Here is a 57,671-nt window from a genome sequence, read left to right as displayed (position 1 = left end):
CTCTTTCTTAGTATAACCCATAAGTGCTTCTTCGTTTTCTAAGGTTTTGTCTAACTTATTTAGCTTTTCTATTGAACCCGCAATAGTTTTCCAGTTAGTTAGCATACCACCAAGCCATCTATGATTTACGTAATACTGCCCGCATTTTTCGGCATATTCCGCTATAATATCGCTTGCCTGTATTTTAGTACTTACAAATAATATTTTACCGTCTTTTTTTACAGTTTCATATATTGCATTCAAAGCAACGTTCATTAAAGCGACACTTTGTCTTAAATCGATTATATGAACATCATCACGTTTACCATATATATAAGATGCCATTTTAGGATTCCAGCGTGAGGTCTTGTGACCGAAATGCACGCCCGCATCTAATAATGCTTTAATGTTAACAGATGGTATTTTTGACATTTTTAAATTCTCCTAATTGTTAGTTTATACCTCCGTAAGATGTCCATTCTAATGAACTAACATATATCTTACGTGTGAATTTTTTGCTTAAGTTTTGGATAATCGTCATTGCGAGCAGCCGTAGACTGCGTGACAAGCTCATCAAATATCCTGTGAGATTGCTTCGATTACATAATTTCCTCGCAATGATGACTTACAAGCCCATAAATTATATACGCATATTGCGTAATTTACAAGCTTTTATTCTTTTCGCCAAATAGTAGTACCATCAGGTTGATCTTCTAGAATTATTTTTTCCTCTAATAACTGGTTACGAATTTGATCGGCTAATAACCAATTTTTGTGTTTTTTTGCTTCCAAACGCTTATTTACAAGCTCATTTATATAGAGTTCATCCACACCGCTATTAAACCACTCGTGTGGACTCTTATTCATTAAACCAATAAAATTAGCACAAGTAATAATAGCAGAAGCGTTAAGCTGCCTTTCTTCTTCAGTTTTAGAAATAAAAACACCTTTAGCGTAGTCATTAATGATTTTAACGGCAAGCGGCGTATTCATATCATCAAGTAAGCTTTGCATGAAATCATGAGGTAAATCTATTTTCTGCACATTAATATTTTCTATAGCTCTATACCAATAATCTAAAGTTTTCTTAGCATCTTCTATAGCTTTATCATTATAATCAAGAGGACGCCTATAGTGACTACTTAATAAAAATAACCTTACTACTTCTCCTTGAATTTGTTTATCCATTAAATCCCTTACAGTAATAAAATTACCAAGAGATTTACTCATTTTCTCACCGTTAACCGTTAGAAACCCATTATGTACCCAATATTTAGCATAGGTAGAACTTGGAAAAGCACATCTACTTTGAGCAATCTCATTGGTATGATGCGGAAAGATTAAATCTGCTCCGCCGCCGTGAATATCAAAATTCTCACCTAAATATTTGTAGCTCATGGCTGAACATTCAATATGCCATCCAGGGCGACCAAGTCCCCAGGGGCTTTCAAAATTCATATTTGCCGATTCATTTTGCTTTGCCGGTTTCCATAATACAAAATCTTGTGGATTTTTTTTGGTTTTACTATTTTCTACATGCACTCCCTCAAACATTTCTTCTAAATTTCGGTTAGATAATTCCGTATAATTTGGCGCTGATAAAACATCAAAATAAACATGATTATCAGCAATATATGCGTGATCTTTTGCTATTAAGCGTTCTATTATTGCGATCATTACATCAATATGCTTTGTAGCTTTCGGCTCAATACTAGGTAGCATACAACCTAAATATGCCATATTTTTATGAAACTCTTTCGTAACTTTATCAGTCAATTCATCAATAGTAACACCAAGTAGTGCAGCTCTATCGATAATTTTATCGTCAACATCCGTAATGTTACGTACATATTTTACTGCCTTCTCACCGAATATTTTTATAACTATACGATAAAGTAAATCATATACTACTCCCGACCTACTATTGCCTATATGAGGATTATAATAAACAGTCGGTCCACATACATACATTTTTACGTTATCTTGATCTTGAGGATTAAAAACCTCTTTAGTACGACTAAGAGTGTTATATAAGCGAAATTGAATTTGCATATTTTATATTTACCAAAAACTGAAGTACATTTCTTTCAAAATTAGTATTACATACTCCTTTTGAAAAAAGTTTAAAATTCGGAGTATACATTCACTTGTGATATATTAAACACATTTTGGCTAAAAAATTCATTGGTTAACAAAAATTAGTAATTAATAGTTCACATAAGTTAACAAAAATTATATTATTCGCCTCGTTTGTATTGAAAAAATAATAACTAATCGAGGTTTGAATGAATTTACAAAATTCCCACTCAAAAAAATATGTTTTAACATTTTTCATGTCAACATGTTTGTTGACTAGTAGCTTTTTAAGTACAAGTGCTAGAGCAGCAAGCTTTAAAGATTTAGTTAGTAAAACCCCGGCATGGGCAAAGCACAATTCAACACAGCAACAAAATATTTGGAAAGATTTGACTCCAACTGAAAAAATCAAAAAATGGCAAGAAGCAGCTTTAGTTCCTAGTTTTACTCAAGCACAAAATGATCTAGGCATAAAGTATAAGGAAACAGATTTATCAAGTTTTTTAGATAATACTAGACATAAAGCAAGACAAGCAAGAGCTGAAATTTTATTATACATCGAAAGAATAAAACAACAGGATTTTGATACAAAAAAACAAGCATATATTAATCAAGGTGTAGTTCCTACAGATATAGAAGCAGCAACAAATCTTGGAATAAGTTATGACCCTAGCAAAATAGACCATAATGTAGAACACGATCAAAAGGTACGTCGTGCAGAAAAAGACAAAAAGGCAGTAATCGAACTATATATCAGCTCAATAAACAGAGATATTAAATACAAACATTATGTTGATAATGATATTATCCCTGAAATGCAAGAAGTAAGGACTGCTCTTAACATGAATAAAGATGATGCACAATCTTTTGTTGCTTCAATAAGAACTGAAATTATGGAAAACGCAAAGGGACAATATATAGCCGATAGCCATATTCCTACAGAAAAAGAGTTAAAAAAGAAGTTTGGTATATCTCGTGATGATAATAGAGACGGCTATATTAAGTCAATAAGACTTAAAGTTATGGAAAACGCAAAGGGACAATATATAGCCGATAGCCATATTCCTACAGAAAAAGAGCTAGAACAGAAATTTGGTGCTGATAAAGGTGAGGCAACAAATTATATCGCATCAATAGCAACTCAGATGATGCTTGGTAAAAAATCGTACTATATAGATAATAATATTATCCCTAACACTGACGAATTAATGAATGAATTTAATATAGGACCAGTAAAAGCAACTTCTTATATAAACCAAATAAGAGCCGGAATAGAAGCAAAGCAGTTTCTAAACAACAATGATACTACTAAACCATCTACCGGACACTCTCAAAAAAAGAGCGGAAGCAAAAACGACCATTGGTATATGTCAAATCAAAGTATAAATGATACAGGAACATCTTCACGGATTTTCACAGGTAGAGAAAAGAAACAACGATATTTTTTTGATCCTATAAGTACTTTTAAAACTCACTTTAATACTAAAGCAAGTAAGGGTAATTTAACGCAGTCTCAACACACTATAAAGAGAATAATACAACAAGAAGAAAATATTGCAGAATTTAAAAATCTTATTAAAACAGATCCTATAGCAGCATTAACTCTTCAAGTAGGTAGTAGTTATAAACAAGAAGCAGTAACGACTATCTTAAGTGATTTTAATGATAATACTATTCAAAGGGTATTATTTAGCAATGATAAGGGACAATTAGATTTCAAGACCAATATTGACGTTAAAAATAGACCTATTTTACAAGAATTATTAGAAAATAGTTCTTCTGAAGAAAAAACTAAATTTGCTGAAAGAATTCAAGACTATGCAACACGAAATATATCTCATAGTCAATTTGAAGAAAAGGCACGATTAGATCTTATCAAACTAGCAGCAAGTAAAGATAAGCGTTCAGTAGAAAACTTTTTAACTCTGCAATTAGAGTTAAAAAACAGAATGCAACCCTATATTGTAAACAGCGCCTATATTTTAACACCAGAAATAGTAAAAGAAATAAATATAGAACTAAAAAATAAAGGGCTAATAAGAGATAGTTTAACTAAAGACTATATGATTAAACTAGCCAAAGAAGTAAATAACCACACATTAAATTCAGTAATTAAAGTAATATTATCTGATAGTAACATACTCAGCAATGAAACCAATAAAATTTTAGGGTTAGCAGTAGGTAATAATGCAAATAATTTAGAACAAACACAAAGCGGCATTCCGAATCCACCTCCTCTACCGCTAAATGGGGATATTCCAAATCCACCTCCTCTACCGCTAAACGGGGATATTCCAAATCCACCTCCTCTACCGCTAAACGGGGATATTCCAAATCCACCTCCTCTACCGCTAAACGGAAGCATGCCACCACCACCGCCCTTACATTCTCAAGGCTTTAGTAGCAACTCTAAACATTTTGATTTAAATCAGTTACAAACAGAATATCCTCACATACATTCGTTATATATTCAGTTTACTCACAATACTACTGTTCAATCAAAAGCACCACTTCAACCTACAGCTTCTAGTGCAACCAGCACAGGCAGAAGCACGCCAGAGACAGCTTATGCCAAACTATATGCAGAATATAGAACTGAGACAGGAGGTACAAAAGCTAATGATTTACAAGATCAGCTTATAAAAAGACAAGCTGATCTTACAAATGTTATACGTCAAATATTAACAGAATCATACGCCAACCAAGGAGCTGACGAGAAAACTCTTGTAAATTTATTTAGCATTTCAACCCCTGAAATCGCAGAAAAAGCTAAAGAAGCTTTTAACACCCTTGCTCAAGACCAGTATATAAAAGATATAACCGTAAATGGTAAGAAAACAATAACAAGCGAAGAGATAATTAAAAATCTTTTCAATGAAGACACTGATGATGCAGTAAAACGTATTTTATTATCGTCATGTAAAATATCTGAAGAATTAAAGAGACCTATTAAACTTGAATTCAATAAATCAGCATTGATTAGAGAGTTACAGGGCAAACAAAATCCGTTTGAACAATTAGAATTTGCCTATATTAATGCAAAAAACTTCGATCAAGATATATTTAGCAATAGAGTCGACGAGTTAATTAACAACCCTAATATATTAACTATAGTACAACAAGCTAATTTTTTAATAACAGAAGATACAAACTTAAGAAAAACAATTAATTCTGATCAAGCACAGGCTAAACTTGATGATTTAAGAACAGCTATTTTAAACACAATAAAATTTGAAGAATTAATTACAACAAATTTACCTCAACATGATTTTATTGCTATAGTAAAGGAAAAAGACCCCGCATTATTACAAGAGTTTTTAAAAGCTACTACTCTCAAACTAACAGGTAATAATAATTTAGATCAATTAAGATTAGCTTTGCCTTCATTTGCAGACATGAGCAATGAACAAATAAGAATTCTTGCTAATAAATTAAAGATGCCTATAATATTAAAAGCTATTCAAGAGTTAAAAGCTATTCAAGAGTGCTCGCAAGAAAAAGCTAAACAACACATCCATACCGAAAACATGCCACCACCACCACCACCACCGCCACTGCCTAATGCACACGATTTGAAATTAGCTTATCTAACAAGTTTAGGGATTACTAAATTCAATGCAAATACATCTACTTTTAAAACAACTCCAAAAACTTATCACTTTAGCTCCGATATAGCTTTAAGATATAAAGAATTTACTTTATCAGGACAAAAATCAGCAGGATATAAAGCAAAATACTCCGATGCCGATTTATTGCAAAAAGCTATAGTGGAATCAGTAGCATTTGAGCATTCAAAAAATTTATCTAAAGCTTATCAAAATAATAAGTATTTTGAACAAATCCAAGAAGCAGTCGACACTATGCACCCTCGCTTTATAGGTCCTAGAACTGAAATAGGACAAAACATACATAATATTTATACTTCTAAACTTTTGGAATTAACAAAAGATAAAGAATTTATTAAATATGTTAAAGATAATATTATACTTAGCAAAAAATTAACGGAGGTGTTTACTTCCGCTGACTCTGATTTTATAGGTCCTAGAACTGAAATAGGACAAAAAATACATGATATTTATATACAGCAATTGACAAAATATCCAGAGGAAGCGGTAAAAGAGGCATTTAATACTGCTCACCCTGATTTTATAGGTCCTAGAACTGAAATAGGGCAAGAAGTACATAATATTTATAAATCTCAACTTTTAGAGTTAGCAAAAGATAAAGAATTGTTTCTATTTGTTCAACAAGTACTAGTAGATTCTGCTGAACTAGAACAAAAATATGGTAGTGATATTCAATCAGAAAATAGTAACGATGAAAAGAAAGTAGGGCGTTTAGATAAGACAAAATTACGATTATTCCAACAAGAAAACGAAGCTACAAATGACGAATCCTCAACAAAGGATGATACACAACCTGAAGATAGCAATAAAAAGTCAGAGCAATCTGATTCAAAAACCGCTTTATCACCGAGATTATTGAGTTCTAACGATAGCAAAAATGATAAATCATCAGATTACAAAAAATCACTTCTAGCATTAAGATCTAGTGATGAAGACGATCAAGGGTATGCAACTGGGTATACAACTGATGAAGAAGAATTAGAAGAAAGCAATAGCACCACTGGCGAAGAATTAAAAAAAGATATATCAGATTACAAAAAATCACTTCTAGCATTAAGATCTAGTGATGAAGACGATCAAGGGTATGCAACTGATGAAGAAGAATTAGAAGAAGGCAATAGCACCACTGGCGAAGAATTAAAAAAAGATATAGTTTTAGAAAGCGAAGATGAAGCTATCGATGTATCATTCAAAACTGAAGCAATTACAGAACAAGATAAGGTGACACAGAGACAACAGGTCTCTGATGATACTAGTGGGAAAGTAGCAATATTAGTTCAGGCGACTTCAACTCTTCACAAACCTGTTCACTATAATATAAATGATAGATTAACGGTTGCTGCAATAGGGGCCGGTGATGAAGAAACTAGTATAAACAGAGGGGTATGGATTAGCGGCTTATACGGCATCAACAAACAAAGCATTTGGAAGAATATTCCAAAATATCAAAATCGTACAACCGGCATAACCATCGGGGCTGATGCTGAATTCATCAATAGTCATGATGTTATAGGAATAGCTTATAGCCGTTTGGCATCCCAAATTAAATATAATAAAAAACTAGGGAAAACAGCAGTTAACGGTCATCTTTTAAGCATTTACAGTCTAAAAGAACTAATTAAAGGTTTCTCATTGCAGACTATAACATCTTACGGTCATAATTATATTAAGAATAGATCTAAAAATATTAATAATATAATTGGAAAATATCAAAACAATAATTTAAGTGTTCAAACTTTATTAAATTATAAATATCGTACAAAATACGATTTACATTTTATTCCTAATATCGGTTTTCAATATGATTATTCAAGAGCTAGCAACTATAAAGAGTATAATGTAGATATAGAAAATCTCATGATTCAAAAGAAATCAAATCAATTATTTGAAAGTAGCCTTGGCGGTAAAATAGTGTTTAAGCCTATAGTGACCACAAACAATATAGTATTAACACCAAGTTTGTATGGTAATATTGAGCATCACTTCAATAATAAAAATACAAAAGTTAATGCAAAAGCGACTTTTAAAGGACAAACATTACAAGAAACAATTATTACACTAAAACAACCTAAGCTTGGATATAATATCGGTAGTAATATACTTATGAGTAGAAAAAATATCAATGTTCTACTTGAGTATAATTATTATACGCATAGAAAGTATCAAAGCCATCAAGGACTTATGAAACTAAAAGTCAATTTGTAAATCACCAATAGAAAATTTAAATAAGGATAAGCTTTTCCTAAGAGCTTATCCTTGCTTAATGAATAAACTTATTAAACCAAACTCCTGCATAGAATACTGGAGTACTAAGTATAGTAAAAAATAGTTTAAATGAATAGCTATTAAGTACAAGATGCCCTAATTGGTCAAAAGGAAAAATATTAAATAAGCTCATAATCCCAATTACAATAAAAGTATCGATAAATAAAGAAATTGCCGTACTAAAATTATTTCTGATCCATAAATAAATATTAATATAAACAAGTTGAGCTATATAACAGGCAAAAGTTGATACTAAAAAAGATATTAGTAGCTTCCAATTTATCCATGAGACTTATTATTAAAACTACTATTATATTAAAAATAATAGCAAGCTTTACACAAAAATTGGCTCTTTCTTTATCGTAAAACTCAGCTATTAAATCCGTTAATAAAAAAGTTAACGGGTAAAAAATTGCTCCTATAGATAATTCAAGAATATAAAAATTAAAAATATTAAGGTAAACAAATTTTTGCTATATTAAGTTTCCTACTATAATAAGGACTGTAAAAAACGTACATAAAATGATATAAATTTTTTCTTTTATATTAAATTCTATAGACATTTCTAAAATTATTTTAGGTACAAAAACATTGCTGTACTCTAATAATATATATTGGGAGTTCTGAAAACTATACTAAATTCTCTGATGTCATGCCATTGATCCATAGGTGTTGTTACATGACTCCTGTTATGTCATTCCCGCAAAAGCAGGAATCTAGTACTTTTATCTGTCACCCCATGGTCAAGCAACAGGGTGACACAGTGGACTTGACCGATCCACGCAACAACACCAACAAAGGTAGACAATGACAAGTATGAGAGATATTACTAAGATAAAACTGTAACTATTTAGCTATAGGTAAACTATTTTCTGCTTGATTTTCTTCAATTTCATTAATCTTAGAAACTAAATCAGATTTCTTTTTTGAGGAAAGGTTAGCAAGTACTATTGCATTTATTAAAAATAATGTTGTAAGTATTATAGTGCTTTTAGTAAGAAAATTACCGACTGTTTTAGCACTGACTACTCCCATATTATTACCGCCGCTTATACTACTAATTCCATCCGATCCGCTACGCTGCATCAGAATAACTATAATTAGCAATATTGCAATAGTAATATGTACAAAAAGAAGAATGTCTATCATATAATAAAATAATCGTTACCGTATTTTAAATGTAAATCATACATTAGTTTTATATTATTTGCAACTTAGCTTTATAAAATAAACATAATACTATAATAGTATCTGACAGAAACTAGACTAAAATCAGCATATGAATTTTTCAAGAAAGGTTAAAAACTCACCAAGCTTAGGATGTGTGGTGGTGCTACTAGGGGGAATCGAACCCCCGACCTCTTCATTACCAATGAAGTGCTCTACCCCTGAGCTATAGTAGCAAGATTATTTCAAACCCTTTTTGCCACATATTTGTCATTAAATCAAGAAAAATTTTGGACATTCGTTTACTCTTTACAAAAAAGCTCTTATTCGATCTCTTAATTCGCTCCACTTATATGTACCCCATCATAAGATGCTAATGTAGTTTCATTAGCATGCATCCCAAATTCTTGCTGTAAATAATCACTTAAAATCTTTAGTGTTTTTTCTTTGGTTTGGCATGCTAATATAATTTTATTATCTTGTACTAACTTGTGTAATTTGGGTATCTCTTCTGCAGTAACAAGCCTCATTGCCAAACAACCATTTTCTTCTTATTGTAGAAGGTCAGCCGTTACACTCGTAGTAACTCTATGATATGTACCGAATAAGTCTAGATCTATCCTTGAAATTGCTTCGTCACTAGTTACTTCTTTACAAGTTCTGGAATGATTGATGTATCCTCAGAGATACTGGCAAAGACTAATCCCTTTGCAGTTATTTTATGTTCACAAACATCGCCATAGTAATAACTCTTAGGTTTAAAGACTACAATTTTGTTATTAAATTCAACTAGGTTTGCAGGTTTTGTAATTTTTTTCATATTTTATCTAAACTTCTATTTTTGTAAAAAGATAAGGCAATCAATGCAAAAATACAGCTTAATATGACATAATAAACTGCTGAGGTTACATGCCCTGTTTTGTGTACTAAATATTCAAAGACAAGAGGCGTAGTACCACCAAAAATACTTGTAGCAGTGTTATATGAAATAGAGAGAGCAGTGTTACGTATATTTGTAGGATACAATTCTGCTTGTAATGCCGGTTCAGGACCGATATAGCTAGCAGCAAGTATAGCAAGTATCAATTGTGAGATAATTACACTTGTGAAGCCCCCATTCTCAAAATTATTAAGTAAAAATGGCGTTGTTACAATAATTATTATCAGATTAATTACAAAAATTTTCCTGCGACCTATAATATCGGATAGATAACCGCTTAATAAAGTTACGACTATCATAATCACGTAACACACGCTAGCAAGGCTATTTACCTCATTTTCAGTAAAGTTGCGGCTGATTTTTAAAAACGATACCAAGTAAATTGTAGTTAGATAGAATATTATCGAACCGGGAGCATTGATAAAAATCGAGATTAATATATCAAACCAATAATTGGTAATGACTTTTTTTAACGGTGATTGCAAAATCTTTTTCTGCTCTCTTAGATTTTTAAAATTCGGTGTTTCGTGTGTATTTTTTTTAATATAAAATGCTGCAAAAAGAATAAAAAAACCAAGTAAAAAAGGTATTCTCCAGCCAAAACTATCAAATTGTGAAGCTGTTAGGATATTCTTAACGATATAAGAAACAAAAGAACCAAGCAATAAACCGGCGCATATACTAGACATTGAAATACTACCGGTGAAGCCTTGGTGTTTATGGCTAGTATGCTCAATAACAAAGGAAATAGAGCCGGTCAAAACTCCCCCCATTGATAATCCTTGTAGAATTCGTACACAAATCATTAATATAGTCGCAGTTATACCGATAGTATGGTAAGTTGGTAATATTCCTATTAATACGGTTGGGGCAGACATACAAAATAACGCACTAGTTAAGGCTACTTTGCGTCCAAATCTATCACCGATAACACCAAAAAATATGCCGCCCAACGGTCTTGCCAAATAACCTATAGCAAATACTAAAAAAACTTGCAGTAAAGAAGTATTAGCATCATCATTTGGAAAAAATTTTGTTCCTATTATGGGTGCAAAATAACCGAATAATACATAATCATACCATTCAAAAATGTTAGCGATACCGCTTGAAAATACTAGTTTACTGCAATTCATGTTTTCTATTCATAGCTTTTTTTTCGGAATATATTATAAACAAGGTGGTAGGAATTATTATTACTGCTCCATGAAGTGTGCTTGTATCAGGAAATTCGTTAAATATGAAATATGCCGCTATTACCGAAATCACCAGCTCTAAATATCTATAAGGAGCGGTAGCGGTTGCATCTACCATGGAAAAAGCTTTAAGCAGGAAGAATAATATTAAGCTTCCGCTACTACCGAGTACAAACAATAAAGCTAATTCAAAACTACTAGGAGTTAGCCAATACTGCAATGCTACAGGTAACGACACTATAGCAGTTACTATTGCCGAATAAAATAGCATGCTAATCATCGATTCTTTTATTACGAATTTTTTATTAATAATATCAAGCATAGCAAATGAAATAGCGGCTAATACAAAATACAAAATTTCTGGGTTAAAATCCTCGGCATGCGGTTTAAGCGTAATAACAAGTCCTATAAATCCTACTACGGTAACTACCCATCTTGGCCAAATAATATTTTCGTTCAGAAAAAATACGGCAAGTATTAAAGTAAATAAAGGAATAGAAAAACTTACGACTGTTGCAGTAGTAACGGGAGCTATGGTAAGACCGTAAGTCCAAGAAGTCATACCGAAAAATAATAATAACCCTCTTAATATATGTACAAAAGGACGACTTGTTTTTAAAGTATTTTTACCATAATAAACAACAAAAGGTAGTAAAACTATGCTACTGAAAAAGAAGCGGAAAAAAGCTACTTCAAAGCTATGTAAACGAGTCCCAAGATATTTAGATATTACATCATTGGCACTACTACTTACTAAACTAAGTAAAAACCAACCTATACCGGTTAAATATGTTTTTAATGCATCATTCATTAATATGCTCCAATAATTTCTATAATTTTACTTAAATGTCTTGACTTTTAGCATAAAAGAATTCTATCTTTTATGACAATGGTATAAATATATAAACAAAAATTTTATATAATAATACGGTAATCAATTTTAAGCAAGTAAAGGTTATAATTATATGTTAAGAATAGTGAAAAAATTAGGGATAATTTTGTTTGTATCCACCATAAGTATTAATAGTTTTGCTAAAAGCATGTATGATGATGTAGACTCTGCTTCTGACTATGATAGTACACCGTATTACGAAAACGAAGGCAGTTTAGTTTTCAAGATACGTCTAGGAGGTGTTGTTTCAAGTGCTAAGCAAAAAGGATTACCTACTCCTACCTCTCCTCAACCTGTTTCAGTAGGCGAATTGGCAAAAAACGGTTATGGAGGTGATGCGTCCACTACTATATTCTTTAATAATTATTTAGCTACTGAATTATCACTTGGCTTTAATGTTTTACGCACTAAATATACATCCCTTGCAGCCGTTGCTCATAATTATGGCGTTGATAATGTTAAACTAGGAAAAAACAAACCTATTTATATGATTCCTGCAACAGTTACCGGACAATTTCATATAGCTCCTTACGGTGGAATAAGACCATATATAGGTATAGGTTATCACGGTTCTTATATGCTTACTCAAGCTACCGGTCTTAAAATTAGAAACGGACACGGTGCCGTAGGACAAATAGGTGTAGATTTTTATGCTAAAGACGATACTTTAATCAATATTGACGTAAGACAATTTTTCTTAAATCCTAAACTTGAGTATAAACCGAATTTAGTAGGTAATAAAACCATGACCTCTAAAGTTAAACTTAATCCTTTAATAGTTTCTATAGGTATAGGATTTACTTTTTAGCCTTATTGCATGGTTCTTGAAGCGTATTTGTCATCCCGCGACTTGATCGCGGGATCCAGTTTTTTTATTTTTTTTGGATCCCGTGGTCAAGCCGCGGGATGACACTAAATAGCTAATAATATAAACATACATTCACCTATGTCCCTACAAATTATCCAGTTATTATACTTAGTTGCGGCTGTTTGCTTTATTCTATCACTCAAATTCTTATCCTCACAGAAACAAGCACGTTTAGGCAGTACCATAGGTATTTTGGGGATGGCGATAGCAGTCATCGTTACTTTTTTCCTACCGGATTTTACTCATAAATTACCCATTATAGCAACCATATTATTAGGTGCTGTAATCGGCGGGATTATAGCACTTAAAATCTCCATGACAGCAATGCCTCAATTAGTAGCGGGATTTCACTCTTTTGTTGGTCTTGCTGCGGTATTTGTAGCTTATGCTACAGTACTTGCTCCTGAAAATTTTTCTATAGGAATAGCAGGAAGTTTACCGATTAATGCATTAATAGAAATATCAGTAGGCGTCTCTATCGGTGCTTTAACTTTTAGCGGTTCGATTATAGCTTTTCTAAAACTACAAGGCTTAATGAAAAGTAGCCAGTTAAAATTCTACGGTCAGCAATATATATGCTTATTAACGGCAATAATATTGGTTATTCTAGTAATATCGTTTATTCGTTCAGAGAATATATTTTTATTTAATCTAATAGTCTTTTTATCACTGTTAATCGGAGTATTACTAATAATACCGGTAGGCGGTGCAGATATGCCTGTTATAGTCTCAATGCTAAATTCTTATTCAGGTTTTGCGGCAGCAGGTATAGGCTTTACGCTTAGCAATAGCCTACTTATTATTACTGGAGCATTAGTCGGTAGTAGCGGAGCTATACTTAGCTATATAATGTGCAAAGCGATGAATCGCTCATTAATTAAGGTTATTTTTGGGGCGTTTTTGCCTGCACCTACTGGAATTAACAAGGATATAGACGACGATAAAATAGCAAAAACAAGCTGCCCTGAAGATGCGGCACATTTACTACTTAATACATCATCGGTGATAATTGTTCCCGGTTACGGTATGGCAGTAGCCCAATCTCAGCATATCATAAAAGAGATGGTTGATATATTAGAACGTTCAGATATTAATGTACGTTTTGCCGTACATCCGGTAGCAGGTAGAATGCCGGGGCATATGAATGTTTTACTTGCAGAAGCTAATATAGATTATGAGAAAGTACTTGAGCTTGAAGAAATTAATAGAGATTTCGCTACCACTGACGTAGTGCTTGTGATTGGTGCAAATGACGTAACTAATCCTGCTGCTAAAAATGATCCGAACAGTCCAATTTACGGTATGCCGGTACTCGATGTCGAAAAAGCACGTACGATTTTGTTTATTAAACGTTCTATGGCATCCGGATATGCAGGTATAAAAAATGCGCTATTTTATCACGATAATACTTTTATGTTATTCGGCGATGCTAAGAAAGTAGTTGAGGAGATAGTTAAGTTTCTAAATGAAGATTGACTTAAATAACTCTATTTGTTATAATTTCTTAAATTAAGCCAAAAAACCATTATCATGAATTCACAAAAAACATTACCGCTTCTGCCAAAAGCCACGGCTATATGGTTAATTGAAAATACTTCTTTAACTTTTAAACAAATTGCCGATTTTTGTGGTATTCATGAATTTGAAATAAAAGGTATGGCTGACGGTGAAGTAGCACACTCTATAAAAGGTTTAAATCCAATTGCAAACGGTCAGTTAACTTTAGAGGAAATTGAGCGTTGCAGTAAAGATCCTAATGCTAATTTACAAATTTCATATAACCCTGCTGATGAATTGATGAAAAATCAGAAAAAAAAACGTGCTAAATACACTCCTATAGCAAGACGTCAAGATAAACCGGATGCTATATATTGGTTATTGTCTAATTATCCGAACATCCAAGACCATCAAATAATTAAATTAATAGGTACTACTAAAATTACTATAGATGCTATTAGAACCCGTAGCCATTGGAATATGAATTCTATTCGTCCTCGTGATCCCGTATTACTGGGGATCTGTAGTCAAATAGACCTGAATAAAATAGTAGAAAGCCTAAAGCCTCCACAAAATCCTACAAAAGAATCATAAAATTATACTATCTGCTATCCTGCGAAAAGCTTGCTTACGTGAATTATTTTTGATTGTTACCCCACCTTGATCAGTGTTATTGCGTGGCTTGTTTATGTCATTTCTGTATAGTCAGAACATTGCTGGATGGACTGGTAAAATCCACTGTGTCACCCCATGGGTCAAGCCACGGGATCCAAAAAAATCTAAAATACTATTAATAGTATTTTAAGCTAGATTCCGTGGTCAAGCCACAGAATGACAACGGATGCGTTTTTCAATCCACACTGACAATACTTTTCTCACAAACGGATGTTTTTATGGAGTAGAAAAGTGATTATTGCCTAATAAATCGTTTATCGCTAGGTAAAGTATAATTTTTATCGGTAGAACGATAGGGACAAATATCAATTCCTCCACGCCTAGCATATACTATATAAATAGAAAGAAAATCAGGACTTATAGCGTTTTGAATATCTGTAAAAATACGCTCAGCACACTGCTCTGCAAACTCATTACAATTTCTAAAAGATATTAAATATTTCAGAAAAGAATCATATTTTAACTTTTTTCCTTTATATTTTATAACGATTGTACCCCAATCCGGTTGACTGGTTACTAGGCAATTTGATTTGAGTAAATTAGAATTAATCTCTTCTTCTACCAAAACATCTTCATACTCAATTAAACTATTATCGGGTGCACCGTAATTATTGCATACTATATCTAAATCATCGATATTTTTACCACTTGGAACACCAAATTCTACTTTTGTATTTATAGGAAATATACGTCCTGTTACTTTAGCGTGTGTAACATTACTTAGATCCTGCAAGATAATTCTTTCTAGTTCTTTTACTGATTCAACAACAAAGTTATTAAAAGAATTTAGATATAATTTAAATGATTTTGATTCTACTATATTTTCAGAATCCGTCGGTATATAAAAAGTTCCTACTCCAACCCATGGCTTACCGTTCTTATTAAGGCAAGATAGTTCATATGTATTCCAAACATCTACACCATAAAACGGAAGATTATTACTATTTATTCCAAGTTCGTTTCGATTATTTATACGTGGAATTTTAAATAATAAAGTCACATCATAACTATCTTTATAAGTACTTTTTTTACCAAGTAAAGAAGTAGATAAAGGCATTAATTATGCTCCTTGTGCTAAAATTTCTTTTTGTTGTAACTCATCATATTCTTTTAGCATATAACCACGTCCCCATACTGTGTCGATATAATCTCTACCGCCGGCAGCATCACTTAACTTTTTACGAAGTTTACAAATAAATACGTCAATAATTTTCATTTCCGGTTCATCAACACTACTATATAAGTGATTTAAGAACATTTCTTTAGTTAAGATAGTTCCTCTTCGGAGTATTAATAGCTCTAAAATAGCATATTCTTTGTTCGTCAAATGTACTTTTTTGCCTTCAACTTCTACACTTCTAGTATCTAGGTTTATACTAACCTTATCAAACCTAAATACTGATGCTGCATGACCTTTAGAACGTCTAACTATAGCTTTAATTCTAGCAATTAATTCCTCTCTTACAAACGGCTTGGTTAGATAATCATCGGCTCCGGAAGAGAAATCAGTAATCTTTTGATACGTATCCGTTAAGCTAGATAAAATTAAGATTGGGGTTTTTATTTTTGCAGCACGCAATCTTAGTAATATCTCAAAACCATTAATATCCGGTAACATAAGGTCTAAGATTACTAGATCATAACCACCAACTTTACCAAGTCTTAAACCTTCTACACCAACTGAAGCTTTATCGCAAACTATCCCTTCTGAAGCTAAAGTTAGTTCAATTAAGTTAGCCATTTCCGGCTCGCCTTCAATTAACAAAACTCGCATTATTTTTCTCCATAAAATTCAATTTTTATATTGTGCTATAATTTAATTACAGGTAATTATTGTTAACTAAATTATAATTTTTTATCTAGTGCTTTATACATTCATTAATAATATAAGTAAAGAATATTTAATCTTGATAAAATTTTTACTATTAAGCTCTATCTGTGGTTTAAAAACCATGGCGTTTAAAATGAAATGTATTAAATAATTAAATGATTTTCTTAGTTTTGATGCTCTGACATTTTCTTATGATATAAGGCACCAAAATCTATAGGATCAATCATTAAAGGCTGGAATCCTGCATCTTGAGTACAGCTAGCTATAATTTTTCTGGCAAATGGAAATATCATTGCCGGACAATGAACGGATAATAAAACCGGATGTTGTTCAGAATCAATATTAATTAAATTAAATACTCCAGCATATTTTAATTCTACCTGAAATAATTTATATTTCTCATTTCTTGCAATTGCCTCGATATTTAACTCTACTTCATAGAAACTTTCTTCCGATAAATTAGTAATATTTATATCTAGAGATAAATCAATTTGAGGGCGTTGATCCAAAGCCGCAAGAGAAGACGGGGCAGAAGGGTTCTCAAGAGATAAATCTTTTATATATTGTGCATTAACGGAAATATGCGGCATTGTCTCATTAGTATCAGTGTTTATTGTACTCATAAAAATCCTTGTTAAAAATTTAATATAATTTTCTACATAAAAAAGTTATGTTAGCGGTAAAGTTACGCCTACTTGTTTCATATATTTTCCTTGGCGATCGGCATATGAAGTATCACAAATTTGATCACTCTTTAAAAATAAAAACTGACAAGCTCCTTCATTTGCATATATTTTAGCAGGTAATGGAGTAGTATTAGAAAACTCTAAAGTTACATGTCCTTCCCACTCCGGTTCTAACGGAGTCACATTTACTATTATACCGCATCTTGCATAAGTGGACTTGCCGACACAAATAACTAATACATCACGCGGTATTTTAAAATATTCTATAGTTCTGCCAAGGGCAAAGCTATTAGGTGGGATAATACACACATCTACTTCTCTATCAACTAAATTATATTCACTGAAATTTTTTGGATCAACCGTAGTAGAATTTATATTGGTGAATATTTTAAATTCATTAGATACTCTAGCATCATAGCCGTAAGAAGATAAGCCGTAAGAAATAATCTTTTCTTTATTATGCACTCTTACCTGCTTTTCCGCAAAGGGCCTTATCATACTGTGATTTATCACAGCTTCTTTTATCCACTTATCTGACATTATAGCCATAATCACAACTTGATTTAATTAATAAACTAATGATTATAACTCATAATTATTTACAATACAAAATTTTTCTTTAAAACTATAAGTCTGAGATTACTTGAATAATGATAGTGATAATAATACAACATTATATATTTAAAATTAAATTATTACAAATTAAAATAGTTTTTTATTGTCAATTCTGAAAAGAATTATTATATTAATATAGTTAATTTATATTTATTAATACTAAAAATTTACTTTGTATTAGTAAATTTTATTTAAATTTATTAGGAGCTATTATTAAAGTGAAAAAATTATTATTAGCTGCAAGTATTATTTGCCTTGCATCGGCTGGTCTTGCCGAAGAAAATCCAACACCTGTTATTTCTAATTCTGATACTGAAATAAAATTAGAAGGATTCTATTTATTTGAAAACGGTTATATTAAACAGGATCACTTAATTTTATTTGATAAAAATGTAACTGATAACAGGAAAAAGCTAGGGTTTTACACGGAAGCAGCGTTTGCGGCCACTATTGCTAAAACTATCAATGATGTAATAGCAGGTGCTAAAATAGTGCTTCAGCCTACTACAAAAGTAAAAACCTCTACAAGTTATAATGGGTCACATATATTTATTGAAACTAGTTACGGTAAAGTAGAACTAGGCTCTCCTGCTGATGCAAGCGCTAAGTTGCGTATTACCGGTAATCAAGTAACTGCAGGTACCGGAGGATGGTCTAGATATGCTCTACTTGACGGTCAATATATGCGATATAATGGTTTAAAATCGGATTTTGATACTAATGCTAGCTTTTATCTTGAGTCATACTCTAATTCTTTTGATCAAATCAATGATAAAGCTGAGAGAGCTAGAAGATTGAATTTTTTCACGCCTAAAATGAAAGGCTTCCAAGCCGGAGTTTCTTATACTCCCGATACTGCTAATACAGGCGGTAATAGAGATATAAATAATTTAACGCTTGAAAGCTCAGGCAGAAACGGAGTTAGTGTTTCTAAAACCGGAATAAAGACGGTTAAATTAGAGAATAACGAAACCATGACTATTAATCAGAATATTAGGGATGCTTTTTCTGCCGGCTTAACTTATGAACATGAAATTAGCGAAGATGCAGACTTAAAACTATCTGTCACCGGAGAATACGGTAAACCTGCTCGTCGTCTTATTCATGCTAAAATGGACGGAACTACAATTCAAGTGCTTAATACCTATAAACTTTCTAATTTAAAAGCATATAATCTTGGAGCTGTATTTACTTATGGTAATTTCTCTTGTGGTGCTTCTTATGGTAATTTAGGTAAAAGCTTAACCGCGAAGGAATATTATAAAGTCGGTCGTGATACCTATTATTACAATGGAGCAATTGCTTATGGACAAGGACCTATAAAAACAAGTCTTGAATATCTTAAAACTTCAAGATATAAAAACACCGTTGATGCTGTAAGCCTCGCTACTGAATATAAGATCATGCCTGGTTTATTACCATATGCTGAAATTTCTCATTTCCAAGCTAAAGGTAAACCTGTATATTACCCTGAAGCACCTAGTAAAACAACACGAGGTACTGTTGGTCTTATAGGTACAAAACTTAAGTTTTAATTATTTACAAATTAATTGCCATCACTATTATAATCAAGGCTTAGAGTAAGCTTATGCCTTGATTATTATATTTTTTTTAATTGAACTATCAATAAACTTTGTTCCGTCGTTGTAATAATCTTGTTTTCTCTTCTGTTAAATCTTTAAACCATTCTATTAGCTTACAGTACTCTAATTCTTGTCAAATTATGCTTAGCTTTTGTACTTCAAGTACCGGCCCAAAACTTGAAAAATTTATTTTATACTGCCTTTTGATTAAATAAAATTATATATTTTACTTTTTTATTTTTAGATATTGATTTTCTCTGATTACCATATATTGTGATGCAACCACAATATATGGTAATCATGTGATATATGATTTTTATTATTTTAAAACAGGAGTAACACTATGAATCATGCTCAATTTACAAGCTCAGGATATTCCTTTGTAAATGGATTAAAAGCAGTTACAAGATATGCAACCGCTTCTAAATTATTATTTAAAGATACATATAATTTTGTTTCTAGTTCCAACTTAAAAAATATTTACAATATTACATGCTTTAAATATTCAGAAAGTCTATACAAAAGACAGGGATTTTGAGGCAGCATTGAAGTTTTTTAATATGCAACAGGATAATTCTCTAAAGATATGTAACTCAGAACATCGAAAACCAGCATCAGAGGACAATGAAAATCTTTTCCCTCCTATATTAATAGGATGAAAATCTATTATTTTTTGGGAAGCCCATAGGAGGTAATTTACCGGTACTACCTCTTTTGCCTAAAAATGCAACAATGTTTTTCTCAAGTTTTACTTTTCCATTGTTATTCCAACCTAAGCCGTCTTCTTTATTGAATATTTTAATATCTAGAAGCTTAGCATTCTTAAATTTTTGCAGCGTTACACCTTGCCCTTTTTTCATTTCAGGTATTTCATCTATATTAAATACCAATAATTTACGACTTTCACCGATACAAGCAATACTATCACCGTTTACAGGTAAACAAGCTATACATACATGACCATCCGGTACATTCATAATTTGCTTTCCTGTTTTTGTTTGAGCCATTACTTCATTTGAATTAACTAAAAACCCTTTACCTACACTACTTGCAAGTAATAAAAGCTGATCAGGTTTATAGACTAAAATATTCGTAATATCGTTATTACCTATATCCACAAGTAGCTTTATAGATTCCCCTGTTCCTTTACCTTTGGAAATATTATCGGCAAGCAAAGTAAAAAATCTGCCTTCTGAACTAACTATTAATATTTTATCAGTCGTGTAAGCTTCTAAAATAAATTTTTCTGCATCACCTTCTTTATATTTGATAGTCGATAAATCGGTGTTATGACCTTTTAACGAACGCACCCACCCCATTTTTGAGCAGATAATAGTAATCGGCTCTTTAGTAATGAAAGCCGTTATATCAACTACTTGATTAGTAAACGTTACTTCCTCAAAGCTTGTACGCCTTGCTCCTATTACCGTATTTAATCCAAATTTCGTTTGTACTGTTTTGATTTCTTTTTTAACTATTTTCCATAGTTCTTTAGGATTATTTAGAATTTCTTCTAATATAGCTTGTTGTTTCTGCAAATTACTATGCTCATTAATAATTTCCTGCTCTTCAAGCTTGCGAAGCGAGCGAAGACGGGTATTTAATATCGCTTCTACTTGTATTTCGGTTAGTTTAAACCGCTCCATTATTATCGCTTTTGGCTCATCTTCTTCACGAATAATTGTAATTATCTCATCAAGATTTAGATAAGCTATCCTAAGCCCTTTTAGAATTTCTAAACGATGCTTGATTTTGTTTAAAAGATAAGTTGATCTGCGAGTAACAATATTTTGTCTATGATATAGAAACTCTTGTAAAATCTCTAAAATATTCATTACTCTCGGCACGTTATTACTGCCGATCACATTCATATTTAACTGAATGCGGCTTTCTAAATTCGTTAGCTTGAATAGAGATTCCATAACTATTTGCGGATCACATCCCCGATCTCTCGGCTCTATAACCAACCTTATAATGTCTGTTGATTCATCTCTAATATTGCTAACAAGGGGAATTTTTTTATCCTTTAGTAATATTGCTATTTGTTCTATAAGTTTTGATTTCTGAACCTGATAAGGTATCTCGGTTACAACTATCTGATATGTACCGTAACTTAGCTCCTCTTTTTCCCATCTGCTTCTCACTCTAAGACTACCACGTCCAGTAGTATATGCAGCATTAATAACTTCAGCTTTATCAATAATTATGCCGCCGGTCGGAAAATCAGGACCTTTGACAAAGTTCATTATATCGTTAATTTCAGCTTTCGGATAGTTAATTAAATGTATTAGAGCATCACAAAGCTCATGTAAATTATGCGGCGGTATATTGGTTGCCATACCGACTGCTATCCCTTCAGAACCATTAGCTAGTAAATTCGGAAAACTTGCCGGCATTATTACCGGTTCTAAATCGGAACCATCATAAGTAGGGCGAAAATCTACCGTATCTTTATCGATGTCCTCCATTAATAACGTACATATGTCCGTCATACGTGATTCGGTATAACGCATAGCTGCTGCATTATCACCGTCGATAGAGCCGAAATTACCCTGCCCATCAATTAAAGGATAACGCAACGAAAAATGCTGAGCAAGGCGTACCAAGGTATCATACACTGCCACATCACCGTGCGGGTGGTATTTACCTATTACGTCACCGACTACCCTCGCACATTTCTTATAGCCGGAATTCGGCTCAAGCCTTAACTGTAGCATTGCGTATAATAACCTACGATGTACAGGCTTGAGTCCGTCACGTACGTCAGGAAGTGAACGTGACATAATTGTTGATAACGCATAAGCAAGATAACGCTCTGATAATGCATTACCAAAGTCAATATTTTCTATTTTAGCTTCTTTCATAAGTTATTTAGTTTTTATTTATAGTCGTTGTTGCGTGGTTCTCTATGTCATTCCTGCGAAAACAGGAATCCAGAAAAAAAGTATAAACACAGCAAATTCTTAAAATTAAAAGCTCGCTTTATGATAGATTTCTGCTTTCGCAGGAATGACATAAGAGTATACAAATATCACTTCAACACACAACTCTGCTTATTATAAGCTAATTTCTTACAAACCGCTTTAGCTTGACTAAAACTACCATAATCACCGGCTAAGATTAAATAGAAAAATTTGCCATCGTCATATTTAACTTTTTTGGTTGTGATAACAACATTTTTAAGAATTTTTGGGAATTGCTTTTTTATTCTTTCCCCTTCTTTCATTGCTTCTGCTTCAGATTTTACCGAACCTAGTTGTACTTTATAACTTTCATTATTTTTACAATTTTTAGCATTACTAACCTTATCTTTACTTCCTTTTTCAAGCTTTATTATATTTAAATCCGTTTCATTTTTGGAGTTATTATTTGGCTCTATTAATGCAATAAGGTTAGATATTTCATCAAAAGATTCATCGCTTTGACTTTGGTTGCGAGAATCTATACTCATAGGTTTCTCAGGGTCAGGAAGCAATTTTACGGTTTTAATATTTGTATCTTTAGCAATAAGATTTTCATATATTGTACTATGTACTGCGGCTATTTGGTTATTTGCTATTATAGACGGTTTTATTTTTGTAGGCAGCTCATCAGGATAAATAGTAATTACCGGCTTGCTATTCTGATAATATTGATAACCAAAATAAATAGCGGACATACATACTAAAAATACTAGCAATATTTTAATAAAAATATTATTGATCATATTTAGTAATTTGATAATAGAAAAACGTCATTGCTAGGAAAAATTGTAAGTTTTGACGAAGCACTCTCAGGAGTATTATTTCATGAGATTGCCACGCAGCCTACGGCTGCTCACAATGACGACTCGGTATCCACATGAGCAATACCTCCTTGCAATGACGATGAAAACCTAACTACATTTTGTTCATTGGTTCTACACCTATCACTTCGAGACCGCTAGCTATAACTTTCTGTATGGCACTTGCAAGAGCAAGGCGTGCTAGAGTTAATTCTTTATTGCTCTCAATTACAAATCTATACTCGCTATTTTCTTTACCGAAATTCCACATAGAATGAAATTTTGAGGCTAAATTTATTAAATAAAATGCGATGCGATGCGGTTCAAAATATTTTGCAGATGCTTCTAATGTTTTTGTCCAGCTAACCAAAAGTTTTATAATCTCAATTTCTTCTTCAGAGGATAATAAAGATAAATCATACTTACCTGATTCAAAGTTATTATAAGATTCAGGCATTAATTCTCTAGCTTTTGATAAAATAGATATCGTTCTCACATGTGCATATTGTACATAAAAGATAGGATTTTCTCTTGATTGTTCTTTCACTTTTACCAAATCAAAATCAAGTGGCTTATCATTTTGTCTAGTCAACATCATAAATCTTATGATATCTTTCCCCACCTCATTATTTACGTCTTGCACACTAGCAAAGCTCCCAAGACGTTTTGACATTTTAACCGGCACACCGTTTTCAACGAAATTAACCAATTGACAGATTTTAACGTCCACTTTAACCTGCTCCTTACCTAAAGCTTTAACTATTGCCTCAATTCTTTTAACATATCCACTATGATCGGCACCCAGTACATAAATTAAGTGATTCGCTCCCCGCTCTATTTTATCCTTAGCATATGCAAGATCAGAAGCAAAATAAGACCAACTTCCATCAGCTTTTTCTATAGGACGATCTTGACTATCACCGTACTTAGTAGATTTAAATAATTTTTGAACTCTATTATCCCACTCTTCGTGAATTTTACCTTTAGGGGCAGGTAACGTACCTTCATAAATTAGCCCCATACTCTCCAGTAGTTTAACTGTTTCCTCTATCTCACCTTTATCATGCAATGATTGCTCAGAGAAAAATATATCATGTTTAATCCCTAAATCTGCTAAATCTTTTCTATTTAAATCAAGCATTTTTTCTACGGCAAAACTTTTAATTATTTTGAACCTTTCATCATAGTTCATCGTTAATAATTTATTGCCGTATTCTTTCGCTAAAATTTGCCCAAGCGGAATTAAATACTCTCCCGGATATAACCCGGCAGGGATAGTAATTTGCTCACCTAAAGCTTCTTTATAACGTAATAATACAGTACTAACTAAATCATTTATTTGTGAGCCTGCATCATTAACATAATATTCTTTTGTAACGGAATAACTTACCTTTTGCAAAATCCTTGCTAGCACATCACCATATACCGCACCCCTAGCATGCCCTATATGCATTGGACCGGTGGGATTTGCCGAAACATACTCGATGTTAATATTTCTGCTTTTATCTATATCAATTTCAAAAAACTTTTCTTCATGCTGTAAAATATCCTTTATTGATGCCTGCCAACTATCAGCTTTTATAGTAAAATTAATAAATCCCGGTCCTGCTATTTCTATACTTGCAATATAAGGTAATGTTATAAGGACTTCTTTAAATTTTAAAGCCACTTCCCGAGGAGCAATACTTTCTTTAGCTGCAATAATCATTGCAACATTACTTGATAAATCACCGTTAAAACTATCTTTCGGTATGTCAATAGTAGCAGTATTTGCTATTGCTTGATTATTATATAATTGCTTGCTTGCCACAATTATATCTTGTTTCAATTGATTAAATATGTTCATAATTATTAAATGTTATTAAAATTCAGCGAATAGAATTCTTACAAACGCTTGCTAATAAGGAGGAATTTGTAGGAGACACAGAACGCAGCACCGCAGCGACGCACAAATTACCCTTAGAAGCAAGTTATGTAGGAAGTCGAGCAGAGCTGATTATATTCCTGAATGGCGAAACGGTCAGTCATCCCTGCTATATAATCAGCAATAACTCTAGCTTTACTATATGTTTCATTAGAGTCTATTAGCATTTTCCAATTAACCGGCAATAAATTAATATCATCCATATAAACCTTAAACAGCCCTTGTACGATTTTAGTACATTTAAGGCTGATGGCCGTAATTTTATTACTTTTATAAACTCGCTCATGAAGAAACTTCTTAGTTTCCTTAATATTTTTATTAGTTTTTTCCGTAAAATCCACTATCTGATAATTTAAGTTACGTATCTCATCTATGTTAGTAATTTTTTCTTTATTTAAATTTTCTTTTGTTTGCCATAATAAATCGGTAATTAACTCATGTATTAGCTTACGTACTACCTCATAAATCAGACATGAGGAACTAATATTTTTAAATTTTGACTTGAGTTCAACAACATGTTGATCAATATATTTAAGTTCAGCAAGACTATTAAAATCGATAATTTTAGCACCGATACTATCTTCCAAATCATGCGAAATATAGCTAATATCATCGGCAAGAGCTGCTATTTGAGCCTCTGCTGATGCATAGGTACTAAGTTCTAAATCATTTTGCTTATTATACTCTGCTATATATTCATTTATCTCGCCTAGTATAGGACCGTTATGTTTTACTATTCCTTCTAAAACTTCCCATGTTAAATTTACTCCATTATAAGCCGCATATCTTTTTTCAAGTAATGTTAGTATTTTTAAAGATTGAGCATTATGAGAAAAGCCGTTATACTCTCTCATACATTCATTTAAAGCCCGCTCTCCCGCATGACCGAAAGGCGTATGCCCAAGATCATGAGCAAGTGCTATTGTCTCAGCTAAATCATTTGATAAATTTAAAGTACTAGCGACCGAACGTGCAACAGTCGAAACCTCTAGAGAATGAGTTAGCCTATTTCTGTAATGATCTCCCTCGTGATTAATAAAAACTTGAGTTTTATATTGCAAACGCCTAAATGCATTAGTATGTATAATGCGATCACGATCACGTTCAAACTCGTTTCTATAAGAGGTCGGGATTTCCTTATATAATCTTCCCCTACTTTTAAGAGGATCAGAAGCGTATGAAGCAAGCATCGTTATCCTTTATTTTGAAAGACGTTGTTGTGGTTCTAACTTTTCGTCATTGCGAGGAAATTGCATAGCAATCTCAGGAGTTTGTTATTATTTCATGAGATTACCACGCAGCCTACGGCTGTTCGCAATGCCGATTGGGTATCCACACAACAAAGCCAACTTGAAAAATATCAAGATATACTATATAATTTATGAGACTTTTACAAGGTAATTTTAAGTGACGATAACAATTACGGATAGAGCTTTTGAACGGGTTTGCGAGTTAGTAAAGCTAGAAAAAGATAAGAATTTAGTACTGCGAGTTTCGGTTGATAGCGGCGGTTGCTCAGGACTTATGTATAATTATGAACTAGTCTCAAAAGATAATATAGAGCAAGATGATTATGTCATTACTAAACATAATGCTACAATTATTATTGATCCTATCTCTCAAAAATTTATGCTAGATTGCACTCTTGATTTTATAGAAGAACTAGGCAGTTCATATTTCAACGTTAGTAATCCGCAAGCTAAAGCAAAATGCGGCTGCGGTAATTCTTTCTCGGTGTAAATGCAAGTATTGCGAGTGGGCATTGTTATTAGAATGCCGATGTCATTCCTGCAACAGCAGCAATGACATCGCAACGTCAAACTTTTAATGTTAATCATTAAGTTGCATAGTTGCTCCAACCTACCTCAACTTCGTCATTATTATCATAAGGAGGACGCTCTACTTCATTACTATTAACGTTATTATCTTTATCTTCTTCGTTATCTGAAGCATTACTACCTAATGTTAATATAAACACTTGGACTTGTTGAGAGCTATTAAACTTTATTTTAATGTTTCAGCTTGAGATTTTCTTAAATTTAGTCCTTGTCCTTTACATTGCTCCGTAGAGAGAATTTTAAGGCCTTGAGATTGGCTTATTAAATCATCGCATACCAAAACTCCTTAGTCCTAAGTATTTCCTTATTCTTGTTGTTGAGTTTTGAAATCCATTATTTCTGCATCAGAGCAAACCTCGGTAATAAGTTTTACTAAGTCAGGATGATCATTTAACGATCTGCCCAAAGGATCATTATAAGTAAATATTATCTTATTTGTATCATTATCTCATATTTACCCAATGCCTATGTCCTGTATTAATTGGAATTTGTTTACTTCTTGTTGATTATTAGTCAATTGCTCATTTTGATTTTGACTTCTGGCCACTCCTTGGCTTGCAGCTCCGGCAGTGAAATAAAATCATTTATTATAGTCTGTGTATCACTTAAAAATTTTGTTCTGTCAGCCTCTTTAGTAACTATACTCAGATCTTCCATCTTACCTTTGTCAAGCATTGAGAGTATAAAAGCAGTATTTTCCTCCATCTCCGTACTATAAACTTTATGAACTTTTAACAATAATTTTTGTTCTTCCTGAGGGCTAGCTATACTTGCAGCCTTTAAATATTCAAAAGCAGCTAGCGGTATTAAATTTAATTTAAGTAAAAATTCTTCTAAAGATATATAAAGATCTTTTTTTAAAGATAGATAATGCTCTACTTCTTTTTTATTCTTAGGGATGTTAAAAATTTCTCTAAGAATAAACTATATCGAGTCTATACTTAAACTTACCTTGAAATGAGTACTAATATATTCTCTTATTGCTCTAAACCAATCTAATTCCGATTTACTATTTTCATAGATCATACCTCAATAATAATGAGCATTGGCTTTTATTTCATTTATAGATATAATAATATGCTCAGCTTGCGATCCCGTAAGTTTATCAAGCCATTCTAATGCTTCTTTATAATATTTTTTTTGTTCTTTATTAGATTCTACATTATCGGTTACTTGATAAGGTTTTAATTTTATATTATTATTTACTCCGTCAAAAATCATTTATATTTATATTTTTCTGTTTAGGACTACCAAGCAGTGTACTGCCAACTGCTTTTATTTGATTCCATATAATAATTATACCTATAAATTATTTGCATTTATATAAATAAAAACATTTATGATCTATAAGCTGAATAAATCAATATTAATACTATTTAAAAAAATTCTAAATAGTAAATTTACAACAAAGATTTAAAGGCGAATTTGTGAAATTCTAACGATAAGAAAGTTCTATTTTTTATATTGTAAAAAATTATTACTTCTATTTTAAAATTGAATTAATAGGGGATATTTATATATATTTTGAAAGGTAAAATTTGAAGTTATTTTTCTTTTGTAATTTTATCATATTTTTTTAGTTTGATAAGAATAGACTCTAGATTATCCAACTTCATCATACATGGACCATCGCTTGGAGCGTTATCGGGGTCTTGATGTACTTCCATATACATACCGGCGATACCTACAGAAGTTGCTGCCTTTGCAAGTAACTCTACATATTTTCTTTCTCCGCCGGTACTGCCTCCTAGCCCACCCGGTTGCTGAACGGAATGTGTGGCATCAAAAACTACAGGTACATTTAACTCTGCCATTATTGCAAGACTACGCATATCAGATACCAAGTTATTATAGCCAAAACATGCTCCTCGCTCTGTAAATAATATATCCTTTACTCCAAAAGTTTCTAGTTTTGTTTGTACATTTTTCATATCCCACGGAGCTAGAAACTGTCCTTTTTTTACTTTTACTATTTTACCTGTTTTTGCTGCAGCTTGAAGCAAGTCGGTTTGTCTACATAAAAATGCCGGAATTTGTAAAATATCTGCTACTTCAGCTGTTGCAGTACATTGACTCTCTGAATGAACATCAGTAACAATAGGGCAATCGAATTCAGATTTTACTTTTGATAAAATTTCTAAACCTTTCTCAATACCAACTCCTCTAATCCCATGTACGGAAGTTCTATTAGCTTTATCAAAAGAAGATTTATAAATAAATGGAATCTCAAGCTTGCTAGTTAATTTAACAAGTTTTTCTGCCATAAACAACGCATGATCTTTTCCTTCAATCTGACAAGGCCCTGTAATTAGAACAAACGGTAAATCATTTCCTATTTTGATATTGTTAAGTTTTACTACTTTTTGCATAATTCTTAGATTTAATCAATTGAGCGAGGCACGGATTAGTGTTTCTCTGTTATATCAGGCACTGATTCATTTTCTATTAAGTCATTATTAATTATTAGTGTATAATATTTTTCTTTTATTGTCGTTAAATCATAACTACCATGATAATAACCTTCTAGGTTAATAATTTTTTTTAAATAAAAATTTACCTGCTCTGTTTCTAACGGTTCATCTATATTTTTTACAATAGATGACTTAATATTAATTAAATACGCTTTTATTTTTTTTAATTCTTTAATAATTATAAAAATATCATGCGGTTTTGTTACCAATATTCCTACAAACAAAATTAATAATATTTGCGTTAAAGACATATTTATATTAATTTCTTATGTTTATATTTTGGATTTAAAATACTTTCCCCGTTAGTACTTAGCATATATTCATGATAATCTTGATAATTTCCTTCAAACCATGTAGCATTATTTTCTTTATCATATGATATAATATGAGTGGTTATTCTATCTAAAAACCATCTATCATGACTAATCACTAATACACAACCTGCAAAATCTAAAATAGCATCTTCAAGTGCTCTTAACGTATCAATATCTAAATCATTAGACGGCTCATCTAATAATATAACATTTGCTCCTTCTTTTAGTAATTTTGCCAAATGTACTCTGTTACGTTCTCCACCTGAAAGTTGTCCAACTTTTTTTTGTTGATCACCGCCTCTAAAATTAAAAGCTGCACAATAAGCTCTACTTTTAATTATTCTATTACCAAGTTGTAATTCATCTAGACCTTCTGAAATTTCTTCCCATATAGTCTTATTATCATCTAAATGATCCCGTGATTGATCGACATAACCTAATTTTACCGTTTGACCAATTTTAATAGAACCACTATCTGGCATTATTTTACCTGTAATAATATTAAATAAAGTAGACTTACCTGCTCCATTCGGTCCAATAATTCCTACAATAGCTCCACGTGGAACTTTAAAACTAAAATCTGATAATAATATTTTATTATTAAATTTTTTAGCTATATGTTCTGCTTCAATAACAAGATCACCTAAACGAGGTCCGTTAGGTATAATTATTTGAGTAGGATCAGTTTTTTGTTCTTGTTGTTTATTTAATAACTCTTGATATGCTGTAATACGTGCTTTATTTTTTGATTGTCTAGCTTTTGGAGTTTGACGAATCCATTCAAGTTCACGATTCAATTGTTTTTTTCTATCATCGTCTTCTTTACTTTCTAAAGCTAATTTTTTTTGCTTCTGCTCAAGCCAAGAACTATAATTTAATTCCCACGGTATACAATTTCCACGATCTATTTCTAATATCCATTCTGTAACATTATCTAAAAAATAACGATCATGGGTAATTACTATTACAGTACCTTCATAATGCTTTAAATAATCCTCAAGCCAAGAAACTGATTCTGCATCCAAATGATTTGTAGGTTCATCAAGTAACAACATATCAGGTTTCTCTAAAAGCAATTTACATAAAGCCACTCTTCTTTTTTCTCCACCGGAAATTTTTGTAATATCTGCTTCTTTTGGTGGGCAACGTAAAGCAAGCATTGCGATCTCTATTTCACGTTCTAGATTCCATCCATCACAATTGTCTATTTTTTCTTGCAATTCTGCTTGTTTATCAAAAAGCTTTTGCATTTCTTCATCAGCGATTTCAGCAGCAAATTTGTTACTTATATAATTAAATTCATCAATAAGTTTTTTCTTTTCATGAAGACCTTCTATGATATTATCAAAAACATTTTTACTAGCATCAAGATACGGTTCTTGAGGTAAATATCCTACTTTTATACCAATTTTAGCTGTTGCTTTACCTTCAAACTCTTTATCAATACCTGCCATTATTTTTAATAAAGTCGATTTGCCTGCTCCATTTGGACCTATTATACCGATTTTAGCTTTTGGTAAAAATGATAAATTTGTTTCTTTTAAAATTCGTTTACCATTTATAATTTTGCTTAAACCAACCATTTCATAAACATATTGATATGACATAAATTACTTATTTCCTTATATTATTATTACTACTGTATTGTATGAATTTATTGCTCTATGATCATATAATTCAAAATTAGACATTGTAATTTCTATCATTGTTTTTCTCGTTTAGATATTTATTTTAAGAAATAACTGTATATATACTTTAATTTTAGCAGCTTGAGGATTGTGTATACTTTTATACTTATAATTTTTCGTTCAAGCTTATTGATAATTTTTCCATATGCATTTTAATTTAATTTTAACAATATCAAGTCTAATTCTTCCAAATCTTTATAATGAAATATTAATTTTCCGCCTAATGGATAATTTTCTATTGTTATTTTTATACCAAATTTTTCTGATAAAACTTTTACTAATAATTCTAGATCATTATTCGTAGTGTTGTCCTTTAAAAAACGCTTTCCTATTTTGTTATTATTGTTCGGGGATTTTGTATACTCATTTTTATACCATTGTCTTACTAGTTCTTCTGTTTGACGTACATTTAAATCATTATTTATAATATAATCGGCTATTACTTCTGCATGTTCATGATTTATTAAACACCGAGCTTGACCCATACTCAGTATATTTTCATTTACTTTATCTTGAATAGACTGCGGCAAATTATTAAGCCTTAATAAATTAGCTATATGACTACGACTTTTACCAAGCCTTTCAGCTAATTTTTCTACCGTATAATTAAAATTTTCTATTAAATATTTAAAGCCACGCGCTTCTTCCATCACTGTTAAATCAGTTCTTTGTATATTCTCAATTAATGCTATTTCCATACTTTCTCTAGCATCTAAATTTTTGATAATTACCGGTATCTCTAAAACTTTTGCTAATTTACATGCACGCCAGCGTCGCTCTCCTGCTATAATTTGGAAATTATTATCAACAATAATAGGCTGTAATAAACCATTATTCAATATAGAATCTGCTAATTCTTTTATTTTATCATATTCAAAGTTTTTTCTAGGCTGATTCTCGTTTGGTCTTATTTTATCAATATTTATTATTTGTACTATTTCTGATTCTATAGAAATAACTTCTTCTCCAAGTAATGAAGATAATCCTCTTCCTAGTCCTTTATTTTTCGCCATATCTTTCTAAGATTTCTTTTGTAAGTTCTATATATGCAACTGCTCCCGAACATTTATAATCATATATAATAGCCGGTTTTCCATATGAAGGAGCTTCAGATAGTTTAATATTTCTTGGAATAACGGTTTTAAATACTAATTCTCCTAAGCATTTTCTAACATCATCTTCTACTTGTTCAGTTAAACGATTACGCTTATCATACATTGTAAATAATATACCTGCAATCTTTATCTTAGGATTTAATTTTTTCTCTACAATTTCAATTGTTTTTAACAAATGACTTAATCCTTCTAAAGAATAAAAATCACATTGCATTGGAATCAGTACTTCATCGCTTGCAACTAAAGCGTTTACCGTTAATAAATTTAATGAAGGAGGGCAATCAATAATTATATAATCATATAATATTTTTATTTCTGCCAATAGCTTCATTAAAATATATTCTCGGTCCTTTAATTTTGTTAAGTCTAATTCAGCCGCAGATAGATTAGTGTTTGAAGTAATTATTTCTAAATTTGGTATATCTGTAGAAATTATTGCATCTTGCAATTCTATTAAATTTGTTAATACTTGGTATATAGTATTTTTGCGTTGTTGCTGACTAATTCCAAAACCGGTACTACTATTCCCTTGAGGATCAAGATCTATAACTAAAATTTTTTTATTTACAGCAGCAAAAGCTGTAGCTAAATTTACAGTAGTTGTAGTTTTAGCTACCCCTCCTTTTTGATTAACAATAGCAATTACTTTCATATCATTTTTGTTAAATTACTAACTTCTAGAATTTTCCCTTCTTCACAAGTAATACTTTGATGTATTAAATAACCAAATAACCATCTCTCTTTAGCTTCTACTATTTCAGTTAAATAATTTTTTCCTTTTAATAACAAAAATTTTTCTCGTACTGAAATATTTTTTATGCAATTAAATATTGTATTTAAGTTAGAGAAAGCTCTACAAGTTAATATACTACAATCTATTTCTACTTTTTCTATTCTTTGATTGATTATTTGTACGTTATTATTTGATATCTTTGATGCTTTTTCTAAAAATATACATTTACGTAAATCAGCTTCTATTAAACTTACTTGCGCTACCCCCGCTATAGATAATACTATACCAGGCAAACCGGCACCGCTTCCTATATCAACTAAATGTATTTCTTTATTATCAATATATTGTATTAATTGTAATGAGTCTAATATATGACGTTGCCAAAAATTATGTATAGTATTATCCGATACAAGATTGATTGATTTATTCCATTTTTTAACTAACTTTTGAAAAATTTCTAACTTTTCAATTATTTCACGTGGAACTTCCATCACTATATTTAGTTTTTAAATAAATTATAATAGCCGTAATTGCTGCAGGTGTAATCCCTGGAATTCGACGTGCTACACCAATAGTAGTAGGTTTATGGGCAGAAAGTTTTTCCTGTATCTCTAATGATATACTTGGTATTTTAAAATAGTCAATATTTTTAGGTATGAACTGCGCCTCTTCACTTTGAAATAAATTAATATCTGCTTGTTGTCTAGTTAAATATGAAGCATATTTTGCTTCAATATAGAGTAATTGCAAAATGTTATTATTTTGTGTTTCTTTAAGCATAGGAAAAATTTTAATAGCTTGTTCAACATTAAAATTAGGTATTTTAAATAAGTCTAATACTGTTTTATATGTACCATCCTGTGCAACCTGTATACCCATTTTAGCAAGTTTACTAGTAGTTAAAGACAAGGTATTTAATAATGATTTTATTTTTTCTATATCTTCACATTTTTTTGTGAATATTTTTTTACGTTTTTCTGATACGACTCCAATGTTCATCCCTAATTCCGTTAAACGTAAATCAGAGTTATCTGCTCTTAAAGATAATCTATATTCTGAGCGAGAAGTAAACATACGATAAGGTTCTATAGTACCAAATGTTGTTAAATCGTCAATCATTACTCCAATATAACTGTTTGCTCTTGTTAACATAAACGGTGCTTGATCTTTTACTGCTAAAGCAGCATTTATACCGGCTATTATACCTTGCCCTGCGGCTTCCTCATATCCTGTAGTACCGTTAATTTGCCCGGCCAAATACAATCCAGCTATTTTTTTTGTCTCTAGCGTAACACTTATTTCACGTGGATCAACATAATCATATTCTATAGCATAACCTGGACGTAAAACCTTTACATTTTCTAATCCTGGTATTGTTTTGATTAATTTATGTTGCACATCTTCAGGCAAAGAAGTAGAAATACCGTTTGGATAAATCGTATAATCATCTAACCCTTCAGGTTCTAAAAATATACGATGTTCTGATTTTGTACTAAATCTGACTATTTTATCTTCAATAGAAGGACAATATCGCGGTCCTATTCCTTCTATTTGCCCTGAATACATTGCGGATTTATCAAGATTCTCACGTATAATATCATGAGTTTCTGAGGTTGTTTTTGTGATAAAACAATTTATCTGAGAAACATTAACAATATTTGTTAATTCAGAAAAAGGACGAGGAATTTTATCGCCGGGTTGTAAAATTGTTTTACTATAATCAATAGTACGTCCATCAATGCGAGGCGGTGTACCTGTTTTTAAACGAGCCAGTTTAAAACCTATTTGTTTTAATGTATTTGATAATCCATACGAAGGCTCTTCATCTACTCTACCTGCAGGAATTTTTTTTTGTCCAATATGAATAAGACCTGATAGGAAAGTACCTGTAGTTAATATAATTTTTTGACAAAGAATTTTGCTACCGTTATTTAAAATAACCGCTTCAATTTTAGAAGATTTAATTTCTATATCTTCCACTTTTCCATATAATATATCTAGATTAGGATAATTTGTTAATATTTGATACATTGCTTTTTTATAAAGCTTTCGATCAGCTTGAGCTCTAGGTCCCCAAACTGCTGGTCCTCTAGTCTCATTCAGCATTTTATAATGTATACCGGCTTGGTCTATAACATAACCCATTAACCCATCAAGTGCATCGATTTCTTTAACTAATGTGCCTTTTGCAATACCACCGATTGCTGGATTGCAAGACATTTCGCCTAAATTTTCCGGTTTTAACGTAATTAAGAGAGTAGGAACTCCAAGACGTGCAGAAGCAGCGGCTGCTTCTACGCCTGCATGTCCACCGCCTATAACTATTACGTCATATTTTAGCATTAATTATTCTATAATTTCAGATTTATTAAAGAAAAATTCGATTTCTCTTTTCGCACTATTTTCACTATCTGAACCATGAATACTATTAGCCTCAATTGATTCGCCTAAATCTTTTCTAATAGTGCCTGCTTCAGCTTCAGCAGGATTAGTTGCACCCATAACGGTGCGGTTTAAAGTTATAGCATCCTCCCCCTTAAGCACTTGAAGTACTACCGCTCCTGAAGTAATATATTCAACTAAGCTATTAAAAAACGGTCTTGCTCTATGCTCATCATAAAAACATGCAGCTTCATATTTAGTTAAAAATTTCATTTTCTGAGCCACTATTTTTAAACCGGCATTTTCTAAGTAAGTATTAACTTGCCCTATTTTATTCCTTTTGATAGCATCAGGCTTAATCATTGAAAAAGTATATTGTATTGTCATTTTGTAACCTATTTATTATAATTATTAAATGTATTTTTTAGCTGAACGATTCCATATTAAAGCAAATAATCCTCCTCCTAAAAGAGCAGAAATACTGAAAAATATAAATACCCCATTCCAACCATAATTATCGCTAATCCATCCTACGCCGACTCCCGCAATAGCCGCTCCTAAATAACCAAATAAACCTGATAATCCATTAGCCGTACCGACAGCCTGACGGGTACTAAAATCAGCAGCTGCTATACCTACAAGGAGCTGAGGCCCTGAAACAAAAAAGCCTATTAAAGAAAGAATTACTATACTTAATAATTCACTGTGAATAGGAAGTTTCCAAAACAAGACTAACAATAAGCTAAGCAATACCATACATATGGATGCAACAGGACCGCGACGACCTTGAAATAGTTTATCAGATAAAACACCTGCTATTAATGCCCCTGGGATACCTATCATTTCATATAAACCGATTTGTAAGCCTGCATTTGCAAGACTTATATTACGCAAATCTTTTAAAAATGTTGGAGCCCAATAAATTACTCCGGAACGTATTATATAAACAAACATGTTTGCTAAACAAACATACCATATTAGCTTATTACAAAAGACCATTTTAAATAATTGTGGAGTTAATAGCTTCTCATAATCTCCTATAGCTTCAAGCGGATATTCTTTATATTCCTCTACGGTAGATAAACCTACTTCTTTTGGAGAATTACGAAGCCTATTATATAAAAAAAGCGATACTACACAAGCAACTACACCTGGAACAAAAAAGGCAGCTCTCCAATCAAATTTATCGATTAAATAACCGCAGCTTATCATAGCAAGAGCACCACCTATTTGATTAGAAGTTGCACCCATAGCCCATTTAGTTCCAAGTTCTTTTGAAGCGAACCAGTGAGTAAGCATCTTTGTTGCAGGAGGCCAGCCCATAGATTGAAACCAGTTACTGGCTATCCATAAAATTCCTATAAGCCATAAAGAATCTGAAAAACCTATTAGCATAGTAATGATCCCGACAAATAAAAGACCCAAAACCATAAATATCCGAGCATTAACTTTATCGCTAATAAACCCGTTACACGCTTTACTAACTCCATACATAATAGATGAAGCAGTTAATATCCAGCCAATTTGTGTTTTAGTAACCCCAAAATATTCTCTTATAGCAGGAGTTGCTATATTAAAATTCTGACGACAAAAATAAAAAGTTGCGTAACCTATAATAATAGAATACAAAATCCTTACTCGCCAACTATTATATTTTTTTACATATGGCGATCTTGGAGTTTTAATTTTGGATTTTGTATTTGTCATATTATAAACTCTCCGACTATAAAAAAAGCAAGTTTAAGAGTCTAGCAGTAAATAAATTTTCATTAATAATTAAAGAGCTTTTTTGCTACAAATTATAAGATTTTTGTCATTCATTTTTCACAAAAATCTTATAATTTGTAGCAAAAAAGCTCTTTAATTATTAATGAAAATTTATTTACTGCTAGACTCTTAAACTTGTTTTTTTTATAATATTAAATTTTAACAAATTCTATTTTTCGGTTTTATTTACCAAAACTTTATACTCTTTATTTAAACCTTTAACGGCATATATCCATAATATTACTATTACAAAGAATATAGAAGCAAAATAAGGAGTTGCCTCTACAAAACCAAACGCAGGAAATAAAATAAAGAATGTAGATTGAATAATAGCACCACCTGATTTACCAAATCTTCCTCCGATAACTTCAACAGCAGCTTGCCCTTTTACTCGTAAATCCTTATCAAGCGGAATATACGCCATGTTTTTAGTAGCATCAAATAAAGAATATTTTACACCTTTACTTAAAACATTTTGAATCATACCGATCATAACAGCAAGTGCTAAAGGACCTGAAGCAAGAATACCTGTTAAATGCATAGCAATAACACTATCAAAAAAGATAAATGCAAAAAACGCTGCACCGGTAATTAACATCATTAATGGAGTTATCATAGCTGCAGTTAGCCATGATACTTTTCTTAAAATATTACTACCTATAAGCATGAAAGCAATTGCAACCCAACCCTGATAAAATTGGAACTTCCCCATATATATAGTGTAAGCCTCTTTCGTCGGATATAATTCTTTTACTTTGGATTTCCAAACACCTTCAACTAAATTTACTGAAACACCGTAAGCAATAAGTAACAATGCAATATAACCTACATACTTAGAAGTAAAGATCATTTTAAAACTGTCTATTAATGACATTTTAGCTTTAGCTTTCTTTTCTTTTACTAATGCCGGATCATAAAGCCTAGGATCGGTTAGAACGTTTTTATTCATCCATCTATATGTTAATATTACTAAAAAGCTACTTGTTATCATTATAACAAATAAAGGTACAAATTTTAGATGTTCTGCAACTATTTGAGTTTTTTCATGCAAGCAATATCCAATAATTACGGATGTTACAGGCAATGCTAAATTAGCAAGTAAACCAAACATTGAGTAAAAACGTTTAGCTTCATCGGTTTTAGTAATTTGGTTAGCAAATTGCCAAAATAATAAACTAAGCATCATTGTTCCCCAAAGCTCTGCCATAGTATAAAAAGATGCAAAACTCCATTTCCCAACTATTCTTATAAACCATTTGAAATTAGGATAAACTACACTCCAAGATTCTATGGTTTCAGGATCAGGATGAACTAAATCAGGGTAAGGGTAAAGAACAAACGCAAATAATGCAAAATACCCTAAGAAAAATGAAGTAATAACATAAAACACGTTTTCTTGCTTTAAAATATCGCAGAGCTTAACATAAATTACCATAGCGATTACGGCAGAAGGTAGTACTATATATGTTTTTAAGAAACTTATTGCTTCTGCTCCTATATCCGTTACTACAAACCCGTCTTTAATTGAACGAAGCGTTGAGTAGTTTAATAAAATACAGAACATCATAAACGCCATAGGAAGAAACTTCTTATTTTCATATCTTTCTATAGGCCAAATTACCTTGCTTAGTTCTGAGAGATAATTGTCATTTTTGGGAGTATTCATAAATTAAATTTTTCTATTTATTTTGAAGATAAATATTATACTAGAATATGTTAGAAAAGTCAAACCTATTGATTTTTCTCAAAAGAAATTAAATAAAATTATTAACTATAGGATGCGTAAAAGAAATATGACAATTTATTTACTTGATTTTAGTTTCTATCCATAATTTTCTATTTATAAATTATAATAATAAAATATATGTCCAAATTAAAAACAGCTCTATTATTAACTGCTATAATTTTTATAACAGGTTGTAAAAGTAATATGAAAAATGAAAACAATATTTCATTACCGCAATATGTAACTTTGAACATTCAAACCTTAAATAGTTCAGAGGATAAAACTATTAGAATAAAGGCAAAAACTTTAAACTTTCCGTTATCTTCAGAAGATTTACGTGATATATCTATTTTAGAAAAGAAATATGATCAAGAAGAAAATTGTGCAGGACTTGCTGCACCGCAAATAGGCATATCAAAATGTATAATAATATTTGCAGTACATGAAGATGCAGAGTTAAAAAAATGGCATCCTGACCTTAAGGATACAATGCCTAAAACTATTTGGATTAACCCCTCATATAAACCGATAGGTATTGATAAACATGAAGATTACGAGGGATGCTTTTCTGTTGAAAATGCTACAGGACCGGTAGCAAGATTCAAGAAAATTCATTATCACGCATATGATATAAATGGCAATCAAATTCAAGGTATCGCAGAAGGATTTTTAGCAAGAGTTATCCAGCATGAAATCGATCATCTAAACGGAAAAGTATTTTTAGATTATGTAGCTCCAAAAAAAATAATGACTAAAGAAGAATATTTAGAAATGCGTAAAAAAGCAATGGAGCAGGAAAATATAAAATCTTAGAGTTCTCTAAATCTCAAATATCATTCTAGCTAAAATTTGAGTATGTCATTCCCGCGAAAATTTACTTTATATTATTTGGTATAATACTATTGAATCGGATACGGGACGCATGCGATGTTCGCCTAAAGCTTCATCTTCATCACCTGTTACATTATTTATAATTTTTCCGCCCATGAATAATGTAGAAGAAGCGCCACCGTCTAAATTGATTGCCGATTCATATCCAAGTTAACATATAATATGCAAGTTCTGTTTTAGTTAATCCTATCACAGTATAATTAACAAGGTGTTTTTCTAAAATTTTTAAAGCTTCAGGGATTATTAATTTATCAACATTTACTTCTTTCTCTTTCCGTAATATTGATCTTACTTGCACAAGCTTAAGGTCTTTGACATGTTGCTTATAAATATGTTCGACTACAACTATAACTATAGTGCCGTCATTACACACTCCTAAGGCAGTACGAGCATGAGCCAGATCATCTTGCTTTGGATTATCTACAACATTTTTACCGTTTTGAACCAATAAGGGAATACCGGTTACTATTGAAGCAGTGTTACTTAAATTTATAAGCTTGCCGTCTTTATCGAGAAATTCCAAAATTAACTTTACAGAATGATTTATATTTACTACCGGCAAACTTGTTGCTTGTGGAAAGGACAATATAAAGCCTTTCTGTGAGATTTGATTATCACCATGCTTACTTATTGCCGTAACAATAAAATTTAACCATAATGCCTCTTGACTTGGAGAGAATCTCTTACTCTTTTCCGTCCATATTTTAACTATTTCAAAAAGCCTGTTAAAATAAGGTTTTATTGTATCTTCATGCATATTGTAAAAATCGCGATCATCACGTTGTATAATATCTGAACAGTATCCGTAAGAAACATAAAAAATGCCTTCCGGCTTTAATGCAGCATGAATTTTTTATACACAAGGTACATAAAGGAGAGTTGCTTGAGCCCAAACACCATCAAACTACTCCTTAAAATCAATATCTTGAAAAGTGGAGTGCAGTACATCTATTCCGGTTGCTTTTGTAGTTCATTTAACCATTTCGGTTGAACCGTCAAAAGCAGTAACTTGATATCTTTGACTTAAAAAATATTTTGTATCACGACCAACTCCGCAACCTGCATCTAAAATATGAGCCTGTTGAGGTAAATAGCTAGTAAATGCTTTATAGTTATCAGACAAATCTGCATTGATTGTTCTGCTATAAAACTCTTGAGCGTTATTATTATAATATTGTATATTTTTCCTAACTATTAGTATATTTATACTCACCAAACAATAACATACAAATAGAAAATACATATAATTTCTATTATATATTAGACTTCTTTTCGAACTCACTTATAGGGAGGCATTTGGAGGAAACACGGAACGCAGCACCGCAGCGTATAAAAAAGTACGTGAGGATGCGAGTACCGGATTGACGTACAAATTACCCCTAGAAGTAGAGTTCCAAAAGAAGTCTATTGACTATTAGACTTAAAAATGGTCTACTTATCAAGAATAAGGCTTAAGGTTTATATGATAAAAAAAATAATATTTGGAATAGCTATTTTACTTAGTACAAGCTGCTTTGCCAATAGTACAACTTCTGACGGCTCAAAAAAAGATGCAGCAAAAACTAACGATGTTACAACACAAAAAATTATAGATGATTTTTCTGCTTACGCCGGTACTATAAAACCGGAAGTACGGGAGGAAATACAACAATATAGAGTAGCAATAGTCAAGATTAATAAGAAGAAACGTGAACTATATAACAGGCTTTCCAAAGAGGCTCAAAATTTTTTAGCAGAGCAACAAAAATATAAACAAAAACTATCTATCTCTAAGCTACCGGTAGAAAACGACCAAAAGAATAATACTGTTGATTCTAATGATAATAAGAGCAAAGATACAAAATAAATTACTTTTCTTAGCCGTTATTGTGCAGGTCAAAAATCGTCATTGCGAGCAGCCGTAGGCTGTGGCGGCAATCTCATGCAATAATAACAAACTCGTGAGATTGCTTCGTCAATTGCTACGCAATGTCCTCGCAATGAAGGATAAACCTATCCACAACAACTCCGCTTTTTAGCTAGGTATTTCATAAATCTGCTCTACTACACCATCAAGACCCATTAAAAAAGTATAAACTTTTAATTGGGGGAATTTTTCTTTTATTATATCACGGGCCTTGTTTAAAATTGCTGCATGTGCTGCCGTTTCTTTTTCCTTGGTATTTAGCTGTTCCTGACCTATAAGTATTTTATAAGCTCCACATTCTCTATGATCAAGAAAAACAATTTGTTTTATGTTATGTAATTCTTGCAAAATCTCAATAGTATCTTCTATTGTTTTTCCCCAATAAGTATATTTGTCGTTAATAAGAGCAAGCGATGCACCGGGCAGTGATACTTTATCAAAATTATCTTCTAATCCTAATTGCTTCATTAATTTATCTGTTTCGTCTATTAATCTAAAATCTACACAACTAATTAAAAGAGTAGAAGCTTCATTTAATGTTTTTAAATGTGCATTACTTACTTCTACCTTTACAACTTGCTTATTGGCAATTATATCATTGTTAGCAGCGTAAAGATTTAAACTAGACACCATAATAAACCCTAAAATTATATATTTTACATGTATCATAAAATTTTCCTATTTAAAAATATTTCTTACAGGCTTTAAAATAAGAATAACCTGTAATGATTGTTAAAAAAGCGGCAATCCATAAAATTATTTCCCCTACTATATCTAAATAAATAATTCCTGAACCTTTTGAGCCTAGTATCAATATCGATAAAGCAAACATTTGTAAAAACGTTTTTACCTTAGCAAGTCTCGATACAGGCACACTAACCTTTACTAGAGCTAAAAATTCCCGAAGACCGCTAACTAAAAATTCTCGTGCTAAAATTAATAAGCAAGGTATCTCATCTACATTATCTTTTTTTAGTAGCATGATAATAACGCAACCTACAAGTAGCTTATCTGCTATAGGGTCAAACATCTTGCCGAAACTTGTAACTAAATTATATTTTCTTGCAATATAACCGTCAAAAAAATCCGTAATACTAGCTAAAACAAATAATAATGCCCCAAGTGTACGTGCAAGTGAGTTATTGATATAAAATACCAGTATAATAACTGGAATTACCATTATTCGAGCAATAGTTAGATAATTAGGTAAATTTTTATCTATTCTCATTAATTAATTAAATTTATTAATATAATATTGTTGAATGATGGATAGAATATTATTCCAAGACCAATATATTAAAAGTCCAACAGGAAAACTACTAAACATAAATAAAAAAATTAGCGGCATAAATTTCATTACTTGAGCTTGCATCGGATCCGCAGGTTCAGGACTCATTTTTTGCTGTAAGAACATAGTAATAGCCATTAAAATAGGCCATGCTCCAATCATTAAAAATGACGGCGGCGCGAACGGTAATAAGCCGAATAAATTAAAAATAGTAGTAGGGTCAGGTGCAGATAAGTCTTTAATCCAGCCGTAAAACGGTGCTTGCCGCATTTCAATAGTTACATACAATACTTTATAAATGGAGAAAAATACCGGAATTTGAACAAGTATAGGTAAACAACCAGCTACCGGATTTACTTTTTCTTTTTTATATAAAGCCATAATTTCTTGATTTAAACGTGCTTTATCATCACTGTATAAATTTTTTATCCTATCGATTTCCGGCTGTAAATTTTTCATTTTTTTCATCGAACGATAAGACTTATTGGCTAAAGTAAACATTAATAGCTTAATTATAACCGTAACAATTAATATACTAACACCGAAATTACCGACATAGCCATAGAAAAAATTCATGGCGTAGAAAACCGGTTTGGTAATTATATAGAACCAACCGAAATCAATAGCTCTATCAAATAATTTAATATCATATTGCTTTTCATATTTATCAAGCAAGTCTACTTTTTTTGCTCCAGCAAAAATTCTGCTTTTAATTGAAAAATTTTTGCCGGGCTTTATTATTTGTACCGGTGAAATAAAATCTACCTGATATCTTTCAATCCCTTGCTTAAGAGCATAATTAAAATTCGAGCTGTAATTACTTGATTTATCCGGAATCAAGGAAGACAACCAATATTTATCGGTAATTCCTATCCAGTCAACCTTACTTGCTGCAAATTTTTCACTTTTCTTATCTTTAATATCATCATAAGAATATTCTTTAAGATTCTCGTCTATACACCCGATAGGTCCTTGATGTAATATATTCACCGCTTTCTCTACAGCAATATATTTACGATTTATTAAACCGTAAGATTGCACAGGAAGTTCTTTATCACTATTATTAACGATGGTTTGCTCTATAGTAAATAAATAGTTTTCATCGACAGTAATAGTAACTAAAAATTTAACTCCGTCTTCATTAACCCAAAATAAATGCACAGGTTTTTCAGGGCTTAATATTTCACTATCACTATTCCATATAGTATCGTTGTTAGGGAGTTTTACACTAGATAAATTACTAACTAAACCAACTTCAGCAAAATATGCATTTTCTGTATTAGCCGGTGAAAATAATCTCACTTCAGAACTATTTTTAGATAAATCTTGTTTATATTTCTTTAATATTAAATCATCAAATCTAAGTCCTTTTAATGAAATAGAACCGGTAAGTGATTCAGATTCTATTTTAATACGCTGTACTTGACTTTCTTCTTGCACAACAATACCAGTTGCAGGTTCGACTAAAGCTTTTAACTGTTGTTTCTTTAAATTTTCTGCTTTCTGCACTGCTATTTGCTGTTGCTGTTTTTTTTGTTCAGGTTTTACAACAAAATACTGCCAACCGAAAATTATACTTAAAGACAGTATAATAGCGGCTATTAAATTAATTATATTATTATTCATTCCTAGGTCTTAAATTTTAATATTTTTAAAGCTTTAAGTTTTAAAGCATTTAGAGCAAATAATCAAGTAGTATAATATACTTCTCGGCTTTCAAAAGCAGTGAATATCCAAGCTGAAAGACAACTTCCATCTTGGATACAAATTTAATTTATTTTTTTATTTTTACTACTTTTCATTTTACTTCGGATATATTATACCACTCCTACATTCTGAAATATTTTTAATTTAAATTCAGGAAGTATAGAAATGAAATGTTCAGAAATATTGTCCTGTATATTTTCATAACCTACTAAATTTACTTCTTTAACAAAGATATATATTTCTATAGGCAACCCATGAATCGTAGGTTCAAGCTGTCTTACTAGAAAAGTAAACCCTTCGGTATAAACTGCTGGATTATTTTTTAGATATTCCTGAATATATAATTTGAATAGTTTAATGTTGGTTAAATCTTTCTCTTCTTTATCAAGAGTGATTTTATCTATTACATCCTTTGATATATAAGGAGATTTTTTTAGTGCTTTTAAAATATTAGCATCACAGAAGTTAATAGTTGCCATATTAATATTAAATACTCTCTTTACCCTTCTTGCTCCTGATTCACTAATTCCTCTATAATTAGTTACGTTAGAATTTAAAATGCTGTAAGTAGGAACTGTGGAAATAGATTGGTCAAAATTCCTAATTGTTACTACGGAAATAGTAATTTTTTCAACTGTTCCTTCAATTGCACCTATACGTACCCAGTCTCCAATATTAATAATTTCTTGAGTAGTTAGTTGCAAGCTTGCAAGTAATCCTAAAACGGTATCTTTGAAAACAAATGTTAAAAGAGCTGCGGCTGCACCTAAGCTTGTTAAGAATGTACTAAGCGAAATATTTAATATATATGAAATAGTTACCATTGCTGCAATAACTATGACAATAATTTTTAATATTTGAAAATATAAGCTAAGCGGTGCATTTTTTGTAACGGCTTTGATTCTATTTTGATACAGATCTGCAAAAGCATCTATAAGCGTTAATAATAACATTGTCACAGATATACCAGTATATAAGATTACTATAGTATCTTTGATTCCCAGTAATACATGTGCTTTAAAAGAAGTAGGATGAAAAATCTTTCCCCAACATACAAAGTAAAGTGCTAATAAAGTATTTAATAAATAACGAAATATAGGATATTTTTTTATCCTTTCATAATCATCATAATGATGTCTAGTTAAATAATTTTTTACCGGAATAAAAATTAATCTTTTAATTAGAAATATCACCGGTATAAGAGATACTAACATAAAAAACAATAATACTAACTCAGTACTTGAGGTATGATATAGATCCATTAAATATTGCATATTTTACCTATCATTATTATTATGAATATAAATCTTTTTTATTATTACTAAGAATTTTATTTTTATCAATAATTTTAACTCAAAAGAATTTGGTATTGCTAAGCAAATATAGATACTATCATTGCAAAGCCACAAAGCAGCTGCAGCAACCCATAAAAATAATAAAAAACTGAATTGCCTAGTCAATTACTTATGTAATTTTCTGTAACTCAGACGTTAAATGAATTAAATAACTTATTTATCTATGACATTTCCTAATATCAATCCAGTTATTTTCTCTATAGGTCCACTTGCTATCTCTTGGTATTCTCTTTCATATGTAATAGGAATTTTGCTAGGCTGGTTCTATGCAAATAAAATTATAGAAAAATTTAAGCCTCAAATTACCAAAAAAAATCTAGAAGATTTCATTACTTATGCCGTTATAGGCATAATAGTCGGAGGCAGACTAGGGTTTGTTTTATTATATAACCCTTCTAGATATTTTTCAAATCCAATAGATATCTTAAAAACTTATGAAGGCGGGATGTCTTTCCATGGCGGAGCTTTAGGGGGGATTATTGCTGCTTATTTGTTTTGCCGAAAATATAAAATTAATTTTTTAAGTCTCACGGATATAATAGCCCCTGTAGTACCTATCGGATTATTTTTAGGTAGGATCGCTAATTTTATTAACGGCGAACTATACGGACGTATTACAAATGCTTCTTTTGGTATGATTTTTCCAAATAGCGATTTGATGCCAAGACATCCTAGTCAATTATATGAAGCTTTTTTTGAAGGTTTAGTATTATTTAGTATCTTAGCATATGCAACATTTAAGCACAAAACTCTTAAAAAGTGCGGTTTAAACTCAGGCATATTTTTCACATTTTACGGTCTTTTCCGAATCACTATTGAAATATTTAGAGAACCCGACATACAAATCGGGTTTATTTTAGATAGCTTAACTATGGGACAAATTTTATCTGTACCTATGTTACTTTTAGGAAGTTATTTAATATGTCAATCGAATCCAAAATAAGACAATTAATTGATCAAAACGGTTATATTACTTGCGATGTCCTCATGCAGGAGGTATTAAACTTAAATCCTACTTCCTATTATAAGCAAGTAAAATCATTAGCTAATGAAGGTGACTTTGTTACGGCTCCTGAAATTTCACAGCTATTCGGTGAAATTATCGGCTTATGGTGTATCAGAGAGTGGCAAAGAATTGGCTGCCCAAAAAGTCTTAGTTTAGTAGAGCTTGGTCCTGGTCGAGGTCTATTAATGCGTGATTTACTACGTACTGCAAAATTAGTACCGGAATTTTATAAAGCCTTATCAATTGAACTAATAGAAATTAATAAAAATTTTATTGCTTATCAAAAGGCTAATTTACAAGATATTAATTTACCGATTAGTCATCAATCATTTGTAGAAGATATACCAAAAAAACCTACTATAATAATAGCTAACGAATTCTTTGATGCTATACCGATAAAGCAATATATTAAAGTCAAGGAATTATGGTATGAAAGAATATTTGTAATGCAGCCGGTAGACGAAAGAATTAAATACGATAAAATAAGCGTTAATAAGCAATTACAAGAATATCTGCTGTGTACTCATATTGAAGCAAAAGACGGGGCAATACTTGAAGAATCTTATAAATCGATAGAAATTATAAAATTTATAGCGCAGCATCTAAAAAGACTAAGCGGCAGTGGCTTAATAATAGATTACGGCTATGATATAGCTCCGAATGGTAGAACTAGATATCAATATAATCAAACATTACAAGCGGTTAAAAACCATAAATATTGCCCCATCCTTGAAAATCTTGGAGAAGCTGATTTATCGGCACATGTGGATTTTTATGCATTAAAGACGGTAGCTAAAAACAGCAAAATAAACGTAATAGATACAATATCGCAACGAGATTTTTTAATAGAAAATGGAATCTTATTACGTAAACAAACATTGCAAGACAAGCTTAATGATAGACATCTTGCCAAATTCGCTTATAGAGAGGAATTTAAAGGAGACACGCAACGCAGCAACGCAGCGTACACTTTAGTACGTGAGGATGCGAGTATCGGATCGACGTATAAATTACCTCTAGAAGTAGAGTTTGGCAAGATGTCTGAGCAGGCACAAATAATAGAAAGACAGGTAGAAAGACTAATATCACCGAAACAAATGGGAGAATTATTTAAAGTATTACAAATTATGAATTAATTTAGGTTTTGTGGACATTTCTAATTTGTTGCTGCAAATTATAAGATTTTTTTGAAATATGACTAACTATTCCACAAAAATCTTATTAATTTTTGTTACAAAACACCTCAAAATAGCAAATCAACTAGAAATGTCCACAAAAAAACCTAGGTTCTGAGTCTTGATTATAAATGGACAACTTTAAGTCCCCTTCTTCACATTTCAGCATGGCTTCAAATTCTTTTTTATACGCTCTTCGGTTTTTCCTGTAAGATGTAAGACACATAAGCAGTATCATTGGGTATACGGAACCGCTATAAACCCCAAAACTTCGAACTTCACAATCAGCATCTCGGTACTTAATCCATTAATTTGGGGATTTTTTAAGTAAATTAACTTGTTCTCGTTTGTCTGAAATATTGTTTTAATATTTCTTGGTATATTTGATTTATTATCAACTTTCTTATATTCTGCAACGACACAATAATTCATGTCACCTTGTGTCATGGTATTATTACAATCAACAGAAAATAATTGCTTTTTTCATTATTTTATCATTTTTAAAAATAATTAATTAAGAATCACACACTGTGACGTTCTGCAATTAAACTTTTTATTTTACCGATAGCTTTAGCAGGATTTAAGCCTTTCGGGCAGGTCTTAGTACAGTTCATAATCGTATGACAACGGTAAAGCTTAAATGGGTCTTCTAAAGCTTCAAGACGTTCACCGGTATTATCATCCCTTGAATCGGCAATCCATCTATATGCTTGTAGTAAAATCGCAGGACCCAAATATTTATCACCGTTCCACCAATAGCTAGGACAAGAAGTAGAACAGCAAGCACATAATATACACTCATATACACCGTCAAGCTTTTCTCGGTCTTTAATCGACTGTAACCTTTCAGAGTTTGAAGGGATAGGGCTATCAGTTTTGAGCCAAGGTTCTATAGATTCGTATTGTGCATAAAAATGCGACATATCAGGTACTAAATCTTTCACTACTTTCATATGAGGCAGCGGATAGATTTTGATATCGCCTGATATATCTTCTATTGGTTTTATGCATGCTAAAGTATTTGTACCGTCAATATTCATTGCACAACTACCACAAATTCCTTCCCGACAAGAACGCCTAAAAGTTAAAGTAGAATCGATTTCGTTTTTGATTTTAATTAAAGCATCTAAAACCATCGGTCCGGTTTTGCTTAAATCTATCTCAAAACTATCGATAGTAGGATTCTTATCAAGATCAGGATCATACCTATAAATTTTTATCTTTCTAGGTTTAAGCATTTCCTCTTGTTCTTTATGCTCTCTACCTTTTTTTACTACTGAATTTGGCGGTAACCTTAACTCTGCCATTTTAAGTACTCTCTTAAAATTTGTTTTTAGAACTATACAAAATCATTAGCTAATTCACAATCTTTCATACCTGTTACGTGGATGACATTAATGTCTCTAGGTTGCCATGCTACTTACAGTTACTCACAAGGTATTGCCAGCGTGGATACTGATGTCATTCCCGCTTCTGCGGGAATGACATCAAGAGCATTTACTGGTCCACGCAACAATGCCTACTCACAATGACGATATTTATAGTTAGCAATCCATATACGAAGATCAACTTCAAAAAGAGCCAGGAGTTCACAAGACGAGGAACGCAGCGTATACTTAACACGTGAGTACCGCAGTACTTGTAGAACGACTTCGCCAATTTTGAAGTTGATCAAGTATATTCCATTATCCATTAAACTGCTCTTTTATTGAGTCATATATATTTTATAATCTCATCTAATTTTTTAGTTTCAATTACGCTTAACATTCTCAAGCAATAATATATAGGGTTTGTGATATTGTACTATTCTGATTATTGCATACAAAAGTCTACATCTCCTATACCAAGCCTCTTACCTGAAATACTAAAAGATTGGCAAGGAAAACCGGCACATAAAATATCATGTTTAGGGATTTTGGTTTCTGATATTTCCATAATATCACCATATGGCTTATCACCGAAATTTCTTTTATATGCTTCTTGTACATCTTTGTCTATGAAAAAACACATTCAAGCCCCTTTATTTCCAAGACTTTTCTAAAACCACCGATACCACAAAATAAATCATTTATACGTAAATTATACTACTAAACTTAGGAAGCGGAATTTTCTTTTTTAGCTTTAGTTGTTTTTGTTTTCTCAGGTGATTTTTCTTTATCTATTTTTATAGTAGATGAATCATTAAAAGGAAATTTATTCTCCTCTTCTGAATCTAAAGCTCTACCACTAAGTAAATTTTTAATTTGCTGACCGGACAATGTCTCATATTCAATTAAAGCATTTGCTAAGGTATGAAGTTGATCTATATGTTTTGTTAAAATATCTTTTGCAAATTCATATCCTTGCGTAATAATTCTTTTAACTTCAGCATCAATTAACTCTGCAGTAGCTTCCGAGGTTTCATTATTAGGTTGTCTACCATACATATCGTCACCACTTGAACCGTGAAATATCGGTCCTATTAAATCACTTAAACCTGCTTTTGTAACCATCGCTCTGGCAATATTAGTTGCACCTTTTATATCCGACGAAGCTCCTGAGGTAACTTTATTTCTACCGAAAATAATTTCCTCCGCTACTCTTCCTGCCATATAAACTGCTATAGATGATTCCATCTGTTCACGATTCTGAGAATATTCATCAGTTTCAGGAAGTCTTTGCACCATCCCAAGAGCATTACCACGCGGTATAATCGTAGCCTTATGAATAGGTGATGCTGCAGGACAATAAAGTCCTACTAATGCATGTCCGCCTTCATGATATGCAGTCAACCTTTTTTCTTTCTCCGACATTGCAATGGAGCGACGTGCAACCCCCATCAGCACCTTATCTTTTGCCTCTTCCATGTCTTGCATATCTACTTCTTTCTTACCAAGCCTTGCAGCAATAAGAGCAGCTTCATTAACTAAGTTAGCAAGTTCAGCACCGGAAAAGCCCGGAGTACCGCGAGCAATAATTCGTGCTAGTACCGTACTATTATATTTAATTTTCTTTAAATGTACTTTTAGAATTTGCTCACGACCGTTTATATCAGGGTTTGCAACGGCAATTTGACGATCAAACCTACCGGGACGCAGTAATGCACGATCAAGAACGTCAGGACGGTTTGTAGCTGCAATGATCACAACTCCCTCGTTTGCTTCAAATCCATCCATTTCGACTAACATTTGGTTTAATGTTTGCTCACGTTCATCATTGCCGCCACCCATACCGATACCTCTATGGCGACCTACCGCATCAATTTCATCGATAAAGATAATACAAGGAGCATTACGTTTACCCTGTTCAAACATGTCACGCACACGGCTTGCACCAACACCTACAAACATTTCAACAAAATCAGAGCCGGATATGCTAAAAAACGGAACATTAGCCTCACCTGCAATTGCTTTAGCAAGAAGTGTCTTACCGGTTCCGGGAGGACCTATAAGTAAGCAGCCTTTCGGTATTTTACCACCAAGCTTTTGGAACTTGCTTGGATCCCTTAAAAAATCTACTATTTCAGTTAATTCTTCTTTTGCTTCATCGATACCTGCTACATCTTTAAAGGTAATTTTTGGTCCTTTATCTGATAGCAACCTAGCTTTAGATTTTCCAAACCCCATAGCTTTCCCACCTCCATGCATTTGACGCATGAAAAAAACCCAAACACCTATCAATAAAAGCATAGGAAACCAAGAAATTAAAAAGCCTAAAAAGGTATTCATTCTTGTTTCAAGAGGCACTACTTCAATATTAACGTCATTGCTAGTAAGACGATTTACTAAATCAGGATAATCAGGAGCATAAGTATTAAAAGTAGAGCCGTCATTTGAAGTGCCTTCAATTACTCTACCCTGAATTTTTACCGAATTAACGGTCTTTTCATCAACTCGTGTTAAAAAATCCGAAAAAGTTATATTATTTCTTCCACCAAGTAAACCGTCAGATTGGAACACATTAAAAAGTAATATTACAAAAATAAAAAGTACTGCCCAAGCTAAAATACTTCTACCTTGATTATTCATCGATATAAAACCTAATAAAATTTTTATTGGTATAAGAGAGGTCTGTAAATAAATTTTATAGTTAAAATTTATTTACAGATAACCTCTTAAATACCGGTGTTAGCAAAAATGGGTGAAACGAGATACAAAATTTGGAGAAAAAGATACTTCAAAGTTCCACATGTCGTTATCATAATATGATATATGTGGTATTGCTATAACTTTTTCAAGTATTTTAATGATAGGTAAGGTCAATAAAACTGCATTGTGGTTTTTGCAAGATAGATTTTTCAAAGGTTCTAAATCTAATTGTTTCTTTATTATTTTATAATCTTTTAACGATAGATGAGTTACAAAACAATTTGGAGCTTCTTGATTTTTTGTGATACAAAATCTATTATCCCAAATAACGGATTTATCTAGTAATATTTTACTCTCAGGCAATTTTTTGCCGAATTCCCTGTATATAAGTAACTCGTTTTGTATGCGCTTAATTATACAGCCATGAAGTGTATTCTTAAAGTTTACGTCTTGAGTAATTAATTTCAAAATAGGTTCTACCGAATAAAAACGAGCTGCTCTAGATTGTCCACTAATTATTATCAGTAAAAAATTAATTATTTGTACTTTCACCTCATTTGAAAACTTATCAAATTTAACTAAATCAAGAAAAGCAAAGCCATATTCAAAAATCTTGACCGCTTCAGCTATCGCCGATATTAATTCAGGCTTAAACTCGTTTTCTATACGTTTGTTGGTTTTAAGTTGTTGTGAGATTATTGCGGCTTTAGACATCTTTCCACACTTCGCTTCTAGAGATAATTTAGACGCCGTTCCGGTACTCGCATCCTCACGTACGCTTGTGTACGCTGCGGTGCTACGTTCCGTGTCTCCTTTAAATTCCTCTCTATAAACTGGTTTGGAAAAATGTCTAATATAATCTGCACCTTTAGCTAATTTTTGCCTAATAACATTTCGTCTATATTTATCAGATGAATTTGACTCATCTTCAAACCATTTTATATTATGACTGACTAAATATTCTACTAATTCACTTTTTGGAATATTATATAGCGGTCTAATTATGTGTATATTATTATACCAATTGATATTACTGCTACTAAGTCCAAATATACCGCTATTACGCTCTAATCTTAAACAAAAATTTTCTACGTAATCATCTTCATGGTGAGCAGTTAAAAGTACTAATATATCGAGTTCTAGACATAAATTGGTCATCAAATCATAGCGTCCTTCTCGTGCTCTTTCTTGTAAATTGGAAAAATTATTTTGATGGTCAAAAGATAAACTATAATGCTTGCGATTTAGACTATTACTGATATTTTGGATATAATGGGTCTCTTGCTTCGACTGTTCCCGTAAGTTATGATCAACCGATATAACAAATAATTCTATATTATTTTTCTCTGCCCAAATATTAGCAAGATAAAGAAGTGCTACCGAATCGCTCCCACCAGATACTGCAATCGATATTTTAGATAAGCTAAAATTACCTATTAGATTATTGATATTATACTCAAATTTTTCATATAGCATGGTTGAAAAATGTTAGTATTGTTTGTAAAGTGTTTGGATATTGTGGTCAAACTTAGTAGTATGTCATTTCCGCGTAGGCGGGACGTTGTTGCATGGCTCTTATGTCATTCCTGCGAAAGCAGGAATCCAGAAAAAAGTATAAATACAGCAAATTCTTGAAATTAAAAGCTCGATTTATCTTGCTTTATGCTGGATGCCCGCCTACGCGGGAATGACATCGAGCAAGTTTCTCAATCCATACAACAATGCTCTACTTTTGCAATGGTAACAAAAAACTACACAATTAGATGATAAAAAAAATTTATGCTGACTCAGCTAAATCTTCTGAAGTTTCAGTCTTTTGTTCGCGTAAATAATCTTGTGCTTCTGATTCTGATCTTGCAACAATAACCGTAACTATAGCATTAAGCTCTGCATGGAGTCTTATTTCAACTGTATAAATTCCGGTAGATTTAATTTGTTTATCAAGAATAACATTTGAATGAGAAATATTATAAGATATATTTTCAGATAATTTATTGGCTATTTCTTTATTAGTAACCGAACCGAAAAGTTTACCGTCATTTGATGTTTGACGGATAAAAACTAATTGTTGATCTTTAATAAGAGCATTAATTTTTTCTACTTCTTCTCTTATTTGCTTATCTTTTGCTTCAAATTCGTGTTTTTGTTTAACTATTAGCTCTTTATTAGGCTCAGTAGCTCTAATAGCTAATTTTTGCGGTAAAAGATAATTACGACCAAACCCGTCTGCTACTTTGAGTATGTCGCCAATTTTACCTAATTTTCTTACGGGTTTTATTAATATAATTTCCATGTATTATGCCTTTATTTAGCTTGAAATACAAAAGGTAATAACGCTAAAATTCTTGCAATTTTAATAGCATTATTTAGCTTTCTTTGTTTCTTTGCACAAACATTTGTGATCCTGCTTGGTAACATTCTACCGCCTTCAGAGACAAATTTTATTAAAAGCTCAGGGTTTTTATAATCAATAACAGGTGCATTAGGCACAGAAAGAGGGCATCCTTTACGTCTTCTAAAAAATACTTTTTTAGCAGTTTTATCTCCTACCTTGTGAGCAGCTGTTTCACTAGCATTATTACTTTTTAACATTCTTTAACCTTAATTCTTACAAATTTAATTATTAATCGTTACGTCAATTACCGGAGCATTCTCTGTACTTTGATTTTTTAATATCGGTGAAGGTTCACTACTAATTGAATCTGCTTGAATTGTAAGAAATCTAATGATATTTTCGTTAAGCTTCATTTTTCTTTCTAGCTCTTCTTTTACATTACCAGTAATATCTAGACCTAAAAAATAATAATGTCCTTTTTTGTTATTACCGATTTTGTAAGCTAAAGTTCTTAACCCCCAATATTCTTTTTTTATGATAGTACCATTATTATCTTTAATAATTTTAGCAAAATCATCAACGATTTTATCTATATCGTTTAATGATACGTCTTGACGTATAATAAAAACTGACTCATAAAAGCTCATGATATATAAGAATCTCCAACAAACTTTAAAATACAAGTATTTATAGCAACTAAAACTATTAAGTTCAAGTATTATCTTTAAAAAATTATTATTTCTTTGTTTCTTTTTATAAAAAGTTTGCTATAAACTCTAATAAATTAGATTACAAAAATTTTTAATTATTTACTAAATATTAATTAAGATTAATTCAGTGTTTGATGAGCTATTACCTGAAGTTTTAATTATAGAAGAAAAAAATAAAAAAGTGTTAATATTTCTTTAAGTAATGATATAAGAGAGAGCAGGATTTAATATAATAAGGGCTTCAACTCTAGAAAAAGCATTAACTTATTTTTTTAGTCAGCTGCTTGTTATCATGATTATTAGTGCAGAATTACAAGAAAATCCTTTAATAACAATAAATAACTAACAGAAATAGACGATAACGTGCTATTTTTTTTATAAGCCCTTCTTATCTGAGCAAATAGTAGGTACTTTAAAGAGCTTATTGAGACGTTTCAAGTCAGTTGTACAAGATAATATTATTAAATTTAAGAATCTAAATATTGATTTAAATACTGAAAAAGTATACAAAGACGGACTGAATATTCCTCTAGGTCCTACTGAGTTTAAAATTTTACAACTTTTTTTGCAGGTCCCAAATGAAGTATTTTTGCGTAAGAAATAATAAAATATTTATGGGAAAGTGAAGAGACCTTCAATGAACGTCTCTATAGATGTTCATATAAATAGGATTAGAGAGGTCTTAGGGAAAGACAATTTAATTATTACAACCGTTCGTTTATCGGTTATTGTCTAAATAAGGATAACTAGAATTTTATTGTCAAAATTTTCTTTGTATTTATGCATTAAGTATGTTAATATCTATTAATATTGATGTATAATATAATTAAGATTTTATTCGTTACCGATTTATATATTTTATAACTAAAAACTGTAAATTTTATGTTAAGTAAACTAAATAAGCCCGCTTTATTTGCTTTAATATTTTATCCTATTTTTATTATATCTCTTGTAGTTAAATATTCGTTTGATTATGGAATAGGGCTAACTGAAGTTATTTTTATAATTGCTAGTTATTATATTAATAATATTACCGTTGGGATCGGTTTGCATAGGTTATGGTCTCATAATGCCTATAAAATAAATAAATATGCCGAGTTTGTCTTAATTATGCTGTCTGCAGGAACATTACAAGGACCAGCTTTATCTTGGGCATCGAATCATTATAAACATCATAGATATACGGACCAAGACCAAGATCCGCATACTCCTTTAAAATTTGATAATAAATTTTTAGGCTTTATGTGGTCTCATATAGGATGGATGCTAGTCGGAAGCGGTAGCTATAAGTCTATTGATCGCATTACTTGGGCTAAGCACGGGAAAAACAATTTATTAAAATGGCAGCTAAAATATTATTGGCAAATAGCAGCTTTTATGAATATTGTCGTGCCTTTATTTATCGGTTACTTAGTCGGTGGTACTATGCAATCGGCATATGCAGGATTTTTATTTATGGGGCTCGGTAGATTCCTACAGCAGCAAGCAACCTTCTGCGTTAATTCTTTATGCCACTTTGCCGGTAGTAAAAAATATTACAAAGGCACTGCCGGAGATATTTGGTGGATGGCATTATTCTTACTCGGTGAAAATTGGCATAATTACCATCATGCTTTT

At 31.6% G+C, this 57,671-nt stretch carries 53 protein-coding genes, 1 tRNA gene and 3 pseudogenes (2 of these 57 cut by a window edge); 12 read left to right on the top strand and 45 right to left on the bottom strand.

From position 1 onward, the window contains the following. Together rpsB and cysS are read right to left on the bottom strand one after the other, a co-directional pair. Positions 1-411 carry the start of a 30S ribosomal protein S2 gene (rpsB, locus tag BTU51_RS00675; protein WP_012150337.1) on the bottom strand. The gene continues 477 nt to the left of window position 1, outside the view, so only the first 411 of its 888 coding nucleotides appear in the window; it begins with the start codon at positions 409-411; its stop codon lies beyond the left edge, outside the window. A gap of 240 nt (positions 412-651) precedes the next feature. Further along, the gene (cysS, locus tag BTU51_RS00670) at positions 652-2,031 is read right to left on the bottom strand and encodes a cysteine--tRNA ligase (RefSeq protein ID WP_012150336.1); all 1,380 of its coding nucleotides are present in this window, start codon (positions 2,029-2,031) and stop codon (positions 652-654) included. A 233-nt stretch (positions 2,032-2,264) separates the two neighbouring features. Here cysS and BTU51_RS00665 point away from each other — a divergent pair, with 233 nt between their 5' ends. Further along, on the top strand, positions 2,265-7,886 hold the full coding sequence (locus BTU51_RS00665; protein WP_012262205.1) for an autotransporter domain-containing protein: 5,622 nt from the start codon (positions 2,265-2,267) through the stop codon (positions 7,884-7,886). Between the two features lie 45 nt (positions 7,887-7,931). Here BTU51_RS00665 and BTU51_RS00660 read toward each other — a convergent pair. The 6 genes and pseudogenes from BTU51_RS00660 to BTU51_RS00635 all read right to left on the bottom strand — a co-directional run bounded on the left by BTU51_RS00660 (position 7,932) and on the right by BTU51_RS00635 (position 12,057). Next, positions 7,932-8,509 (bottom strand): annotated as a pseudogene (locus BTU51_RS00660) (VUT family protein). A gap of 283 nt (positions 8,510-8,792) precedes the next feature. Continuing rightward, entirely contained in the window at positions 8,793-9,095 is a 303-nt protein-coding gene (secG, locus tag BTU51_RS00655; protein ID WP_004996773.1) for a preprotein translocase subunit SecG, read from the bottom strand. Between the two features lie 179 nt (positions 9,096-9,274). After that, positions 9,275-9,349: transfer RNA gene (locus BTU51_RS00650), tRNA-Thr, on the bottom strand. Between the two features lie 99 nt (positions 9,350-9,448). Beyond that, the gene (locus BTU51_RS00645) at positions 9,449-9,649 is read right to left on the bottom strand and encodes a hypothetical protein (RefSeq protein ID WP_012150334.1); all 201 of its coding nucleotides are present in this window, start codon (positions 9,647-9,649) and stop codon (positions 9,449-9,451) included. Between the two features lie 280 nt (positions 9,650-9,929). Continuing rightward, a complete protein-coding gene (locus BTU51_RS00640; RefSeq protein WP_012150332.1) occupies positions 9,930-11,186 on the bottom strand; it encodes an MFS transporter in 1,257 nt (418 codons plus the stop codon). Continuing rightward, entirely contained in the window at positions 11,173-12,057 is an 885-nt protein-coding gene (locus tag BTU51_RS00635) for a DMT family transporter (protein WP_012150331.1), read from the bottom strand. The genes BTU51_RS00640 and BTU51_RS00635 overlap by 14 nt, the downstream gene beginning before the upstream one ends. Positions 12,058-12,211: 154 nt before the next feature. On the opposite strand from BTU51_RS00635, the gene BTU51_RS00630 reads away from it, so the two are divergent. From BTU51_RS00630 to BTU51_RS00615, 3 genes are all read left to right on the top strand, one after another. Further along, on the top strand, positions 12,212-12,946 hold the full coding sequence (locus BTU51_RS00630) for an OmpW family outer membrane protein (protein ID WP_012150330.1): 735 nt from the start codon (positions 12,212-12,214) through the stop codon (positions 12,944-12,946). Positions 12,947-13,084: 138 nt separating this feature from the next. Then, positions 13,085-14,482 carry an NAD(P)(+) transhydrogenase (Re/Si-specific) subunit beta gene (locus tag BTU51_RS00620; protein WP_012150329.1) on the top strand — a complete coding sequence of 466 codons (1,398 nt, stop codon included), beginning with the start codon at positions 13,085-13,087 and terminating at the stop codon, positions 14,480-14,482. Between the two features lie 54 nt (positions 14,483-14,536). Continuing rightward, on the top strand, positions 14,537-15,097 hold the full coding sequence (locus BTU51_RS00615) for a cell cycle transcriptional regulator TrcR (protein ID WP_012150328.1): 561 nt from the start codon (positions 14,537-14,539) through the stop codon (positions 15,095-15,097). 316 nt (positions 15,098-15,413) lie between these two features. Here BTU51_RS00615 and queF read toward each other — a convergent pair whose 3' ends face one another. From queF to dcd, 4 genes are all read right to left on the bottom strand, one after another. Further along, positions 15,414-16,235 (bottom strand): NADPH-dependent 7-cyano-7-deazaguanine reductase QueF, encoded by an 822-nt coding sequence (gene queF / locus BTU51_RS00610; RefSeq protein WP_012150327.1) that lies wholly within the window; start codon positions 16,233-16,235, stop codon positions 15,414-15,416. 3 nt (positions 16,236-16,238) lie between these two features. Further along, complete coding sequence (gene ctrA / locus BTU51_RS00605; RefSeq protein WP_012150326.1) at positions 16,239-16,952, bottom strand: response regulator transcription factor CtrA; 714 nt, start codon at positions 16,950-16,952, stop codon at positions 16,239-16,241. Positions 16,953-17,173: 221 nt separating this feature from the next. Further along, the gene (gene secB, locus BTU51_RS00600) at positions 17,174-17,632 is read right to left on the bottom strand and encodes a protein-export chaperone SecB (protein WP_012150325.1); all 459 of its coding nucleotides are present in this window, start codon (positions 17,630-17,632) and stop codon (positions 17,174-17,176) included. A gap of 45 nt (positions 17,633-17,677) precedes the next feature. Beyond that, on the bottom strand, positions 17,678-18,244 hold the full coding sequence (dcd, locus tag BTU51_RS00595; protein WP_004996797.1) for a dCTP deaminase: 567 nt from the start codon (positions 18,242-18,244) through the stop codon (positions 17,678-17,680). A gap of 284 nt (positions 18,245-18,528) precedes the next feature. On the opposite strand from dcd, the gene BTU51_RS00590 reads away from it, so the two are divergent. Continuing rightward, entirely contained in the window at positions 18,529-19,845 is a 1,317-nt protein-coding gene (locus tag BTU51_RS00590) for a porin (protein ID WP_012150324.1), read from the top strand. A gap of 695 nt (positions 19,846-20,540) precedes the next feature. Here BTU51_RS00590 and parC read toward each other — a convergent pair. The 4 genes from parC to BTU51_RS00570 all read right to left on the bottom strand — a co-directional run bounded on the left by parC (position 20,541) and on the right by BTU51_RS00570 (position 26,770). Next, on the bottom strand, positions 20,541-22,757 hold the full coding sequence (parC, locus tag BTU51_RS00585) for a DNA topoisomerase IV subunit A (protein ID WP_012262202.1): 2,217 nt from the start codon (positions 22,755-22,757) through the stop codon (positions 20,541-20,543). A gap of 167 nt (positions 22,758-22,924) precedes the next feature. After that, on the bottom strand, positions 22,925-23,599 hold the full coding sequence (locus BTU51_RS00580; protein WP_012150321.1) for an SPOR domain-containing protein: 675 nt from the start codon (positions 23,597-23,599) through the stop codon (positions 22,925-22,927). Positions 23,600-23,771: 172 nt separating this feature from the next. Beyond that, positions 23,772-25,502: an arginine--tRNA ligase gene (gene argS, locus BTU51_RS00575; RefSeq protein WP_012150320.1), complete on the bottom strand. Its 1,731-nt coding sequence runs from the start codon at positions 25,500-25,502 to the stop codon at positions 23,772-23,774. A gap of 113 nt (positions 25,503-25,615) precedes the next feature. Continuing rightward, positions 25,616-26,770: a deoxyguanosinetriphosphate triphosphohydrolase gene (locus BTU51_RS00570; protein ID WP_012150319.1), complete on the bottom strand. Its 1,155-nt coding sequence runs from the start codon at positions 26,768-26,770 to the stop codon at positions 25,616-25,618. Positions 26,771-26,987: 217 nt separating this feature from the next. On the opposite strand from BTU51_RS00570, the gene BTU51_RS00560 reads away from it, so the two are divergent. Next, complete coding sequence (locus BTU51_RS00560) at positions 26,988-27,320, top strand: iron-sulfur cluster assembly accessory protein (protein ID WP_012150318.1); 333 nt, start codon at positions 26,988-26,990, stop codon at positions 27,318-27,320. Between the two features lie 97 nt (positions 27,321-27,417). On the opposite strand, the gene BTU51_RS08475 is transcribed toward BTU51_RS00560, so the two are convergent. The 14 genes from BTU51_RS08475 to tlc1 all read right to left on the bottom strand — a co-directional run bounded on the left by BTU51_RS08475 (position 27,418) and on the right by tlc1 (position 39,554). Further along, the gene (locus BTU51_RS08475; protein WP_012150317.1) at positions 27,418-27,558 is read right to left on the bottom strand and encodes a hypothetical protein; all 141 of its coding nucleotides are present in this window, start codon (positions 27,556-27,558) and stop codon (positions 27,418-27,420) included. 164 nt (positions 27,559-27,722) lie between these two features. After that, entirely contained in the window at positions 27,723-27,824 is a 102-nt protein-coding gene (locus BTU51_RS10115; RefSeq protein ID WP_012262199.1) for a hypothetical protein, read from the bottom strand. Between the two features lie 107 nt (positions 27,825-27,931). Continuing rightward, positions 27,932-28,156: a hypothetical protein gene (locus BTU51_RS08990; protein ID WP_012150316.1), complete on the bottom strand. Its 225-nt coding sequence runs from the start codon at positions 28,154-28,156 to the stop codon at positions 27,932-27,934. 291 nt (positions 28,157-28,447) lie between these two features. Beyond that, the gene (locus tag BTU51_RS00550) at positions 28,448-28,639 is read right to left on the bottom strand and encodes a hypothetical protein (protein ID WP_012262198.1); all 192 of its coding nucleotides are present in this window, start codon (positions 28,637-28,639) and stop codon (positions 28,448-28,450) included. Positions 28,640-28,962: 323 nt separating this feature from the next. After that, the gene (kdsA, locus tag BTU51_RS00545; RefSeq protein WP_012150315.1) at positions 28,963-29,787 is read right to left on the bottom strand and encodes a 3-deoxy-8-phosphooctulonate synthase; all 825 of its coding nucleotides are present in this window, start codon (positions 29,785-29,787) and stop codon (positions 28,963-28,965) included. 35 nt (positions 29,788-29,822) lie between these two features. Then, the gene (locus BTU51_RS00540; RefSeq protein ID WP_004996813.1) at positions 29,823-30,140 is read right to left on the bottom strand and encodes a DUF2672 domain-containing protein; all 318 of its coding nucleotides are present in this window, start codon (positions 30,138-30,140) and stop codon (positions 29,823-29,825) included. A gap of 2 nt (positions 30,141-30,142) precedes the next feature. Beyond that, complete coding sequence (ettA, locus tag BTU51_RS00535) at positions 30,143-31,810, bottom strand: energy-dependent translational throttle protein EttA (RefSeq protein WP_012150314.1); 1,668 nt, start codon at positions 31,808-31,810, stop codon at positions 30,143-30,145. Positions 31,811-32,043: 233 nt separating this feature from the next. Continuing rightward, complete coding sequence (locus tag BTU51_RS00530) at positions 32,044-32,904, bottom strand: ParB/RepB/Spo0J family partition protein (RefSeq protein WP_012150313.1); 861 nt, start codon at positions 32,902-32,904, stop codon at positions 32,044-32,046. Next, a complete protein-coding gene (locus BTU51_RS00525) occupies positions 32,891-33,658 on the bottom strand; it encodes a ParA family protein (protein ID WP_010976770.1) in 768 nt (255 codons plus the stop codon). Before BTU51_RS00525 ends, BTU51_RS00530 begins: the two co-directional genes overlap by 14 nt. Further along, positions 33,655-34,230 carry a 16S rRNA (guanine(527)-N(7))-methyltransferase RsmG gene (rsmG, locus tag BTU51_RS00520; protein ID WP_012150312.1) on the bottom strand — a complete coding sequence of 192 codons (576 nt, stop codon included), beginning with the start codon at positions 34,228-34,230 and terminating at the stop codon, positions 33,655-33,657. Before rsmG ends, BTU51_RS00525 begins: the two co-directional genes overlap by 4 nt. Next, the gene (mnmG, locus tag BTU51_RS00515; protein WP_012150311.1) at positions 34,214-36,082 is read right to left on the bottom strand and encodes a tRNA uridine-5-carboxymethylaminomethyl(34) synthesis enzyme MnmG; all 1,869 of its coding nucleotides are present in this window, start codon (positions 36,080-36,082) and stop codon (positions 34,214-34,216) included. Before mnmG ends, rsmG begins: the two co-directional genes overlap by 17 nt. 3 nt (positions 36,083-36,085) lie before the next feature. Beyond that, positions 36,086-36,508: a nucleoside-diphosphate kinase gene (ndk, locus tag BTU51_RS00510; protein WP_010976767.1), complete on the bottom strand. Its 423-nt coding sequence runs from the start codon at positions 36,506-36,508 to the stop codon at positions 36,086-36,088. Between the two features lie 24 nt (positions 36,509-36,532). Then, positions 36,533-37,828: an MFS transporter gene (locus BTU51_RS00505; RefSeq protein WP_012150310.1), complete on the bottom strand. Its 1,296-nt coding sequence runs from the start codon at positions 37,826-37,828 to the stop codon at positions 36,533-36,535. 229 nt (positions 37,829-38,057) lie between these two features. Continuing rightward, positions 38,058-39,554, bottom strand: a complete 1,497-nt coding sequence (gene tlc1, locus BTU51_RS00500; RefSeq protein ID WP_012150309.1) for an ATP/ADP exchange transporter Tlc1 — start codon at positions 39,552-39,554, stop codon at positions 38,058-38,060. Between the two features lie 198 nt (positions 39,555-39,752). Between tlc1 and BTU51_RS00495 the strand changes: the two genes are divergently transcribed. Further along, positions 39,753-40,427: a peptide deformylase gene (locus tag BTU51_RS00495; protein WP_010976764.1), complete on the top strand. Its 675-nt coding sequence runs from the start codon at positions 39,753-39,755 to the stop codon at positions 40,425-40,427. A gap of 66 nt (positions 40,428-40,493) precedes the next feature. On the opposite strand, the gene BTU51_RS09650 is transcribed toward BTU51_RS00495, so the two are convergent. The 3 genes from BTU51_RS09650 to BTU51_RS00480 all read right to left on the bottom strand — a co-directional run bounded on the left by BTU51_RS09650 (position 40,494) and on the right by BTU51_RS00480 (position 41,718). Then, the gene (locus tag BTU51_RS09650; protein ID WP_012150308.1) at positions 40,494-40,601 is read right to left on the bottom strand and encodes a hypothetical protein; all 108 of its coding nucleotides are present in this window, start codon (positions 40,599-40,601) and stop codon (positions 40,494-40,496) included. Between the two features lie 43 nt (positions 40,602-40,644). Then, entirely contained in the window at positions 40,645-41,262 is a 618-nt protein-coding gene (locus tag BTU51_RS00485; protein ID WP_014362278.1) for a phosphodiester glycosidase family protein, read from the bottom strand. Positions 41,263-41,475: 213 nt separating this feature from the next. Beyond that, the gene (locus BTU51_RS00480) at positions 41,476-41,718 is read right to left on the bottom strand and encodes a class I SAM-dependent methyltransferase (protein ID WP_014362445.1); all 243 of its coding nucleotides are present in this window, start codon (positions 41,716-41,718) and stop codon (positions 41,476-41,478) included. A gap of 64 nt (positions 41,719-41,782) precedes the next feature. Between BTU51_RS00480 and BTU51_RS00475 the strand changes: the two are divergent. After that, positions 41,783-41,917 (top strand): annotated as a pseudogene (locus BTU51_RS00475) (palindromic element RPE1 domain-containing protein); the annotation flags it as partial. Positions 41,918-41,967: 50 nt separating this feature from the next. Then, on the top strand, positions 41,968-42,351 hold the full coding sequence (locus BTU51_RS00470; protein WP_012150307.1) for a hypothetical protein: 384 nt from the start codon (positions 41,968-41,970) through the stop codon (positions 42,349-42,351). 168 nt (positions 42,352-42,519) lie between these two features. Here BTU51_RS00470 and BTU51_RS00465 read toward each other — a convergent pair whose 3' ends face one another. The 4 genes from BTU51_RS00465 to BTU51_RS00450 all read right to left on the bottom strand — a co-directional run bounded on the left by BTU51_RS00465 (position 42,520) and on the right by BTU51_RS00450 (position 46,680). Then, positions 42,520-43,080 (bottom strand): carbonic anhydrase, encoded by a 561-nt coding sequence (locus tag BTU51_RS00465; RefSeq protein WP_012150306.1) that lies wholly within the window; start codon positions 43,078-43,080, stop codon positions 42,520-42,522. 13 nt (positions 43,081-43,093) lie between these two features. Beyond that, positions 43,094-43,639, bottom strand: a complete 546-nt coding sequence (gene pgsA, locus BTU51_RS00460) for a CDP-diacylglycerol--glycerol-3-phosphate 3-phosphatidyltransferase (RefSeq protein ID WP_010976760.1) — start codon at positions 43,637-43,639, stop codon at positions 43,094-43,096. A gap of 3 nt (positions 43,640-43,642) precedes the next feature. Next, entirely contained in the window at positions 43,643-45,325 is a 1,683-nt protein-coding gene (gene yidC, locus BTU51_RS00455) for a membrane protein insertase YidC (protein ID WP_012262195.1), read from the bottom strand. Between the two features lie 191 nt (positions 45,326-45,516). Next, positions 45,517-46,680 (bottom strand): mechanosensitive ion channel family protein, encoded by a 1,164-nt coding sequence (locus BTU51_RS00450; protein ID WP_012262194.1) that lies wholly within the window; start codon positions 46,678-46,680, stop codon positions 45,517-45,519. Positions 46,681-46,924: 244 nt separating this feature from the next. On the opposite strand from BTU51_RS00450, the gene lgt reads away from it, so the two are divergent. Continuing rightward, positions 46,925-47,704, top strand: coding sequence for a prolipoprotein diacylglyceryl transferase (lgt, locus tag BTU51_RS00440; protein ID WP_012150302.1), 780 nt, complete (start codon positions 46,925-46,927; stop codon positions 47,702-47,704). After that, a complete protein-coding gene (locus BTU51_RS00435; protein ID WP_012150301.1) occupies positions 47,683-48,903 on the top strand; it encodes a class I SAM-dependent methyltransferase in 1,221 nt (406 codons plus the stop codon). The genes lgt and BTU51_RS00435 overlap by 22 nt, the downstream gene beginning before the upstream one ends. A 124-nt stretch (positions 48,904-49,027) precedes the next feature. Here BTU51_RS00435 and BTU51_RS09860 read toward each other — a convergent pair whose 3' ends face one another. The 8 genes and pseudogenes from BTU51_RS09860 to rpsF all read right to left on the bottom strand — a co-directional run bounded on the left by BTU51_RS09860 (position 49,028) and on the right by rpsF (position 55,991). After that, positions 49,028-49,246, bottom strand: coding sequence for a lysozyme inhibitor LprI family protein (locus BTU51_RS09860; protein ID WP_286036518.1), 219 nt, complete (start codon positions 49,244-49,246; stop codon positions 49,028-49,030). Positions 49,247-49,463: 217 nt separating this feature from the next. Continuing rightward, positions 49,464-50,249: a succinate dehydrogenase iron-sulfur subunit gene (locus tag BTU51_RS00425; protein ID WP_012262192.1), complete on the bottom strand. Its 786-nt coding sequence runs from the start codon at positions 50,247-50,249 to the stop codon at positions 49,464-49,466. Positions 50,250-50,692: 443 nt separating this feature from the next. Beyond that, positions 50,693-50,952, bottom strand: a pseudogene (locus BTU51_RS00415) (DNA cytosine methyltransferase). Positions 50,953-51,035: 83 nt separating this feature from the next. Next, positions 51,036-52,949 (bottom strand): ATP-dependent zinc metalloprotease FtsH, encoded by a 1,914-nt coding sequence (ftsH, locus tag BTU51_RS00410; protein WP_012150295.1) that lies wholly within the window; start codon positions 52,947-52,949, stop codon positions 51,036-51,038. Between the two features lie 99 nt (positions 52,950-53,048). Further along, positions 53,049-54,485, bottom strand: coding sequence for a tRNA lysidine(34) synthetase TilS (gene tilS / locus BTU51_RS00405; protein ID WP_012150294.1), 1,437 nt, complete (start codon positions 54,483-54,485; stop codon positions 53,049-53,051). Positions 54,486-54,786: 301 nt separating this feature from the next. After that, positions 54,787-55,302, bottom strand: a complete 516-nt coding sequence (rplI, locus tag BTU51_RS00395) for a 50S ribosomal protein L9 (protein ID WP_012150293.1) — start codon at positions 55,300-55,302, stop codon at positions 54,787-54,789. An 11-nt stretch (positions 55,303-55,313) separates the two neighbouring features. Further along, positions 55,314-55,601 carry a 30S ribosomal protein S18 gene (gene rpsR / locus BTU51_RS00390; RefSeq protein ID WP_004996865.1) on the bottom strand — a complete coding sequence of 96 codons (288 nt, stop codon included), beginning with the start codon at positions 55,599-55,601 and terminating at the stop codon, positions 55,314-55,316. A gap of 24 nt (positions 55,602-55,625) precedes the next feature. Continuing rightward, positions 55,626-55,991: a 30S ribosomal protein S6 gene (gene rpsF / locus BTU51_RS00385; protein ID WP_012150292.1), complete on the bottom strand. Its 366-nt coding sequence runs from the start codon at positions 55,989-55,991 to the stop codon at positions 55,626-55,628. A gap of 945 nt (positions 55,992-56,936) precedes the next feature. On the opposite strand from rpsF, the gene BTU51_RS00375 reads away from it, so the two are divergent. Next, positions 56,937-57,671, top strand: partial view of a fatty acid desaturase gene (locus tag BTU51_RS00375; protein WP_012150290.1) — the 5' portion only. The gene runs 459 nt beyond the window's last position; the window shows 735 of its 1,194 coding nt (coding positions 1-735); it begins with the start codon at positions 56,937-56,939; its stop codon lies beyond the right edge, outside the window.

Origin of the sequence: Rickettsia rickettsii (assembly GCF_001951015.1) — a bacterium.
In the GTDB taxonomy this organism is placed as follows: domain Bacteria; phylum Pseudomonadota; class Alphaproteobacteria; order Rickettsiales; family Rickettsiaceae; genus Rickettsia; species Rickettsia rickettsii.
This window is presented reverse-complemented; position numbering and strand designations above follow the sequence as displayed.

Excerpts from the sequence above, each read along its gene's own strand:
- kdsA (WP_012150315.1), bottom strand. The coding sequence starts at position 29,787 with ATGCAAAAAGTAGTAAAACTTAACAATATCAAAATAGGAAATGATTTA.
- mnmG (WP_012150311.1), bottom strand. The coding sequence starts at position 36,082 with ATGCTAAAATATGACGTAATAGTTATAGGCGGTGGACATGCAGGCGTA.
- tilS (WP_012150294.1), bottom strand. The coding sequence starts at position 54,485 with ATGCTATATGAAAAATTTGAGTATAATATCAATAATCTAATAGGTAAT.
- BTU51_RS00525 (WP_010976770.1), bottom strand. The coding sequence starts at position 33,658 with ATGAAAGTAATTGCTATTGTTAATCAAAAAGGAGGGGTAGCTAAAACT.
- cysS (WP_012150336.1), bottom strand. The coding sequence starts at position 2,031 with ATGCAAATTCAATTTCGCTTATATAACACTCTTAGTCGTACTAAAGAG.
- BTU51_RS00580 (WP_012150321.1), bottom strand. The coding sequence starts at position 23,599 with ATGATCAATAATATTTTTATTAAAATATTGCTAGTATTTTTAGTATGT.
- BTU51_RS00470 (WP_012150307.1), top strand. The coding sequence starts at position 41,968 with ATGATAAAAAAAATAATATTTGGAATAGCTATTTTACTTAGTACAAGC.
- BTU51_RS00465 (WP_012150306.1), bottom strand. The coding sequence starts at position 43,080 with ATGATACATGTAAAATATATAATTTTAGGGTTTATTATGGTGTCTAGT.
- BTU51_RS00495 (WP_010976764.1), top strand. The coding sequence starts at position 39,753 with ATGTCCAAATTAAAAACAGCTCTATTATTAACTGCTATAATTTTTATA.
- ndk (WP_010976767.1), bottom strand. The coding sequence starts at position 36,508 with ATGACAATACAATATACTTTTTCAATGATTAAGCCTGATGCTATCAAA.
- BTU51_RS00620 (WP_012150329.1), top strand. The coding sequence starts at position 13,085 with ATGTCCCTACAAATTATCCAGTTATTATACTTAGTTGCGGCTGTTTGC.
- parC (WP_012262202.1), bottom strand. The coding sequence starts at position 22,757 with ATGAAAGAAGCTAAAATAGAAAATATTGACTTTGGTAATGCATTATCA.
- BTU51_RS00435 (WP_012150301.1), top strand. The coding sequence starts at position 47,683 with ATGTCAATCGAATCCAAAATAAGACAATTAATTGATCAAAACGGTTAT.
- yidC (WP_012262195.1), bottom strand. The coding sequence starts at position 45,325 with ATGAATAATAATATAATTAATTTAATAGCCGCTATTATACTGTCTTTA.
- rpsR (WP_004996865.1), bottom strand. The coding sequence starts at position 55,601 with ATGTTAAAAAGTAATAATGCTAGTGAAACAGCTGCTCACAAGGTAGGA.
- lgt (WP_012150302.1), top strand. The coding sequence starts at position 46,925 with ATGACATTTCCTAATATCAATCCAGTTATTTTCTCTATAGGTCCACTT.
- rpsF (WP_012150292.1), bottom strand. The coding sequence starts at position 55,991 with ATGAGCTTTTATGAGTCAGTTTTTATTATACGTCAAGACGTATCATTA.
- dcd (WP_004996797.1), bottom strand. The coding sequence starts at position 18,244 with ATGGCTATAATGTCAGATAAGTGGATAAAAGAAGCTGTGATAAATCAC.
- BTU51_RS00550 (WP_012262198.1), bottom strand. The coding sequence starts at position 28,639 with ATGATTTTTGACGGAGTAAATAATAATATAAAATTAAAACCTTATCAA.
- BTU51_RS00530 (WP_012150313.1), bottom strand. The coding sequence starts at position 32,904 with ATGGCGAAAAATAAAGGACTAGGAAGAGGATTATCTTCATTACTTGGA.
- BTU51_RS00450 (WP_012262194.1), bottom strand. The coding sequence starts at position 46,680 with ATGCAATATTTAATGGATCTATATCATACCTCAAGTACTGAGTTAGTA.
- rsmG (WP_012150312.1), bottom strand. The coding sequence starts at position 34,230 with ATGGAAGTTCCACGTGAAATAATTGAAAAGTTAGAAATTTTTCAAAAG.
- BTU51_RS09650 (WP_012150308.1), bottom strand. The coding sequence starts at position 40,601 with ATGGGCGGAAAAATTATAAATAATGTAACAGGTGATGAAGATGAAGCT.
- BTU51_RS00665 (WP_012262205.1), top strand. The coding sequence starts at position 2,265 with ATGAATTTACAAAATTCCCACTCAAAAAAATATGTTTTAACATTTTTC.
- BTU51_RS00485 (WP_014362278.1), bottom strand. The coding sequence starts at position 41,262 with ATGCATGAAGATACAATAAAACCTTATTTTAACAGGCTTTTTGAAATA.
- secB (WP_012150325.1), bottom strand. The coding sequence starts at position 17,632 with ATGAGTACAATAAACACTGATACTAATGAGACAATGCCGCATATTTCC.
- secG (WP_004996773.1), bottom strand. The coding sequence starts at position 9,095 with ATGATAGACATTCTTCTTTTTGTACATATTACTATTGCAATATTGCTA.
- BTU51_RS00640 (WP_012150332.1), bottom strand. The coding sequence starts at position 11,186 with ATGAATTGCAGTAAACTAGTATTTTCAAGCGGTATCGCTAACATTTTT.
- argS (WP_012150320.1), bottom strand. The coding sequence starts at position 25,502 with ATGAACATATTTAATCAATTGAAACAAGATATAATTGTGGCAAGCAAG.
- BTU51_RS00615 (WP_012150328.1), top strand. The coding sequence starts at position 14,537 with ATGAATTCACAAAAAACATTACCGCTTCTGCCAAAAGCCACGGCTATA.
- tlc1 (WP_012150309.1), bottom strand. The coding sequence starts at position 39,554 with ATGAATACTCCCAAAAATGACAATTATCTCTCAGAACTAAGCAAGGTA.
- BTU51_RS00570 (WP_012150319.1), bottom strand. The coding sequence starts at position 26,770 with ATGCTTGCTTCATACGCTTCTGATCCTCTTAAAAGTAGGGGAAGATTA.
- ftsH (WP_012150295.1), bottom strand. The coding sequence starts at position 52,949 with ATGAATAATCAAGGTAGAAGTATTTTAGCTTGGGCAGTACTTTTTATT.
- BTU51_RS00635 (WP_012150331.1), bottom strand. The coding sequence starts at position 12,057 with ATGAATGATGCATTAAAAACATATTTAACCGGTATAGGTTGGTTTTTA.
- rplI (WP_012150293.1), bottom strand. The coding sequence starts at position 55,302 with ATGGAAATTATATTAATAAAACCCGTAAGAAAATTAGGTAAAATTGGC.
- BTU51_RS00630 (WP_012150330.1), top strand. The coding sequence starts at position 12,212 with ATGTTAAGAATAGTGAAAAAATTAGGGATAATTTTGTTTGTATCCACC.
- BTU51_RS00505 (WP_012150310.1), bottom strand. The coding sequence starts at position 37,828 with ATGACAAATACAAAATCCAAAATTAAAACTCCAAGATCGCCATATGTA.
- ctrA (WP_012150326.1), bottom strand. The coding sequence starts at position 16,952 with ATGCGAGTTTTGTTAATTGAAGGCGAGCCGGAAATGGCTAACTTAATT.
- pgsA (WP_010976760.1), bottom strand. The coding sequence starts at position 43,639 with ATGAGAATAGATAAAAATTTACCTAATTATCTAACTATTGCTCGAATA.
- BTU51_RS00540 (WP_004996813.1), bottom strand. The coding sequence starts at position 30,140 with ATGTCTTTAACGCAAATATTATTAATTTTGTTTGTAGGAATATTGGTA.
- ettA (WP_012150314.1), bottom strand. The coding sequence starts at position 31,810 with ATGTCATATCAATATGTTTATGAAATGGTTGGTTTAAGCAAAATTATA.
- BTU51_RS00425 (WP_012262192.1), bottom strand. The coding sequence starts at position 50,249 with ATGGCAGAGTTAAGGTTACCGCCAAATTCAGTAGTAAAAAAAGGTAGA.
- queF (WP_012150327.1), bottom strand. The coding sequence starts at position 16,235 with ATGCCTTTATCTACTTCTTTACTTGGTAAAAAAAGTACTTATAAAGAT.